This is a genomic window from Streptomyces sp. NPDC052012 (genome assembly GCF_040689265.1).
Lineage (GTDB): Bacteria > Actinomycetota > Actinomycetes > Streptomycetales > Streptomycetaceae > Streptomyces.
The window spans coordinates 28,428-86,098 of sequence record NZ_JBFAXA010000013.1 but is presented as its reverse complement, the minus strand read 5'-3'; the positions used below and the strand labels follow the sequence as shown (position 1 = coordinate 86,098).

General features: G+C 71.5%; 43 protein-coding genes. 32 read left to right on the top strand and 11 right to left on the bottom strand.

Annotated features, from left to right (window positions below; all coding sequences use genetic code 11):
• The first annotated feature begins 114 nt into the window (after window positions 1-114).
• Window positions 115-636 (top strand): hypothetical protein, encoded by a 522-nt coding sequence (locus tag AB0412_RS21355; protein ID WP_366404170.1) that lies wholly within the window; start codon window positions 115-117, stop codon window positions 634-636.
• On the opposite strand, the gene AB0412_RS21350 is transcribed toward AB0412_RS21355, so the two are convergent.
• Window positions 602-1,324, bottom strand: coding sequence for a glycerophosphodiester phosphodiesterase (locus AB0412_RS21350; RefSeq protein ID WP_366404169.1), 723 nt, complete (start codon window positions 1,322-1,324; stop codon window positions 602-604). The genes AB0412_RS21355 and AB0412_RS21350 overlap by 35 nt on opposite strands.
• Before the next feature lie 52 nt (window positions 1,325-1,376).
• A complete protein-coding gene (locus tag AB0412_RS21345) occupies window positions 1,377-2,498 on the bottom strand; it encodes an adenosine deaminase (protein ID WP_366404251.1) in 1,122 nt (373 codons plus the stop codon).
• Window positions 2,499-2,596: 98 nt separating this feature from the next.
• On the opposite strand from AB0412_RS21345, the gene AB0412_RS21340 reads away from it, so the two are divergent.
• The gene (locus tag AB0412_RS21340) at window positions 2,597-3,385 is read left to right on the top strand and encodes a DUF4190 domain-containing protein (RefSeq protein ID WP_366404168.1); all 789 of its coding nucleotides are present in this window, start codon (window positions 2,597-2,599) and stop codon (window positions 3,383-3,385) included.
• A gap of 51 nt (window positions 3,386-3,436) precedes the next feature.
• On the opposite strand, the gene AB0412_RS21335 is transcribed toward AB0412_RS21340, so the two are convergent.
• Entirely contained in the window at window positions 3,437-4,027 is a 591-nt protein-coding gene (locus AB0412_RS21335) for an NADAR family protein (protein ID WP_366404167.1), read from the bottom strand.
• A 200-nt stretch (window positions 4,028-4,227) separates the two neighbouring features.
• Between AB0412_RS21335 and AB0412_RS21330 the strand changes: the two genes are divergently transcribed.
• The 8 genes from AB0412_RS21330 to AB0412_RS21295 all read left to right on the top strand — a co-directional run bounded on the left by AB0412_RS21330 (window position 4,228) and on the right by AB0412_RS21295 (window position 13,853).
• Window positions 4,228-5,763: a gamma-aminobutyraldehyde dehydrogenase gene (locus AB0412_RS21330; RefSeq protein ID WP_366404166.1), complete on the top strand. Its 1,536-nt coding sequence runs from the start codon at window positions 4,228-4,230 to the stop codon at window positions 5,761-5,763.
• A 50-nt stretch (window positions 5,764-5,813) separates the two neighbouring features.
• A complete protein-coding gene (locus tag AB0412_RS21325; protein ID WP_366404165.1) occupies window positions 5,814-7,061 on the top strand; it encodes a spermidine/putrescine ABC transporter substrate-binding protein in 1,248 nt (415 codons plus the stop codon).
• Between the two features lie 4 nt (window positions 7,062-7,065).
• Complete coding sequence (locus AB0412_RS21320) at window positions 7,066-8,232, top strand: ABC transporter ATP-binding protein (protein ID WP_366404164.1); 1,167 nt, start codon at window positions 7,066-7,068, stop codon at window positions 8,230-8,232.
• A complete protein-coding gene (locus AB0412_RS21315) occupies window positions 8,232-9,161 on the top strand; it encodes an ABC transporter permease (protein WP_366404163.1) in 930 nt (309 codons plus the stop codon). Before AB0412_RS21320 ends, AB0412_RS21315 begins: the two co-directional genes overlap by 1 nt.
• Window positions 9,162-9,962, top strand: coding sequence for an ABC transporter permease (locus AB0412_RS21310; protein ID WP_366404162.1), 801 nt, complete (start codon window positions 9,162-9,164; stop codon window positions 9,960-9,962).
• Between the two features lie 53 nt (window positions 9,963-10,015).
• The gene (locus tag AB0412_RS21305) at window positions 10,016-11,434 is read left to right on the top strand and encodes an FAD-dependent oxidoreductase (RefSeq protein ID WP_366404161.1); all 1,419 of its coding nucleotides are present in this window, start codon (window positions 10,016-10,018) and stop codon (window positions 11,432-11,434) included.
• A gap of 98 nt (window positions 11,435-11,532) precedes the next feature.
• Window positions 11,533-11,979 (top strand): hypothetical protein, encoded by a 447-nt coding sequence (locus AB0412_RS21300; RefSeq protein WP_366404160.1) that lies wholly within the window; start codon window positions 11,533-11,535, stop codon window positions 11,977-11,979.
• A 68-nt stretch (window positions 11,980-12,047) separates the two neighbouring features.
• The gene (locus AB0412_RS21295) at window positions 12,048-13,853 is read left to right on the top strand and encodes a glycoside hydrolase family 18 protein (protein WP_366404159.1); all 1,806 of its coding nucleotides are present in this window, start codon (window positions 12,048-12,050) and stop codon (window positions 13,851-13,853) included.
• Here the strand turns inward: AB0412_RS21295 and AB0412_RS21290 are convergent.
• On the bottom strand, window positions 13,792-14,430 hold the full coding sequence (locus tag AB0412_RS21290) for a phosphatase PAP2 family protein (RefSeq protein ID WP_366404158.1): 639 nt from the start codon (window positions 14,428-14,430) through the stop codon (window positions 13,792-13,794). The two genes, AB0412_RS21295 and AB0412_RS21290, sit on opposite strands and share 62 nt — an antisense overlap.
• Window positions 14,431-14,810: 380 nt before the next feature.
• Entirely contained in the window at window positions 14,811-16,145 is a 1,335-nt protein-coding gene (gene gabT, locus AB0412_RS21285; protein WP_366404157.1) for a 4-aminobutyrate--2-oxoglutarate transaminase, read from the bottom strand.
• Window positions 16,146-16,409: 264 nt separating this feature from the next.
• Between gabT and AB0412_RS21280 the strand changes: the two genes are divergently transcribed.
• The 3 genes from AB0412_RS21280 (at window position 16,410) to AB0412_RS21270 (ending at window position 21,871) form a co-directional block, all read left to right on the top strand.
• A complete protein-coding gene (locus AB0412_RS21280; RefSeq protein ID WP_366404156.1) occupies window positions 16,410-18,560 on the top strand; it encodes an ATP-binding protein in 2,151 nt (716 codons plus the stop codon).
• 125 nt (window positions 18,561-18,685) lie between these two features.
• On the top strand, window positions 18,686-20,302 hold the full coding sequence (locus tag AB0412_RS21275; RefSeq protein ID WP_366404155.1) for a PucR family transcriptional regulator: 1,617 nt from the start codon (window positions 18,686-18,688) through the stop codon (window positions 20,300-20,302).
• Between the two features lie 123 nt (window positions 20,303-20,425).
• The gene (locus tag AB0412_RS21270) at window positions 20,426-21,871 is read left to right on the top strand and encodes an aldehyde dehydrogenase family protein (RefSeq protein WP_366404154.1); all 1,446 of its coding nucleotides are present in this window, start codon (window positions 20,426-20,428) and stop codon (window positions 21,869-21,871) included.
• An 85-nt stretch (window positions 21,872-21,956) separates the two neighbouring features.
• Here the strand turns inward: AB0412_RS21270 and AB0412_RS21265 are convergent, their stop codons facing one another.
• Window positions 21,957-24,797 carry a glycoside hydrolase family 3 C-terminal domain-containing protein gene (locus AB0412_RS21265; RefSeq protein ID WP_366404153.1) on the bottom strand — a complete coding sequence of 947 codons (2,841 nt, stop codon included), beginning with the start codon at window positions 24,795-24,797 and terminating at the stop codon, window positions 21,957-21,959.
• 298 nt (window positions 24,798-25,095) lie between these two features.
• Between AB0412_RS21265 and AB0412_RS21260 the strand changes: the two genes are divergently transcribed.
• From AB0412_RS21260 to AB0412_RS21225, 8 genes are all read left to right on the top strand, one after another.
• Window positions 25,096-26,784 (top strand): extracellular solute-binding protein, encoded by a 1,689-nt coding sequence (locus AB0412_RS21260; RefSeq protein ID WP_366404152.1) that lies wholly within the window; start codon window positions 25,096-25,098, stop codon window positions 26,782-26,784.
• A gap of 26 nt (window positions 26,785-26,810) precedes the next feature.
• The gene (locus AB0412_RS21255) at window positions 26,811-27,854 is read left to right on the top strand and encodes an ABC transporter permease subunit (protein ID WP_366404151.1); all 1,044 of its coding nucleotides are present in this window, start codon (window positions 26,811-26,813) and stop codon (window positions 27,852-27,854) included.
• Window positions 27,851-28,771 carry a carbohydrate ABC transporter permease gene (locus AB0412_RS21250; RefSeq protein WP_366404150.1) on the top strand — a complete coding sequence of 307 codons (921 nt, stop codon included), beginning with the start codon at window positions 27,851-27,853 and terminating at the stop codon, window positions 28,769-28,771. Before AB0412_RS21255 ends, AB0412_RS21250 begins: the two co-directional genes overlap by 4 nt.
• 69 nt (window positions 28,772-28,840) lie before the next feature.
• Window positions 28,841-31,018, top strand: coding sequence for a 1,4-beta-glucanase (locus AB0412_RS21245; RefSeq protein ID WP_366404149.1), 2,178 nt, complete (start codon window positions 28,841-28,843; stop codon window positions 31,016-31,018).
• Complete coding sequence (locus AB0412_RS21240) at window positions 31,018-32,985, top strand: beta-galactosidase (RefSeq protein ID WP_366404148.1); 1,968 nt, start codon at window positions 31,018-31,020, stop codon at window positions 32,983-32,985. Before AB0412_RS21245 ends, AB0412_RS21240 begins: the two co-directional genes overlap by 1 nt.
• Complete coding sequence (locus AB0412_RS21235) at window positions 32,982-35,186, top strand: glycoside hydrolase N-terminal domain-containing protein (RefSeq protein WP_366404147.1); 2,205 nt, start codon at window positions 32,982-32,984, stop codon at window positions 35,184-35,186. The genes AB0412_RS21240 and AB0412_RS21235 overlap by 4 nt, the downstream gene beginning before the upstream one ends.
• 36 nt (window positions 35,187-35,222) lie before the next feature.
• Complete coding sequence (locus tag AB0412_RS21230; protein WP_366404146.1) at window positions 35,223-35,936, top strand: hypothetical protein; 714 nt, start codon at window positions 35,223-35,225, stop codon at window positions 35,934-35,936.
• Between the two features lie 202 nt (window positions 35,937-36,138).
• Window positions 36,139-36,972: a carbohydrate-binding protein gene (locus tag AB0412_RS21225; protein ID WP_366404145.1), complete on the top strand. Its 834-nt coding sequence runs from the start codon at window positions 36,139-36,141 to the stop codon at window positions 36,970-36,972.
• A gap of 26 nt (window positions 36,973-36,998) precedes the next feature.
• Here the strand turns inward: AB0412_RS21225 and AB0412_RS21220 are convergent, their stop codons facing one another.
• Entirely contained in the window at window positions 36,999-39,062 is a 2,064-nt protein-coding gene (locus tag AB0412_RS21220) for a glycoside hydrolase family 31 protein (protein ID WP_366404144.1), read from the bottom strand.
• Between the two features lie 112 nt (window positions 39,063-39,174).
• On the bottom strand, window positions 39,175-40,188 hold the full coding sequence (locus AB0412_RS21215; protein WP_366404143.1) for a LacI family DNA-binding transcriptional regulator: 1,014 nt from the start codon (window positions 40,186-40,188) through the stop codon (window positions 39,175-39,177).
• Window positions 40,189-40,479: 291 nt separating this feature from the next.
• Between AB0412_RS21215 and AB0412_RS21210 the strand changes: the two genes are divergently transcribed.
• The 7 genes from AB0412_RS21210 to AB0412_RS21180 all read left to right on the top strand — a co-directional run bounded on the left by AB0412_RS21210 (window position 40,480) and on the right by AB0412_RS21180 (window position 49,840).
• A complete protein-coding gene (locus AB0412_RS21210) occupies window positions 40,480-42,429 on the top strand; it encodes an acyl-CoA dehydrogenase family protein (protein WP_366404142.1) in 1,950 nt (649 codons plus the stop codon).
• A 94-nt stretch (window positions 42,430-42,523) separates the two neighbouring features.
• Window positions 42,524-43,786, top strand: a complete 1,263-nt coding sequence (gene dxr, locus AB0412_RS21205; RefSeq protein ID WP_366404141.1) for a 1-deoxy-D-xylulose-5-phosphate reductoisomerase — start codon at window positions 42,524-42,526, stop codon at window positions 43,784-43,786.
• 8 nt (window positions 43,787-43,794) lie between these two features.
• The gene (locus tag AB0412_RS21200) at window positions 43,795-45,087 is read left to right on the top strand and encodes a site-2 protease family protein (RefSeq protein WP_366404250.1); all 1,293 of its coding nucleotides are present in this window, start codon (window positions 43,795-43,797) and stop codon (window positions 45,085-45,087) included.
• Window positions 45,088-45,303: 216 nt separating this feature from the next.
• Window positions 45,304-46,461 carry a flavodoxin-dependent (E)-4-hydroxy-3-methylbut-2-enyl-diphosphate synthase gene (gene ispG, locus AB0412_RS21195; RefSeq protein WP_366404140.1) on the top strand — a complete coding sequence of 386 codons (1,158 nt, stop codon included), beginning with the start codon at window positions 45,304-45,306 and terminating at the stop codon, window positions 46,459-46,461.
• 197 nt (window positions 46,462-46,658) lie between these two features.
• A complete protein-coding gene (locus tag AB0412_RS21190; protein ID WP_366404139.1) occupies window positions 46,659-47,507 on the top strand; it encodes a GNAT family N-acetyltransferase in 849 nt (282 codons plus the stop codon).
• A 29-nt stretch (window positions 47,508-47,536) separates the two neighbouring features.
• Entirely contained in the window at window positions 47,537-48,067 is a 531-nt protein-coding gene (locus AB0412_RS21185; RefSeq protein WP_366404138.1) for a GNAT family N-acetyltransferase, read from the top strand.
• A 72-nt stretch (window positions 48,068-48,139) separates the two neighbouring features.
• On the top strand, window positions 48,140-49,840 hold the full coding sequence (locus AB0412_RS21180; protein WP_366404137.1) for a proline--tRNA ligase: 1,701 nt from the start codon (window positions 48,140-48,142) through the stop codon (window positions 49,838-49,840).
• A gap of 367 nt (window positions 49,841-50,207) precedes the next feature.
• Here AB0412_RS21180 and AB0412_RS21175 read toward each other — a convergent pair whose 3' ends face one another.
• The 3 genes from AB0412_RS21175 to AB0412_RS21165 are packed head-to-tail and all read right to left on the bottom strand — an operon-like array spanning window position 50,208 to window position 52,268.
• Entirely contained in the window at window positions 50,208-51,131 is a 924-nt protein-coding gene (locus AB0412_RS21175; RefSeq protein WP_366404136.1) for an aminoglycoside phosphotransferase family protein, read from the bottom strand.
• A gap of 47 nt (window positions 51,132-51,178) precedes the next feature.
• The gene (locus AB0412_RS21170; RefSeq protein WP_366404135.1) at window positions 51,179-51,655 is read right to left on the bottom strand and encodes a ferritin-like domain-containing protein; all 477 of its coding nucleotides are present in this window, start codon (window positions 51,653-51,655) and stop codon (window positions 51,179-51,181) included.
• A 4-nt stretch (window positions 51,656-51,659) separates the two neighbouring features.
• Window positions 51,660-52,268 carry a hypothetical protein gene (locus AB0412_RS21165; RefSeq protein ID WP_366404134.1) on the bottom strand — a complete coding sequence of 203 codons (609 nt, stop codon included), beginning with the start codon at window positions 52,266-52,268 and terminating at the stop codon, window positions 51,660-51,662.
• A gap of 221 nt (window positions 52,269-52,489) precedes the next feature.
• Between AB0412_RS21165 and rimP the strand changes: the two genes are divergently transcribed.
• The 4 genes from rimP (at window position 52,490) to infB (ending at window position 57,569) form a co-directional block, all read left to right on the top strand.
• Entirely contained in the window at window positions 52,490-52,987 is a 498-nt protein-coding gene (rimP, locus tag AB0412_RS21160) for a ribosome maturation factor RimP (protein WP_366404133.1), read from the top strand.
• Between the two features lie 2 nt (window positions 52,988-52,989).
• Window positions 52,990-53,976: a transcription termination factor NusA gene (nusA, locus tag AB0412_RS21155; RefSeq protein WP_366404132.1), complete on the top strand. Its 987-nt coding sequence runs from the start codon at window positions 52,990-52,992 to the stop codon at window positions 53,974-53,976.
• 125 nt (window positions 53,977-54,101) lie between these two features.
• The gene (locus tag AB0412_RS21150; RefSeq protein WP_366404131.1) at window positions 54,102-54,383 is read left to right on the top strand and encodes a YlxR family protein; all 282 of its coding nucleotides are present in this window, start codon (window positions 54,102-54,104) and stop codon (window positions 54,381-54,383) included.
• 165 nt (window positions 54,384-54,548) lie between these two features.
• Complete coding sequence (gene infB / locus AB0412_RS21145) at window positions 54,549-57,569, top strand: translation initiation factor IF-2 (protein ID WP_366404130.1); 3,021 nt, start codon at window positions 54,549-54,551, stop codon at window positions 57,567-57,569.
• The last annotated feature ends 102 nt before the right edge of the window (window positions 57,570-57,671 follow it).

The following is a 57,671-nucleotide window of genomic DNA, read 5'->3' as shown; positions in this document are numbered from 1 at the left end:
TTGTGCGAGGCCGCGGGTTCGTCGTGGCTCGTCGCGCAGTTCCCCGCGCCCCTTTGGTGTGTTGCCCTCCAGGGCGCTTTTTGAACGTGTTCAAGAAGGGCGTACGCTGTCGCCATGAGCGACAGATCCGCCCTGCTCAAGGGCATTCGTGTGTGGCTGGTCTTCTTCGTCGTGTGCCTGGTCCTCAGTGGGGTGACCGCGTTTCCGCTCGTGACTGAGCTGCGGTGGACCGAGGAGGTGCTGCGGTCGCTGTCGGTGGGGGAGTACCTGCCGGGCCTCATGGAGTGGATCGAGCGGGTGCGGGACGGGCTGGACGCCGCCGATGCCGAGTATCCGTTCCTGCTGTACGGCACCGACTGGCTCGCGTTCGCCCATCTCGTGATCGCCGTCGCCTTCTACGGGCCCTACCGCGATCCCGTCCGCAACGTCTGGGTCGTCGAGTTCGGGATGATCGCCTGCGCCGGGATCGTCCCGCTCGCGCTGATCTGCGGCCCGATCCGCGGCATCCCCCTGTGGTGGAGTGTCATCGACATGGCGTTCGGGGTGTTCGGGGTGATCCCGCTGTACGTCGTCCGGCAGAAGATCAAGCGGCTGGAGGCGCTCAGCCCGTACGCCGCGCCTGCTCTCGCCGGCTGATGCCGCCGCCGTCCCGCAGGGCGCACAGGACGTCGATGCGGTTGGTGGTGATGGAGTCGACGCCCATCGCCAGCAGACGGCGCATGGAGCGGCGGGTGTCCGGGGTCCAGACCGAGAGGAGATAGCCCTCGTGGTGGACCCGGTCGGCGAGGGCCTGGTCGACCAGGGTGAAGCGGTAGTTCAGCCAGCGGGGGCGGATCGCTGCCAGGAGTGCGGCTCGTGGCGGGGCCGAGGTCGAGCGGGTGAGGGCGATCTCCGCGGACGGGTCCGCCGCACGGACGGCGAGCATGGCGGGGGCGCCCGCGCAGTAGTAGACGCGGTCGTGGGCCTCGCAGGCGCGGACGACGTCGACCACCCGGCGCGCGTCGCGGGTGTCCGGCGTGCCGGGCAGGTCCAGCATCACGCGGCTGCCGTCGGTCGCCGCCAGGGCGTCGGAGAGGGTCGGCACGCCGTCGTCGGTCACGGCGCGGACCTCCTCCCACGACAGGGACAGCACGGGGCGGTCGTGTTCCCACAGGCGCTTGAGCGTCCGGTCGTGCAGCAGGACCGGTACGCCGTCGCGGGTGAGGCGTACGTCGACCTCCACCGCGTCCGCGCCTCTCCGCAGTGCGGAACGCAGCGAGGCGAGGGTGTTCTCGCGGACGCGGTAGGGGTCGCCGCGGTGGGCGACGGCGGTCACCTTCTGCATGACGTCGGTTTCTCCATGGCGTCGGCTTGTCTTCCGCGGCCCGTCGCGGGGGTCAGGAGGCGAGCCAGGAGGTCGTGTAGGTGTCGATCTCGCCGGCCAGCCTCGCCTTGTCCGCCGGGTCCATGAAGGACGCCTCGACCGCGTTCTTCGCCAGTTCCGCCAGGCCCCGCTCGTCGAGGCCCAGCAGCCGGGCGGCGACCGCGTACTCGGTGTTGAGGTCGGTGCCGAACATCGGCGGGTCGTCGGAGTTGATCGTCACCAGGACGCCGGCCCGGGTGAACTCCTTGATCGGGTGCTGGTCGAGATCGGTCACCGCGCGGGTGGCGATGTTGGAGGTGGGGCACACCTCCAGCGCGATGCGCCGCTCGGCGAGGTGTGCGAGCAGCTCGGGGTCCTGGGCGGAGCTGGTTCCGTGCCCGATGCGCTCGGCCCGCAGCTCGTTGAGGGCGTCCCACACGGTCTGCGGGCCGGTGGTCTCCCCGGCGTGCGGCACGGAGTGCAGCCCGGCCGCGATGGCCCGGTCGAAGAACGGCTTGAACTGAGGGCGGGGCACGCCGATCTCGGGGCCGCCCAGCCCGAAGGAGACCAGGCCCTCGGGGCGCAGCCGGTCGTCGGTCGCCATCCGCGCGGTCTCCTCGGCGGACTCCAGCCCGGCCTCGCCGGGGATGTCGAAGCACCAGCGCAGTACGGTGCCGAACTCCTTCTCGGCCGCCTTGCGGGCGTCCTCGATCGCGTCCATGAAGGCGCGCTCGTCGATGCCTCGGCGGGTGGAGGAGAACGGGGTGATGGTCAGCTCGGCGTAGCGCACCTGCTGCCGGGCCAGTTCGCGGGCCACCTCGTAGGTCAGCAGGCGCACGTCCTCGGGGGTGCGGATCAGGTCGACCACCGACAGGTAGACCTCGATGAAGTGGGCGAAGTCCGTGAAGGTGAAGTAGTCGGCGAGGGCCTCGACGTCCGTGGGGACCTTGGAGTCGGGGTGGCGGGCGGCCAGTTCCGAGACGATGCGGGGGGAGGCGGAGCCGACGTGGTGGACGTGCAGTTCGGCCTTCGGCAGTCCGGCGATGAAGGCGTGCAGGTCGCGGTTCAGTCCGGCGGTGGCGGCGGCGAGCTGGTCGGTCAATGTTCCTCCCCGGGAACGGCGTGCGCGGCCGGTGGGCGGCGCGACGCGGGTGATCGGCTGATCGGTGGATCCGGGATCATCGTAGGCCGGGGGCGCGCGGCGGGGGGACGGGCCGTAGCATGACGGGACATTCGACTGAGGGGGCCCCGCGCATGTCCGACGACGCGCAGACGCCGGAGACACCACAGACACCGGTGGACTTCGGCAAGCCGACTGCGCCGGGCACGCCGGGTACCTCGCCGGGAGCGTCCGGTGCGGGGGGTGCCTCGGCCGCCGGGGCCACGCCCGATCCCTGGGCGCCGCCGACGAATCCGGCCCCTGGCCCGCGAGCCGACCACGGAGGCGGCGCCGGCGGTGCCTACGCGGGGCCGGACCAGACCGTGGCGGACAACAGCCCGCAGCCCTGGTCCTCCCCGACCGCTCCCGCCGCGTCGTCCGTCCACGACCAGCAGACGCTCACCTCGTTCCCGGCGATGGGTGGCTCCGCGCCGCCACCGCAGCCGTCCCAGCCCTGGGCCGGACCCTCCGCGCAGGGCCCCGCGCCCAACCCCTTCGCGCCCCCGGCCTCCAGTGGGCCCGTCCCGCCGCCACCCATGGCTCCCGACGGCCCCGGGCAGGTCCCGTACGGCTATCCGGGCGGGTACGGCGGTGCCCCCGGCCAGGCGTACTACGGCTGGACCGGCATGGCACCACTGCCGAGCAACGGGATGGGTGTGACCGGGCTGGTGCTGGGCATCATCTCGGCCGCCTTGTTCTGCCTGTGGCCGGTGGCCATCGTCCTCGGTGTCCTGGGCGTGATCTTCGGCTCCGTGGGCCGCGCCAAGGTGACCCGCGGCGAGGCCACCAACCCGGGCCAGGCCCTGGCCGGCATCATCTGCGGAGCCATCGGCCTGACCTTGGGCATCGGCTTCGGCGTACTGGTCCTGGCCACGCCCGTCTAGCCGGCACCAGTACCGGCACCGGCACGGCCGGCAAGCCCCCCGGCGGGCGCGTCAGAGGCTGCCGGAGGGTTCCCCGCGCTCCCGCAGCCGTCTGCGTGCCTCCATCAGGGCGAAGCCCAGGAGGTTCGGGCCGCGCCAGCGGGCCGGGTCCGTCGCGGCGTCGTCGGTCGCCGCCAGGCCGATGCCCCACACCCGGTCCACCGGACTGGTCTCCACCAGCACCCGCTCGCCCGTGCCCAGCAGAAACCCCCGCAGATCGGCGTGCGCCGCGAACTTGTGGACGCTGCCCTCGACGACGATCCCGAACCGCTCCCGGCGCCATAGCGCCTCGTCGAAGCCGCGCACCAGGCGCCCGGCCTTCTTCGCCTCAGACGGGTGGCCGGCCTCCAGGACGCGCCGTTCCCCCTCCGCGTCCCCGAACAGCCGCGCCTTCGCCGCCATCATCCAGTGCTCCGCCGTCGCGTACTCCACCCCGTCCACCGTGAACGGCGCCGGCCACCACTGGCTCAGACAGCTCGCCCCGATGCGGCCGTCCGCCGGCGGACGGTGGCCCCAGAAGTGCAGATACCTGACCTTCTCCCCGGCCCGCAGCGCCTCGATCAGCGCCTCCCGGGAAGAGATCGCCCCCGTGATCCTCTCCATGCACGCGAGTCTGGCACGCACCACTGACAGTCCGTCCTGCCTTTTCCGCGGCTACTCGACACCTGGTCGACAGATTCCGTCGCGTAACCAAAAGGCAACAACGGAATCACTTGTTGGAGTCCCATGGCTCTGTCAGGATCGGCACTCAAATCGAGCTGGAGCCACGCCGCCCCCTCACTGGGGACACGGAGGAGAGCGACATGCACAACCCGGGCAACGCCACCCCGGAGCGATTCCCGGCCCAGGACCGTTTCGCCGACGGCGCGCAGTTCATCGCGGGCCGGCTGACCAAGGGCACCTCGGGCCGTACCCACACGGTCGTCGACCCCGCCACCGGTGAGGGCGTCTACACCTACGACCTCGCCTCCACCGACGACGTGGACGCGGCCGTGGCCGCCGCCCGGGAGGCGTTCCCGGCGTGGGCCGGCACGACTCCCGGCGAGCGGTCCGACGCGCTGCACCGGTTCGCCGCCGTCGTCGCCGAGCGCGCGGAGGAGTTCGCCCGGGCCGAGTCGCTGCAGTGCGGCAAGCCGTTGAAGCTGAGCCGCGAGTTCGACGTGCCGGGCACCATCGACAACATCGCCTTCTTCGCCGGTGCCGCCCGTCATCTGCAGGGCCAGTCGGCCGGCGAGTACTCCGGCGACCACACCTCGTACATCCGCCGCGAACCCATCGGCGTCGTCGGCTCCATCGCCCCCTGGAACTACCCCCTCCAGATGGCCGCCTGGAAGATCCTCCCGGCGATCGCGGCGGGCAACACCATCGTGCTCAAGCCCGCCGAACTCACGCCGCTGACCTCCCTCCTGTTCGCGCAGGCCGCCACGGACGCCGGCATCCCGGACGGTGTGATCAACATCGTCACCGGCACCGGCAAGGAGGCCGGCGAGCACCTGGTCGGCCACCCCGACGTGGCCATGACCTCCTTCACCGGCTCCACCGGCGTCGGCAAGCGCGTCGCCGAGATCGCCACCGCCACCGTCAAGCGCCTCCACCTGGAGCTCGGCGGCAAGGCTCCCTTCGTCGTCTTCGACGACGCCGACCTGGACGCCGCCGTCAACGGCGCTGTCGCGGGCGCGCTGATCAACACCGGGCAGGACTGCACGGCCGCCACGCGCGCCTACGTACAGCGCCCCCTCTACGACGCGTTCGTCGAGCGGACCGCCGCCCTGATGGAGACCGTGCGGCTCGGGGACCCCTTCGCCCCCGGCACCGACCTCGGCCCGCTGATCTCACACGCCCAGCGCGACCGGGTGGCCGCCTTCGTCGACCGGGCGCGTGCCTACGCGCGGGTGGTGACCGGCGGCGAGGCACCCGACGGCGACCTCCAGGACGGCGCCTACTACCGCCCGACGCTCATCGCGGACGCGGCGCAGGACAGCGAGGTCGTGCAGTCCGAGATCTTCGGGCCGGTCCTGGTCGTCCTGCCGTTCGACACCGACGACGAGGGCCTCGCGCTGGCCAACGACACGCCGTACGGGCTCGCCGCCTCCGCGTGGAGCCGCGACCTGTACCGCGCGCACCGCGCCACCCGCGAGATCAAGGCGGGCTGTGTGTGGATCAACGACCACATCCCGATCATCAGCGAGATGCCGCACGGCGGCTACAAGGCGTCCGGCTTCGGCAAGGACATGTCCGTGTACTCCTTCGAGGAGTACACGCAGATCAAGCACGTCATGTTCGACAACACGGCGGTGGTCCGCAAGGACTGGCACCGCACCATCTTCGGGGACCGTTAGCAGCCAGGCCGCCCGACCCGCGGCCACCCTCCCGAAAGGGCACCACGCGCATGGAGCAGTACGAGCCCGACCGCCTCTCCCCGGCCCAGGTGGCCGCCATGCGGCGCAGTTTCCGCAACGGCCGGGCGGCCCTCACCCGCCGCAGCCTGCTGCGCGCCTCCGCGGGCGGCGCGCTCGCGGCCGGCGGTCTCGGGACGCTGAGCGCCTGCGGCATCCCCGCGGCCGGCAACACGCAGGGCGGGGTCTCCGCAGAGGACCACTCCAAGGAGGAGAAGACCGTCAACTTCTCCAACTGGACCGAATACATGGACGTCGACGACAGCGGGAGCAAGCACCCCACGCTGGAGGCGTTCACCGAACGGACCGGTATCAAGGTCAAGTACACCGAGGACATCAACGACAACACCGAGTTCTTCGGCAAGATCAAGCCGCAGCTCGCCGCGGGCCAGGACACCGGCCGCGACATCATCGTCCTCACCGACTGGCTGGCCGCCCGGCTGATCCGCCTGGGCTGGGTGCAGAAGCTGGACCCGGCCAACCTGCCGAACGCCTTCACCAACCTGTCCGCCCAGTTCCGCAACCCCGACTGGGACCCGGGCCGCGCCTACTCCTACCCGTGGCAGGGCATCTCCACGGTCATCGCCTACAACAAGAAGGCGCTCGACGGCGTCGAGGTGAAGACCCTCTCCGACCTGCTGGACAACCCGAAGCTCAAGGGACGCGTCGGTCTGCTCACCGAGATGCGCGACACCGTCGGCATGACGCTGCTCGACATGGGCAAGGACCCGGCGAAGTTCAGCGCCGACGACTACGACGCGGCGATCGCCCGGCTGCAGAAGGCCGTCGACAAGAGCCAGGTCCGCCGCTTCACCGGCAACGACTACACCTCCGACCTCACCAAGGGCGACTTCGCCGCCTGTCTGGCGTGGGCCGGGGACGTCGTCCAGCTCAAGGCGGACAACCCGGACATCGACTTCCTGATCCCGGACAGCGGCTACATGACGTCCAGCGACAACATGCTGATCCCCAACAAGGCCCGGCACAAGACCAACGCCGAGCGGCTGATCGACTACTACTTCGAGCCGCAGCCGGCCGCCGAGCTCGCCGCCTACATCAACTTCGTCTGCCCGGTCGACGGAGTGAAGGACGAGCTGGCGAAGATCGACGAGGACGCGGCGAACAACCCGCTGATCCTCCCCGACAAGGCCATGCAGGCCAAGTCCCGTGCCTTCCGCTCCCTGAGCTCCAAGGAAGAGACGGCATTCGAAGAGAAGTTCGCGAAGCTCACTGGGGCGTGACGAGATGAAGACCACCAACGACACGGCGACTCACGGCGAGGACGTCCGCCTCACCGGCATCAGCAAGACCTACGGCTCCTTCACCGCAGTACACCCGCTCGACCTGACCATCCCGCAGGGCTCCTTCTTCGCCCTGCTCGGCGCGTCCGGCTGCGGCAAGACCACCACCCTGCGCATGATCGCCGGTCTGGAGGAGCCCACCGCGGGCACCGTCCACCTCGGCGACCAGGACGTCACCGCGCTCCCGCCGTACAAGCGGCCGGTGAACACCGTCTTCCAGTCCTACGCGCTCTTCCCGCACCTCGACATCTTCGAGAACGTCGCCTTCGGACTGCGCCGGCGCGGCATCAAGAGCGTGAAGAAGCAGGTCGAGGAGATGCTGGAGCTGGTCCAGCTCGGCGAGCAGGCCCGCAAGAAGCCGCACCAGCTCTCCGGCGGCCAGCAGCAGCGCGTCGCCGTGGCCCGCGCGCTGATCAACCACCCCAAGGTGCTCCTGCTCGACGAGCCGCTCGGCGCCCTCGACCTGAAGCTGCGCCGCCAGATGCAGCTGGAGCTGAAGCGCATCCAGACCGAGGTCGGCATCACCTTCGTGCACGTCACGCACGACCAGGAGGAGGCCATGACCATGGCCGACACGGTCGCCGTGATGAACGCCGGCCGGGTCGAGCAACTCGGCTCGCCCGCCGACCTGTACGAGAACCCGCGCACCACCTTCGTCGCCAACTTCCTCGGCACCTCCAACTTCATCGAGGCCGAGGTCGACACCACCTCCGGCGCCGAGATCGTGCTGAAGGCGGGCGGCGGCAAGCTGATCCTTCCCGAGGCCCGCAACAGCGCGCCCGCGACGGCCGGCGGCAAGGTGCTGGTCGGGGTGCGCCCGGAGAAGATCTCCCTCACCCACGCCGACGACGCGGGCGAGATACCCGAGGGCCGCAACCGGATCACCGGCCGCATAGCCGAGTCCAGCTTCATCGGCGTCTCCACGCAGTACGTGATCGACAGCCCCGTCTGCTCCGACTTCGAGGTCTACGTCCAGAACATCGACCGCGACGCCCGCCTGGTGCCCGGCGCCGAGGTCGTCCTGCACTGGAACCCGGAGCACACCTTCGGCCTCGACGCCGCGCAGGACATCGACGCCGGTGTGGAGACCGTCGAGGAAGAGGTCGCCTGATGGCCGCGGTCACCGAGGCGCCACCCCTGGCGCCCACGCCCACCCCGGAGAAGAAACCGCCGCGCAAGCGGGGCCGCTGGACGCCGTACCTGCTCCTGCTGCCCGGCCTGCTCTGGCTGGTGGTGTTCTTCGCGCTGCCGGTGATCTACCAGGCCTCCACGTCCGTGCAGACGGGCTCCCTGGAGGAGGGCTACAAGGTCACCTGGCACTTCGCCACCTACTGGGACGCGCTGTCCGAGTACTGGCCGCAGTTCGTCCGCTCGGTGCTCTACGCCGGCTCCGCGACCGTGCTGTGTCTGCTGCTCGGCTACCCGCTGGCGTATCTGATCGCCTTCCGCGCGGGACGCTGGCGGAACCTGATCATGATTCTGGTGATCGCGCCGTTCTTCACCAGCTTCCTGATCCGCACCCTCGCCTGGAAGACCATCCTCGCCGACAGCGGACCCGTCGTCGGCGCCCTCGACGCGCTGCACGTCCTCGACGTCACCAGCTGGCTCGGCTGGACCGCCGGCGACCGGGTGCTCGCCACCCCGCTCGCGGTGGTCTGCGGTCTGACGTACAACTTCCTGCCGTTCATGATCCTGCCGCTGTACACCTCGCTGGAGCGCATCGACCCCCGGCTGCACGAGGCGGCGAACGACCTGTACGCCAAGCCGTCGACGACCTTCCGCAAGGTCACCTTCCCGCTGTCCATGCCCGGCGTCGTCTCCGGCACGCTGCTGACCTTCATTCCGGCGACCGGCGACTACGTCAACGCGGATCTGCTCGGCTCCACCGACACCCGCATGGTCGGCAATGTGATCCAGTCGCAGTTCCTGCGGATCCTCGACTATCCGACGGCAGCGGCACTCTCGTTCATCCTGATGGCGGCGATCCTCATCATGGTCACGCTCTACATCCGCAAGTCCGGCACGGAGGATCTGGTTTAAATGACCTTCGTCAACTGGCTCAAGCGCCATTTCGTCGTCATCGCGGGACTGCTGACCCTCGCCTACCTCCTGCTGCCGAACGTCGTCGTCACGGTGTTCTCCTTCAACAATCCGAAGGGGCGCTTCAACTACGAATGGCAGGAGTTCTCCACGGACGCCTGGCGGGATCCCTGCGGGGTCTCCGGGCTGTGCGGCTCGCTCTCCCTCAGCCTCCAGATCGCCCTGTGGGCGATGCTCGGCGCCACCGTGCTCGGCACGATGATCGCCTTCGCGCTGGTCCGCTACCGCTTCCGCGCCCGCGGCGCGGTGAACTCGCTGATCTTCCTGCCGATGGCGATGCCCGAGGTGGTCATGGCCGCCTCGCTGCTGACCCTGTTCCTCAACATGGGCGCCCAGCTGGGCTTCTGGACCATCCTGATCGCCCACATCATGTTCTGCCTCAGCTTCGTCGTGGTGGCCGTCAAGGCCCGCGTGATGTCCATGGACCCCCGTCTCGAACAGGCCGCGCAGGATCTGTACGCCGGCCCGGTCCAGACGTTCGTCCGGGTCACCCTGCCCATCGCGGCCCCCGGTATCGCGGCGGGCGCGCTGCTCGCCTTCGCGCTCTCCTTCGACGATTTCATCATCACCAATTTCAACGCCGGCTCGACCGTCACCTTCCCGATGTTCGTCTGGGGCTCCGCCCAGCGTGGAACGCCCGTCCAGATCAATGTCATCGGCACGGCCATGTTCATCGTCGCCGTCCTGCTGGTGCTGGTGTCCATGGCCGTCGGAAACCGCCGCAAGCGGCAGAAGGCGTGAGCCGGCCGCAGGCACGGAAAAGCAATCGCAATCCCCTGTAGGGAGTTGAAATCATGGCCCCTGGTGCCATGAGCCGTTGGACGAGATCCCTCTCCGAAGCGCGCCCGGTGGCGTACTGGCTGGACGACCCCGGCCGCCCCGCCCCCGAGCCCGCGCTCACCGGCGCCGAGACCTGCGACCTGCTCGTCGTCGGCGGCGGCTACAGCGGACTGTGGACCGCGCTGATCGCCAAGGAGCGCGACCCCGCACGGGACGTGATCCTGGTGGAGGGCCGCGAGGCGGGCTGGGCCGCCTCCGGCCGCAACGGCGGATTCTGCGCCGCCTCCCTCACCCACGGCCTGCCCAACGGCCTGACCCGATGGCCGGACGAGATCCACAAGCTGGAGGAACTGGGCGCCCGCAACCTCGACGAGATCGAGGCGGCGGTCGCCCGACACTCCATCGACTGCGACTTCGAGCGCTCCGGCGAGATCGACGTCGCCACCGAGGACTACCAGGCGCGCGAACTGCGCGACTGGTACGAGGAGATCGACCGCGAGGGCCTCGCCGACGGCATCGAGTTCCTGGACGCCGAGGCGGTCCGGGAGCAGGTGAACTCCCCGACCTTCAAGGCGGGCCTGTGGGACCGGCGGGGCGTGGCCATGCTCAACCCCGCCAAGCTGGCCTGGGGACTGAAGCGCGCCTGCCGCGACCTCGGGGTGCGGATCTACGAGCACACCCCCGCCCTCACGCTGAAGCCGTACGGCGCCGGCATGGCCGTCCGCACCCCGTACGGCTCGATCCGGGCCCGCCGGGTGGCCCTCGGCACCAACGTCTTCCCCAGCCTGATCCGGCGCGTCCGCTCCTACACCGTCCCCGTCTACGACTACGCCCTGATGACCGAGCCGCTCACCCCCGAGCAGCTGGAGTCGATCGGCTGGAAGAACCGGCAGGGACTCGGGGACAGCGCCAACCAGTTCCACTACTTCCGGCTGTCCGCCGACAACCGGATCCTGTGGGGCGGCTACGACGCGATCTACCCCTATGGCGGCCGGGTGCGTGCCGAGTACGACGACCGGCCCGAGACGTACGCCAAGCTCGCCGGGCACTTCTTCACCTGCTTCCCGCAGCTGGAGGGCGTGCGCTTCACCCACGCCTGGGGCGGGGCGATCGACACCTGCTCCCGCTTCTCCGCGTTCTTCGGCACCGCCCACGCGGGCAAGGTGGCGTACGCGGCGGGCTACACGGGACTCGGCGTGGGCGCCACCCGGTTCGGCGCCGAGGTGATGCTGGACCTGCTGGCGGGGGAGCGGACCGAGCGCACGGAACTGGAGATGGTGCGCAGGAAGCCGCTGCCGTTCCCGCCGGAACCGTTCGCCTGGACGGGCATCACGCTCACCAAGTGGTCGCTGGCCCGTGCCGACGCGCACGGCGGGCGCCGGAACCTGTGGCTGCGGACGATGGACCGGCTGGGGCTGGGCTTCGACAGCTGAGAACCAGAAAGTCGGCACAACCCGCGTAATGCTCGCCCTCGACCGCCCTCTCCCTCGTGACGCGACCGCGTCCACGACTGAGAGGGAGGTCGTACCACATGACAGGGGCGAATTCGGCGGTCGAGTGGCTCTCGTCCGTCGCACCCGATCCGGAAGGCTGCCGCGCGGAGTGGGAACGCAACCCCCACGGGGTGGCCCTGCTGCCCGCCGGCAAGGCCTGGGACGTACTGATCCTGCCGGGCGAGCTCGGCTATCCCACCCTCGACGTGCTCACCCGGGTCCTGGACCAACCGGGCCCGGTCCTGGCCGACTTCGGGGACGCGCGGATGGGCTTCCTCGTGCCGCCGGGCACCGCGGCCCGCTGGCTCGGCACCGGGGTCCGCACGGCGGGGGAGGGCACCTGGATCGTGGTGCCGCATCCACTGCGCTCCTCCACCGGGGGTGTGCGGTGGCTGGTCCCGCCGGACGGCTCGGGCACGCTCACCGACCCTGCGCTGCTCGAACTGGCCATGCACGAGGCGGCGGCCGGGCGACGAAGGTATTGACAACCTGATTGGTCTGGACCAACTTTGAGGCGCTCCACCCTCCATCTCCCCCATCACCGGAGGCACTTGTGGACCGCCCCGACCGCCCCAGACCGTTCAGACTGCTCGCCGTGCTCACCACCGCGGCCGCCCTGGCCGCCTCCGGTATCTCGTCGGCCGCCCGTGCGGCCGACGCGGACCTCACCAGGAACGGCGGCTTCGAGTCCGGCCTCGACGGCTGGACCTGCACCGCCGGTACGACCGTGAACTCACCGGTGCGCAGCGGAAGTTCGGCGCTCAAGGCGACCCCGGCCGGCAGCGACAACGCCCGCTGCACCCAGACCGTCACCGTGAAACCCGACTCCCAGTACACGCTCTCCGGTTACGTCCGCGGCTCCTACGTCTATCTCGGCGCGAGCGGCACCGGCACCACCGACGTCTCCACCTGGACCCAGTCCGCCCCCGACTGGCAGCAGCTCACCACCACCTTCCGCACCGGCCCCTCGACGACGAGGGTCACCCTTTTCACCCACGGCTGGTACGGCACCGGCGCCTACCACGCCGACGACATCTCCCTCGTCGGCCCCGGCGGCGAGACCGGACAGCCGCCCGCCCCGCCCACCGGGCTGAGGACCGGCACGGTCACCGCGACCGGCGTCACCCTGTCCTGGTCACCGGTCCCGGGCGCCACGAACTACGCCGTCTACCGCGACGGCAGCAAGGTGCTGACCGCGCAGGGGACGTCGGCCACCGTGTCCGGGCTGACCCCCTCGACGGCCTACGCCTTCCAGGTCGCGGCCGTCAACGACGCCGGTGAGTCGGCCCGTTCGGCCACGGTCACCGCGACGACCGCCGACGCCGGCCCCGGCGGCCCCTCCGACCTCCCGCCGCACGCCCTCGTCGGCTACCTCCACGCCAGCTTCGCCAACGGCTCCGGTTACACGCGCCTGGCCGACGTCCCCGACAGCTGGGACGTCATCGACCTGGCCTTCGGCGAGCCGACCTCCGTCACCTCCGGCGACATCCGCTTCGACCGCTGCCCGGCGAGCGAATGCCCCGGTGTGGAGAGTGACGCCGAGTTCAAGGCCGCGATCAAGGCCAAGCAGGCCGCAGGCAAGAAGGTGCTCATCTCCATCGGCGGCCAGAACGGGCAGGTGCAGCTCACCACCACCGCCGCCCGGGACACCTTCGTCTCCTCCGTCTCGAAGATCATCGACGAGTACGGACTCGACGGCCTGGACATCGACTTCGAGGGCCACTCCCTCTCCCTGAACGCCGACGACACCGACTTCAAGAACCCGAGGACCCCGGTGATCGTCAACCTCATCTCGGCGCTGAAGACCCTCAAGGCCAAGTACGGCGACGACTTCGTGCTGACCATGGCCCCGGAGACGTTCTTCGTGCAGCTCGGCTACCAGTACTACGGCACCGGCAAGTGGGGCGGCCAGGACCCGAGGGCGGGCGCTTACCTCCCGGTGATCCACGCGCTGCGCGACGACCTGACCCTGCTGCACGTCCAGGACTACAACTCCGGCCCGATCATGGGCCTCGACAACCAGTACCACTCGATGGGCGGCGCCGACTTCCACATCGCCATGACCGACATGCTCCTCACCGGCTTCCCGGTCGCGGGCGACGCGAACAACGTCTTCCCGCCGCTGCGCCCGGACCAGGTCGCCATCGGCATGCCGGCCACGCCGAACGCGGGCAACGGACACGTGCCGCCGGGCGAGGTCACCAAGACCCTCGACTGCCTGACCAGGAAGACGAACTGCGGCTCGTACACCACCCACGGCACCTGGCCCGGGCTGCGCGGGCTGATGACCTGGTCGATCAACTGGGACCGGTTCGGGGGCTGGGAGTTCCAGCGGACGTTCGACGGCTACTTCGGCTGACCGCGAGCGACAGCGCGATCAGCAGCATCGCGCCGAGGCACCAACTGGCCGCCACGTCCAGCGGCCAGTGGTAGCCCCGGCGCACCAGCCCGTACGACGCGCCGAGGACCAGCACGGCGCACAGCACGACGAGCCCGCGCCGCAGTGCCGCGGACCGCAGCAGCGGAAGGAGGAGCAGCGTCGCCGCGCCGTACGCCACCACGGCGGTGGCGGTGTGACCGGACGGGTAGTAGCCGACCGCGGGGGGCACGGCCGGGGTGCCGGGGCGGTCGGTCCACTCCTTCAGGGGCGCGATCAGCACGGGCACGAGCACCATCGCCAGGGCCCCGGCGGCCGGTGGCAGCCACCACCGGTCCAGACCTGTCGCGCGCCCGTGCCAGGTGACGTACGCCAGCGCGATCACGAGGACCGGCACGGCCACCTGGACGTTGCCGAGGTCGGCGAGCAGTTCGGAGGCCCGGTCGGGCTCGATCAGGGCCCGGCTCAGCCGCTCGTCCACGCCCACGAGGGGGCCGTCGGCGACGACCTGCCAGGTGATCAGCGCGAAGAGCAGGGCGAGGGGTCCGAGCAGCAGCATGCCGCCCAGCTTGGCAAACACACCGAAGGGCCGGCGCAAGGGGGGGAGTGCGTCGGCCCTTCGGTGAACCGCCGACTCGTGAAGCCGAGGCGACCGTCCGGACCGGAACGTCGCACGCCCCGGGGGGTATGGGGCGGCGACCGTCCGATCGGTGAGGAGACCCGAAGCTCACGGCTCCGGTTGTGTGCGCGAGGGCACGACCAGGTCGAAGCTGGGGAGGCCTCGGCCCGAGCCGCCCACAGTGCCCTGTGAGCGGGGTGTATCTCTCATCTGGGGAAAACTTACGGCAGGGTGTGGTCCCGCGACAGGGTGAACGGCCTCCTGCCATCCACCCCGCACACGTTCTTCACACCCTCTGCCGCTGAACCGTTCCAGAGGGTTCAGATGCGGGTGAACGCCTGCTCGATGATGTCCAGGCCCTCGTTCAGCAGGTCCTCGCCGATGACCAGCGGGGGCAGGAAGCGCAGCACGTTGCCGTAGGTGCCACAGGTCAGGACCAGCAGGCCCTCCTGGTGGCAGGCCTTGGCCAGCGCGGCCGTCGCCTCCGGGTTCGGCTCCTTGGTGGCACGGTCCTTGACCAGCTCGATGGCGATCATCGCGCCGCGGCCCCGGACGTCGCCGATGATGTCGAACTTCTCGGCCATGGCGGTGAGGCGGCCCTTCATGATCGCCTCGATGTTCTTCGCCTTGGCGTTGAGGTCCAGCTCCTTCATCGTCTCGATGGCGCCGAGCGCACCCGCGCAGGCCACCGGGTTGCCGCCGTAGGTGCCGCCCAGGCCGCCGGCGTGCGCGGCGTCCATGATCTCGGCGCGGCCGGTGACGGCGGCGAGCGGCAGACCGCCCGCGATGCCCTTCGCCGTGGTGATCAGGTCCGGGACGATGCCCTCGTCCTCGCAGGCGAACCACTGGCCGGTGCGGCAGAAGCCGGACTGGATCTCGTCGGCGACGAAGACGATGCCGTTGTCCTGGGCGAACTTGCTGATCGCCGGGAGGAAGCCCTTGGCCGGCTCGATGAAGCCGCCCTCGCCGAGCACCGGCTCGATGATGATCGCGGCCACGTTCTCGGCACCGACCTGCTTGGTGATCTGGTCGATGGCCTGGGCGGCGGCCTCGGGGCCGGCGTTCTCGGCACCGGTCGGCCAGCGGTAGCCGTAGGCGACCGGAACGCGGTAGACCTCGGGCGCGAACGGGCCGAAGCCGTGCTTGTACGGCATGTTCTTCGCGGTCAGCGCCATGGTGAGGTTGGTCCGGCCGTGGTAGCCGTGGTCGAACACCACGACCGCCTGCCGCTTGGTGTACGCACGGGCGATCTTGACGGCGTTCTCGACGGCCTCGGCGCCGGAGTTGAACAGCGCCGACTTCTTGGCGTGGTCACCCGGGGTCAGCTCGGCCAGCGCCTCGGCGACGGCGACGTAGCCCTCGTACGGGGTGACCATGAAACAGGTGTGGGTGAAGTCGGCGAGCTGTGCGGACGCCTTGCGCACGACGGCCTCGGCGGAGGCGCCGACGGAGGTGACGGCGATGCCGGAGCCGAAGTCGATCAGACGGTTGCCGTCGACGTCCTCGATGATGCCGCCGCCCGCACGCGCGGTGAACACGGGCAGCACGGAGCCCACGCCCTGCGCGACCGCGGCGGTACGGCGGGCCTGCAGCTCCTGCGACTTCGGGCCGGGGATGGCGGTGACGACGCGGCGCTCCTGCGGAAGTGCGGTCATGCGGGGCTCCTGGGGGTCTTTTGCGGACGCTTGCCTTCTTTTCTCGCAGGCTAGGGCGGGGAGAGAGGGCTGGGCATGCTCCATGTGGGCGTTGTCCGGGGGTCCGGGTTGTCCGCGGTGGACATAGCGACGGCGGGGGCCGGGCGCGGCGGCCGGAATTCCTCCGTGGCCGGACCCGGCCGCGTAAGCGGTGAACTCGCCCTGTCGGGGCGTTAGATTGACTCGCTGATGGTGGACGGAGCGGCTGGTCAGGGGGCAGGAGCGATGGACAGCGACGGGACGCAGGACGCGCGGGGTACGCATGCGAACCCTGTGCCGCGCCCGGCGGGGCCACCCGACGTGCCGAGCGCGCCCGCGGTGCCCCCGCGGCCCGCGCGGGCGCCGGGCATGCCGCCGCTGCCCGACGGCTCGGCGTTCCTCGCCTGGCTGCGCACCCCGCGCCCGGAGGCGCTGCCCGGGGTGTGGCGCTTCGGGCACCGGCCGCGACCGGAGGAGGAGCCCGAGCAGATCCCGGCCCGGCAGCTGCTCAGCGGCGCGCTGATCGCGTTCCTCGTGGGGTGGCTGATCTGGTCGCTGCTGTGGAACGGCTACCTCGGCGGCTTCTGGATGTGGCCCTACTACGCCGTCACCCCCGAGTCCTGGACCCAGCCGCAGACCGAGGGCGAGGAGGTCGTCGGGGCCGTCACCTCGTACCTCTACTACGGCCTCGTCGCCGTCATGATCATGGTGGGGGTGGGCCGGCTCGGGCGCTGGTCGGAGATCTGGCGCCGCTACGCCGTCCCGTCGCTGCGCCGGCTGACCGGGCCGCGCACCGAGGAGGCCCCGCCCGCCCCCGGCGAGGACCCCGCCACCTGGCCCGCGCTGCGCGCCGCCGGTGCCGTGGACGCCGCCGAGCGGCTCGCCGCCGACGCCCGCGCCGGACTGATGCGGGACGTCGACCACGCTCGCATCACCCGCGCCTGGCAGGGCGTGCGCAGCGGCCGGCACAGCCTCGCCACCTTCAGCGGCGCCGTGGTCAAGGACGGCGCCGCCGCCTGCCCGCACCCCTCCGGCGCCCGCGACCTGCCCGCCCGGCAGGCCCGGCACGACCTGGTCACCGGGCAGGTACGCCTGGGCACCACCGCCGACGACCCCCGCAACCCCTATGCCTACCGCGGCACCGGCCTCGCCCTCGGCCCCGACCTGCTCGGCACCTCCCTGCTCGCCGTCGGCCCCGCCGGATCCGGCAAGACCGCCGGGGTGGTCCGGCCGGTCGCCGAGTCGCTGTGCCTGCACGCCCTCGCCGGCCGGGCGGCCGTGGTCGTCGTCGGCGCGGCGGGCGCGGGACTCGGCCCGGCCGACGCCTACGACGTCGTGGTCCGCATCGGCAACCCCGACTCCGTGTACGACCTGGACCTGTACGGCGGCACCACCGACCCCGACGAGGCCGCGGCCGTGCTCGCCGAGGCGCTGTCCGGTGACCTGGCCGACCCGCACCCCGGCAGCGACAGCCGCCGTGCCACCACCGTGCTCGCCCAGCTCCTCGGCCCGTTCCGCGCGGTCCACGGCCGCTTCCCCTCCGTACCCGAACTGCGGCAGCTCCTCGACGGCGCCCCCGGCCCGCTGGCCGCCCTGCGTCAGGGGCTGACGGACGCGGGCCAGGACTCGCTGCTGCGCGAACTCGACGCCCGCGAACGGCAGCTGGCCCAGCCGGGCGACGTGGGCGGGATCCTCGCCGACCGGGTGGCACTGCTGGACCGGCCGGCCTTCGCGGGCTTCTTCGACACCTCCGGGCAGTCCCGGCCGTTCTCCCTCAAGGCCCTGGACCACCCGGTGCGGGTGCGCGTCGACCTGCCCGAGCGGGGGCACGCGGACGCCTCGCGGATGCTGGCGCGGCTGGTGCTCGCGCAGTTCACGGCGAGCGTGGCGGTGCGCGAGGACCGGTCCCTGTTCGCCTGCCTGGTGATGGACGACGCGACCGGCGTGGTCACCCCCGAGGCCGTCCGCGCCGTGCAGCGCCTGCGGTCGGCCAACGCCGGCGTGGTGCTGACCCTGCGCACCCTGGACGACGTACCGAGGCCGCTGCGCGGGCCGCTGCTCGGGGCCACCGGATGCCGGATGGCGCTGGCCGGGCTCACCCCCTGGGACGGGCAGGACTTCGCCGAGGTGTGGGGCAAGGAGTGGACCGAGGCGCGGGACGTCACCGACCGGCAGATCATCGCCGACAGCCCGGCGGGCAAGGCCGCGCACGCGCTGCGGCGGGCCATCACCGGCAAGGCGCCGACCGCGCGGGCCGTGACCGTCCGCCAGGTCGAGCGGGAGCGGTGGTCCGCGTCCGAGCTGGCGCACGGGCTGCCGCCGGGGCACGCGGTGCTGTCGCTGACCGACGTCAAGGGCGAGCACGCGCCGCCGCTGCTGGTGGATCTGCGGGGGTGAGCTGAACGGTCCGGCGTGCGGCGACCGTACAGTGAGGCAGAATCGACACAGGCCGTTCATACGAGGCGGCCAAAAGATCACAGCTCTCACACACCACCTGACGCAGATCGAAGGCCCCCGCCCCCATGCCGCCGACGCTCGCCTCGCTCGTCCACCACTCGGCCCTCAAGCTGACCGTGCGCGCGGGCGAGGACCGGCTCGACGTGCCGGTCCGCTGGGCGCACGTCAGCGAGCTCGCCGACCCCGTGCCGTACATGGAGGGCGGGGAGCTGCTGCTGATCACCGCGCTCAAACTGGACGCGGAGAACCCCGAGGCGATGCGCCGCTATGTGAAGCGGCTGGTCGGTGCGGGGGTCGTGGGGCTCGGCTTCGCCGTCGGCGTCAACTACGAGGACATCCCCGAGGCCCTCGTCCACGCGGCCGAGGAGGAGGGGCTGCCGCTGCTGGAGGTGCCGCGCCGCACCCCGTTCCTCGCGATCAGCAAGGCGGTGTCCGCCGCGATCGCCGCCGACCAGTACCGGGCGGTCACCGCGGGCTTCGCGGCCCAGCGGGAGCTCACCAAACAGGCCCTGACCGACGGACCCGAGGGTCTGCTCTCCGCCCTCGCCTCCCAGGTCGACGGATGGGCGGCGCTGTACGACGCGTCGGGCGCCGTCGTCGCCACCGCGCCGGAGTGGGCCGGCCGGCGGGCCGCGCGGCTCACCGCGGACGTCCAGCGGCTGCGGGAACGGCCCGCGCCCGCCTCCTCCGTCGTGGCCGGACCCGACCACGAGGACCGGGTGGAGCTGCACTCCCTCGGCACCGGCCGCCGCCCCCGCGCCGCCCTCGCCGTCGGCACCGCCGCCACCCTCGGCACCGCCGAGCGCTACGCCCTGCACTCCGCCATCGCCCTGCTCACCCTCACCACCGAACGCTCCCGCTCCCTGCACGCCGCCGAACAGCGCATCGGCGCCGCCGTGCTGCGCATGCTGCTCGCGGGGGAGCCGGACCACGCCCGCGCGGTCGCCGGAGACCTCTACGGCGGCCTGCTCGACGCGCCGTTCCGGATCGTCGTCGCCGAGACCGGGACGGCGGCAGCCGCCCGCGAGCGGGGCGAGACGGGCGGCGGCGACGCCCTCGGTGTCCTCGCCGAGGTGGTGGAGTCGGCCGCCGCCCGCTCGGGCGAGGCGGTGCTGGTCGTGCCCGAGGGGGAGCGGCTGGTGGTGCTGGCCGCGGACGGGGGTGCGGCCGTGACCGCCTGCTGCGACCACGCGGCCGGCCTGGAGGCGGCCCGGCCCGGCGGCACCACCCGCGAAGCCCTGACCGGTGCCGACGAGGACGAACTCGTCGTCGGCCTGTCCGCGCCCGCGGGGCCCATCGCCGCCTCCGCCGCCTACAAGCAGGCCGAACAGGCCCTGTCGGTGGCCCGGCGACGGGGCAGGGTGCTGGTGGAGCACGAGCAGATGGCCGCCGGGTCCGTGCTGCCGCTGCTCGCCGACGACGCGGTCAGGGCGTTCGCGGACGGACTGCTGCGGGCCCTGTACGAACACGACGCGACCGGCCGCGGCGACCTCGTCGCGTCCCTGCGCGCCTGGCTCTCCCGGCACGGGCAGTGGGACGCGGCGGCGGCCGACCTCGGCGTGCACCGCCACACCCTGCGCTACCGCATGCGCCGCGTGGAGGAGATCCTCGGCCGCTCCCTGGACGACCCGGACGTCCGCATGGAGCTCTGGCTGGCGCTGAAGGCGACCTCGACCGACTAGCCATTGCGTAGTGCCGCGCCATCCGACTGCTACGACTCGGACAAACGACCCCGCCCGACCCCGCCCCTACCGTGGATCCGTAACCCCTGTACTCACCCCCAACGCGGAAGGGCCGGGACTCTGATGACTTCCACCCACGCCTTCTGGCTCGCCGGCCGCCAGGCCACCGGCGAGGCCGCCTTCGACGTCACCTCCCCGTGGGACGGCCGGGTCGTCGGCTCGGTGAGCGTGCCCTCCGACGCCCAGGTCGAGGAGGCCGTGGCCGCCGCGTACGCCGTACGGGACGAGTTCGCCGCCACCCCCGCCCACGTCCGCGCCGCCGCCCTCGACCACGTCAGCCGGCGCCTGGTGGAGCGCACCGAGGAGATCGCGCAGCTGATCTCCGCCGAGAACGGCAAGCCCATCAAGTGGGCGCGCGGCGAGGTCGGCCGCGCCGTCTCCGTGTTCCGCTTCGCGGCCGAGGAGGCCCGCCGCTTCAACGGCGGCGAGGCCCAGCGGCTCGACACCGACCTCGGCGGCCAGGGCCGGCTCGCCTTCACCCGCCGCTTCTCCAAGGGCGTCGTGCTGGGCATCGCGCCGTTCAACTTCCCGCTGAACCTGTGCGCCCACAAGATCGCCCCGGCCATCGCCGCCGGCGCCCCGATCATCCTCAAGCCCGCCCCGGCGACCCCGCTGTCCGGGCTGATCCTCGGCGAGCTGCTCGCCGAGACCGAGCTGCCCGCCGGCTCGTGGAGCATTCTGCCGGTCCCCAACGACCGCATGCCCGCCCTCGTCCAGGACGAGCGGCTGCCGGTGATCTCCTTCACCGGCTCCGAGCAGGTCGGCTACGCGATCATGGACTCGGTGCCGCGCAAGCACTGCACCCTGGAGCTCGGCGGCAACGGCGCGGCCGTCGTGCTGGCCGACTGGGCGAGCGACGAGGACCTGGACCGGGCCGCGAACCGCATCGCGACCTTCTCCAACTACCAGGGCGGCCAGTCCTGCATCTCCGTGCAGCGCGTGATCGCCGACGCGTCCGTGTACGACCGGCTGCTGCCGCGCATCGTCGCCGCCGTCGAGGCGCAGGTCACCGGCGACCCGAGCGACGACAAGACCGACGTGGGTCCGCTGGTCAGCGAGGACGCCGCCAAGCGCGTCGAGGCGTGGGTGCAGGAGGCCGTCGAGGCCGGCGCCACGCTCCTCACCGGCGGCAAGCGCGACGGCGCCTCCTACGCGCCGACCGTGCTCACCGACGTGCCGGCCGATGTGACGATCTCCTGCGAGGAGGTCTTCGGGCCCGTGCTGACCGTGCAGAAGGTGGACGGCGAGGCCGCGGCCTTCGACGCCGTCAACGACTCCAAGTACGGCCTCCAGGCGGGTGTGTTCACCCACGACCTGCAGACCGCCTTCCGCGCCCACCGCGCCCTTGAGGTCGGCGGCGTGGTCATCGGCGACGTGCCCTCCTACCGGGCCGACCAGATGCCGTACGGCGGCGCCAAGCAGTCCGGTGTGGGCCGCGAGGGCGTGAGGTTCGCGATGGAGGACTACACCTACGAGCGTGTGATGGTCCTGACCGGCCTCGCCCTCTGACCCGGGTCCCACCCCGTCCGAAGGGGCCCGGCACCGAGCCTTCCGGTGCCGGGCCCCTTCTTTCGTGCCGGCCGCCTCCGGACCCTCAACCGGAGAAGCCGGCCCGCGCGAGCCGCACGGGGCCGCGCAGCCCGAGCCGCACGTCGTGCACGCCGGTGACGGCGGGCAGGGGGGCGCGGAGCGTGACGTAGTCGTAGGGGCCCTGGGTGGGTGCCGCCGGGGACAGCGAGGCGAGCACCGGGCCGCCGTCGAGGGACAGCTCCACCGTGCCGGAGCCGGCCACCTCGACGGACACCTCCTGCGTCCCGTCCCCGAAGTCGCAGTCACGGAACAGCAGTTCGCCCGTCCGGCCGCTCCTGGGGGTCACCGCGTCGCCGGAGACCTTGCCGCGGTCGACGATCTCGGTGCCGCGCTGTTCGTCGAAGTCCTCCGCGTTCAGGCCGCGTTCGAGGACGGGGCGGGGGGCGGTCGGCTCTCCGCCGAGGGTGATCGTCGTCCGCAGCCGGACGTCCTCGCTGGACGCGCCGGCCAGCAGCTCGTACGGGCCCGGTTCCACCCGCCAGCGGCCCACCCGGACGTCCCAGAACGCGAAGGCGGACAGCGGGAGTTCGAAGGCCGGCTCGGCCGATTCCCCGGGCGCGAGCGTCACGCGCCGGTGCGCCACGAGCTCGCGGCGCGGACGCGGGACCGAGGGGTCGACGGCCCGGGTGTACAGCTGGGCCACCTCGTCGGCGGTGACCGCACCGGTGTTGGTCACGGAGAAGGAGACGCGCACCGACTCGCTGGTGGCCCGCGCCGTCAACTCGCCGTAGGCGAAGGCCGCGTACGACAGGCCGTGCCCGAAGGGGAACAGCGGGGTGCCCTCGAAGTAGAGGTAGGTCTGGCGGGAGCCGATGACGTCGTAGTCGAGCAGGGGCGGCAGGTCGGCGTCGTCGGCGTACCACGTCTGCGGGAGGCGGCCGGCGGGGGAGACGTCACCGGCGAGCACCCGGGCCAGGGCGGTTCCCGCGGCCTGGCCGCCGTGGGCGGTCCACAGCATCGCCGAAAGGGGCGCCGGGTCGACGGCGTACGGGTACGCGGAGACCAGGACCAGCACCGTGTTCGGGTTGGCGGCGCGGGCCGCGCGCAGCAGCAGCTCCTGCTGGGCGGGCAGCCGCAGCGTCGTACGGTCCTCGGTCTCGCGCCCGTTGATGTGCGGGTCGTTGCCCGCGACCACCACGACCACGTCCGCGCGGGCGGCCGCCTCGGCCACCGCGTCCTCGCCGCGCGCGGCGACGACCAGCTCGAAGACCTCGGGATCCTCCCCGTCCGCGGCGGCAACCTTCACGCCGTCGGCGGCGACCTGCACATGGCGTCCTGTCCCCATGTGCCGGAGGAGGTGACCGTTCTCGTGCGGTTCGAGGCGAAACGTCTCCTGGACGATCCAGCCGCCCGGCTGGTCGGCGGAGGCGCGGAGGTAGCCGTCCTCGGCGACGGAGAGGTAGCGGCCGTCGGGCGCGCGCAGGGTCAGCACGCCCTCACCCCAGTCGACCAGGGCCAGCTCGGTGCCCTCAGGCGCCGTGGTGAGCGGGGGGAGGTCGGTGCGGCCCGCGAGCAGCGCCGGGTCGAGGGCGCCCTCGGTGCCGCGCGCCGCGTCGGGGACCTCGGGCGCGGGCGGCACGCGCAGGAAGGAACCGCCGGCCGTCCTCAGCAGGACGCGGTCCACGCCCTCCGCGAACTCCACGCGCTCGGCGCCGAACCGCTCGTAGAGGCCCTCCAGCGGGGTGGAGCGGTGGATGAGGGTGCCGCTGTACCAGTCGAGCTTGCACTCGTCGGCGAGCAGTCCGACGACCGCGATACGGGTGCGGGGGGCGAGCGGCAGCACGTCGTCGTTCTTCAGCAGGACGATCGCCTGCTCGGCGGCCTCCTGGGCGAGCGCCCGGTGCTCCGCGGTGTCGTACGCGCCCGTCTCGTCGTACTCCCCGTCGAACTCGCCGAGCCGGAACCGCACCGAGAGCTGGCGCCGGACGGCCGTGTCCAGGTCGGCCTCCGTCACCAGGCCCTGCTCGACAGCCGCCTCGACCCGCGCGACGATCGTCGAGCTGTCCGTGCCGTGATCGGTGAAGCTGTCGACGCCCGCCCGGAGGGCCGCCGCCGTGGCCTCCTCGTGGGTGTCGAAGTAGTGCTCGCAATCGACCAGGTTGGACGGCGCGCCCGCGTCCGAGCAGACCAGCAGCTCCTCCTCGGTCCACGTGCGCAGGTGCTCGCGCAGATACGGCGAGACGTGGTTCGGGCGGCCGTTGACCAGGTTGTACGCCGGCATCACGCCGGCCACCGCGCCCGCCTCCACGGTGTCGCGGAAGGCGCGCAGATCGTATTCGTGCAGCACCCGGGGCCGTACGGAGCTGGAGGAGGTGGCGCGGTCGGTCTCGTTGTTGTGCGCCAGCCAGTGCTTGAGCACCGGGGCCGTGCGCCAGTACGCGGGGTGATCGCCGCGCAGGCCCCGGGTGTAGGCGGTGGCGATCGCCGAGGTGAGCCTCGGATCCTCCGAGTAGCCCTCCTCGTTGCGGCCCCACAGGGGGTGGCGCAGGAGGTTCACGGTCGGGGCCCACACGTTCAGGCCGACCCGCTCGTCCCGGGCGCGCATCGCGCGGATCTCCCGGGACACCGCCTCGCCGACCCGGCGCACCAGCTCCGGGTTCCAGGTGGCTCCCAGGCCCACCGCCTGCGGGAACACCGTCGCCGGGCCCATCCAGGCGACGCCGTGCAGCGCCTCCTGGCCGGTGCGGAAGGCGCCGATGCCCAGGCGCTCGACGGCGGGCGCGAACTGGTGCAGGAACGCCGTCTTCTCGTCGAGTGTGAGCCGCGACAGCAGGTCGTCGATGCGCTTCGCGACCGGCAGTTGCGGATCGCGGAAAGGCAGCGTGGGCGGCGTCTGTGCGGTCACGTGGGGTTCCCCTCGGGATGGCGCGGCGAGGCGCTTTCGAAGCGCTTCGATGCTGATGCGGTGCGGGGTCGGGTGTCAAGGGATCCTGTCGTCGGGAGGCGAGCGCGCTGCGTGGATTCCTTGCGGTGTATGCCTGCGAGGCGACCGCGAGCCTCGTCAGGAATCTTGGGAGCGACCCTTGTGCACCCCTGGGCGTTCACTTAACCTCGCAGCAACATCGAAGCGCTTCGACACATTCACGCAATCGCAGCCGACGGCCACCGCCGGGTGTCCTGGTGCGCCATGAAGGGTTGACGCAATGACGCCGAACGCCGCCCCCGCCCCCTCCCGGCCCAGCCGGAGAAGCTTCCTCGCCTCCACCGCGGTCGCCACCGCAGCGGTGGCCGGAGGGATGCCGCTGCTCGCCGCCTGCGGTGGCGGACAGGAGGGCCGCAAGGAGGGCACGACCTCCGGCAAGGACGCCGAGAGGCTCCTCCCGGCGTTCGTCGCGTCCCACGTCGTCACCCCGGACATCCCCGCGAAGAACGGCTCGGCGGCCGGCTTCACCAAGGCGATCCCGACCGCCGAGCTGAAGACCTCGGTCCCGAAGCCGCTCGGCAGCGGCGGCAAGCTGACGATCATGTCCCCGTTCTGGGGCACCCCGCCCAAGGGCGACAACCCCTACTACACGGCGATGAACAAGGCCGCCGGCGTCGAGGTCACCTGGCAGAACCAGGACGGCGTCACCTACGACCAGAAGCTCGGCGCGATCCTCGCCTCCAGCGACATCCCCGACGTCGTGGTCGTCCCCGGCTGGAACCTGATGGGCCGCATCCCCAGCGCCATCAACGCCAAGTTCGCCGACCTCGGCCCGTACCTGTCCGGCGACAAGGTCAAGGACTACCCGAACCTCGCCGCCGTGCCCACCGAGGCCTGGCAGCGCGGCATCTTCGGCGGGCAGCTCCGCGCGATCCCCATGCCCGCCCCGTACATCACCGACATCGCGCCGCTGTACCGCAAGGACCTCTTCGACAAGGAGGGCTACGACGTCCCGGGGAGCCCCGAGGAATTCCTCGCCTGGGCGAAGGAGGCCACGAGCGCCAGGTCCAAGCGCTGGGCCTGCGACGACATGAAATGGACGGCGTTCAACATCTTCGGCGTCCTGTCCGGCAGCGACAAGGCGCTGTGGTGGAACCTCGAGGGCGACAAGCTGATCAACCGCGTCGAGACCGAGCAGTACCTCGAGGCCCTGGAGTGGACCCGCAAGCTCTACGCCGCCAAGGTGGTCCACCCCGACGCGGTCCAGGGCAAGGCGGGCGGCGACGCGGGCAACCGCTTCACCGCCGGTGAAGTGCTGGTCTACAACCAGAACATCTCCGACTGGTGGGGCAAGACCGCCGAACAGCGCACCCAGAACCCGGACTTCGAGATGGCCGCGTTCGACATCTTCGGCCCGGACGGCGGCGACCCCACGCTGTGGGCGGTGCAGCCGGCGAACATCTTCACCTTCGTGTCGAAGAAGGCGTCGAAGCAGCAGATCAAGGACTTCCTCGCGCTGTGCAACTTCTGCGCCGCGCCCTACGGCACCAAGGAGTTCATGCTCACCGCCTACGGCGTCGAGGGCACGGACTACGAGATCAAGGACGGCCTGCCGGTCAAGACGCAGCAGGGCGTCAACGAGGTCAACGGCGCCTACGACTACACCGGCAACCCGGCTCCCTACATCGCCTATCCCGACTTCCCGGACGTCACCCGCTCCATGGTCGAGTGGCAGCAGCGCATGGGCGCCTTCACCAAGAAGTCCTCCTTCTTCGGCCTGACCGTCACCGAGCCCAACCGCTGGTCCAACCTCGCCGACGACTTCGAGCAGTTGGAGGACGACGTGGTGCGCGGCCGCAAGAAGATCAGCGATGTGCAGCAGGCCGTGTCCGACTGGAGGAGCAAGGGCGGCGACGGACTGCGCGACTGGTACAGGAAGCTGCTCGACGACAACGGCTCGGCGAACTGACCCGGGGCGGACGCAAGGAGTAGGCCGTGTCGCACAGCACGGTGCCTCGGAGGACGACCGAGGCGCAGACAGCCGCGAAGATCCCGGCGCAGTCCGATGCGGGCGCCGGGCCGGAGCCGAGGAGAGAGCGGAAGCGAGCCGGCCGGCTGAGCCGGCGACTCAGATTCCGCCGGGACCGCACGCTGATCCTGATGACGGTGCCGGCCCTGCTGCTGGTCCTGGTCTTCAACTACATACCGATCCTCGGCAATGTGGTCGCCTTCCAGGACTACGACCCGTACCTCAGCGAGAACGGCTTCGTCGCCATCCTGGAGAGCCCCTGGACCGGCTTCCACCAGTTCGAGCGGATCTTCGCCGACTCGGCCTTCCGGCACGCGGTGCAGAACACCTTCGTGCTGTTCTTCCTCCAGCTCGTGCTGTACTTCCCGATCCCGATCCTGCTCGCGCTGCTCATCAACAGCGTGGTCAGGCCCCGGGTGCGGGCCGTCGCCCAGGCGATCATGTACCTCCCGCACTTCTTCTCCTGGGTCCTCGTCGTCACCGTCTTCATGCAGATCTTCGGCGGCGCGGGCATCATCGCGCAGACCCTCCGGCAGCACGGCTACGAGGGCTTCGACCTGATGACCGACCCGGAGGTCTTCAAGTACCTGGTGACGGCCCAGACCGTCTGGAAGGACGCCGGCTGGGGCATCATCGTCTTCCTCGCCGCGCTGTCGTCGGTATCGAACGACCTGTACGAGGCCGCGGCCATGGACGGTGCCGGGCGCTGGCGGCGCATGTGGCACATCACGCTGCCCGCGCTGCGTCCGGTGATCGCGCTGCTGCTGGTGCTGCGGGTCGGTGACGCGCTCACCGTGGGATTCGAGCAACTGCTGCTGCAACGGCAGGCGGTGGGCGTCGAGGCGTCGGAAGTGCTCGACACCTATGTGTGGTGGAACGGCATCCGCAACCAGGACTTCAGCTATGCGGCCGCCGCCGGGCTCATCAAGGGCGTGGTCGGACTGGCGCTGGTGCTGACCGCCAACAAGGTGGCTCATCTCATGGGCGAGCAGGGGGTGTACAAGAAGTGACCCCGGTGAAGAAGCCGAGTCCCTGGGCGGCACCGCCCCGGCCGGTCTGGGAGGAGGAGCCGTCGAAAGCCGGGCAGGCGGGCAAGGGCCTCGCCCTGGGACTGGCCTGTCTGGCGATTCTCTTTCCGCTGTGGATCGTGATCGTCACGAGTCTCCAGACGAAGAAGACGATCGACCAGGCCGGCGGTCTGGTGGTCATTCCCGAGAGCTTCACCCTGGTCGCCTACCAGGAGCTGCTGAGCGGCGGGCAGGTGCAGCGGGCCGCGCTGGTCAGTGTGGGCGTGACCGTGATCGGTACGGCGTTCAGCATGGCCGTGTCCGTGCTGTGCGCGTACGGACTGTCGCGCAGTGGGTCGCTGGGGCACCGGTGGATTCTGATGACCCTGCTCGCGACGATGTTCTTCGGCGCCGGGCTGATTCCCACGTATCTGCTGGTGCAGGCGCTCGGGCTGACGGACACGTATGCGGCGCTGATCCTGCCGAGCGCGGTGAGCGTTTTCAATATTCTGGTGCTGCGGGCGTTCTTCATGAATATTTCGCAGGAGCTCATCGACAGTGCGCGGATTGACGGGGCGGGGGACTGGCGGATTCTGTTCCGGATCGTGATGCCGCTCTCGCGGGCCGTGCTGGCGGTGATCGCGTTGTTCTATGCGGTGGGGTATTGGAGTGCCTGGTTCAATGCGTCTATCTACCTGACCGATCAGGACATGATGCCGCTGCAGAACGTGATGATCCAGCTGGTGCAGAAGCAGGAACGGCCGGTGGGGTTGTCCGCGCAGATCAATACCGGGCAGTTGTCGCCGTTGGCCATTCAGATGGCCGTGATGGTGCTGGCTTTGTTGCCGGTGGCTGTGTTGTCGCCGTTTGTGCAGAAGCATTTCAAGAAGGGGATGCTTACGGGGGCGGTCAAGGGGTGATGCGCTGAATTTCCGGCCGCGGGTTTCGTTGCCTGACTACTCCACTCGCCTAGTTGACGAGGTCCTGCCATGTTGGAATTCCCTTTGAGCCGGCGTTCCGTTCTTGCCGGAGCCGCTGTCGCTGCCGTCGGTGCTTCGCTTCCCGCAGTTCAAGCCCGCGCTGCCGAAAACTCTCGCTACCGCTGGCGGAACGTCGTCATCGGCGGTACCGGATTCATCACCGGAGTCCTCTTCCACCCCTCCGTGCGCGGACTCGCCTACGCCCGTACCGATATCGGCGGTGCCTATCGGTGGGACGACCGGAAGGAGCGGTGGACACCGCTGCTCGACCACATCGGCTGGGACGACTGGAATCTGCTCGGTGTCGAAGCCATGGCCGTCGATCCCGCTCACCCCGACCGGCTCTACCTCGCCGTCGGCACGTACAGCCAGCCGTGGGCCGGGAACGGGGCCGTGCTGCGGTCCGAGGACCGGGGGGCGAGCTGGGAGCGTACGGATCTCGCCGTCAAGCTCGGGGCCAACGAGGACGGGCGCGGGACCGGGGAGCGGCTGCTCGTCGATCCACGGGACAGTGACACCCTGTGGCTCGGCACCCGGCACGACGGGTTGCTCAAGTCGACGGACCGAGGAGCCACTTGGGCTCCCGTGACCGGATTCCCCGCTGCTCCCTCCGCCACCGGCCAGGGCGTCACCCTCCTCGTCGCGGCTGGGCGGGCCGTCTACGCCGGCTGGGGCGACGGCGGCTCCGCCCACCTGTTCCGAAGCCTCGACGGCGGCACCTGGGAGGCCGTCCCCGCGCAGCCCTCCGGCGCCGCCGCCCGCGTGCCCATCCGTGCCGCCTACGACCGGCACACCCGCGAGCTGTACGTGACCTATGCCGACGCGCCCGGGCCCAACGGGCAGTCCGACGGCAGCGTGCACAAGCTGCACACGCGCAGCGGCAGATGGACCGAGGTCACCCCCGCCGTGCCGGACGGCTCCGCCGACACCTTCGGCTACGGCGGTGTCGCCGTGGACGCGCGCCGCCCCGGCACCGTCGTCGTCTCCACGAACAACCGCTGGGCGGCCGTCGACACCCTGTACCGCTCCACCGACGGCGGACGCAGCTGGCGCTCGCTGAAGGACTCCGCGGTGCTCGACGTCTCCGAGACGCCCTACCTCAAGTGGGGTGAGGACCAGCCCAAGTTCGGCTGGTGGATCCAGGCGCTCGCCGTCGATCCGTACGACTCGGAGCACATCGTGTACGGCACCGGCGCCACCCTCTACGGCACCCGGGACCTCACCCACTGGGCCCCGCAGATCCGCGGGCTGGAGGAGACGGCCGTCCGTCAGCTGATCTCGCCGCCCGTCGGCGCCGCGCACCTGATCAGCGGCTGCGGCGACATCGGTGTGCTGTACCACGACCGGCTCACCGCCTCCCCCTCCCGCGGCATGGCCACCGATCCCGTCTTCGGCTCCGCCACCGGGCTCGCCCAGGCAGCCCGCAGACCCGCCTACGTCGTCCGGGCCGGCTTCGGCGACCACGGCAACGGGGCGTACTCCGCGGACGGCGGACGCACCTGGGCGCCCTTCGCCGCGCAGCCCGCCCTCGCCAAGGACGCGCCGGGGCCGATCGCCACCAACGCCGACGGCACCGCACTGCTGTGGTCCTTCGTGCACTGGGACGGCACCAAGCACCCCGCCCACCGCTCCACCGACAACGGCACCACCTGGTCCGAGGTCCCCTCCTTCCCCAAGGGCGCCACCCCGGTCGCCGACCCGGCCGACCCCGCCGTCTTCTACGCGTACGACACCGACACGGGAACGCTCCTCGCCAGCACGGACAGCGGCCGTACCTTCACCGCGCGGGCCACCGGACTGCCCTCCGGGGACAGCCAGTTCAAGCTGGTCGCCGCGCCCGGGAGGTCCGGCGACCTGTGGCTCAGCACCAAGTGGAACGGGCTGTACCGGTCCACCGACGGCGGTGCCGGCTTCACGAAGGTCGCCAGCTGCTGGGCCTCCTACACCCTCGGCTTCGGCAAGGCCGCCGACGGCGCCGCGTACCCGGCGATCTACCAGGTGGGCTCCACCGAGGCGATCACGGCCGTCTACCGCTCCGACGACGAGGCCAGGAGCTGGGTGCGGATCAACGACGACGCCCATCAGTGGGGCTGGATCGGCGAGACCGTCACCGGGGATCCGCGCGTGTACGGGCGGGTCTACCTCGCCACCAACGGGCGCGGCATCCAGTACGGGGAGCCCGTCTGATGCCACGGCTCGGCGATGTCACGCGCGAACGCATCCTCTACGGCGGTGACTACAACCCCGAGCAGTGGCCCGAGGAGACCTGGCAGGAGGACGTCCGGCTGATGCGGGAGGCCCGGGTCAACTCCGTGACCCTCGGGGTCTTCTCCTGGGCCAGACTCGAACCGCGCCCGGGGGAGCGGGACTTCGGCTGGCTGGACCGGCTGATGGACCTGATGCACGAGGCCGGCATCGGCGTCGTCCTCGCCACCCCGACCGCCTCGCCGCCGCCCTGGATGGGCCACCTGCACCCCGACACCCTGCCCCGCGACGAGCAGGGCCGTACCGAGTGGTGGGGCGGCCGGCAGCACTTCTCCCACTCCAGCGCCACCTACCGCCGCTACGCCGCAGCCATCACCGAGGACCTGGCCGCCCGCTACGGCACCCATCCCGCCCTGACGATGTGGCACATCAACAACGAGTACTGCACCTACGACTGGGGCGACGAAGCCGCCGCCCGCTTCCGTGACTGGCTGCGCGACCTGTACGGCACCCTCGACGCCCTCAACACCGCCTGGGGCACCGCCTTCTGGAGCCAGGGCTACGGCGACTGGGCCGAGGTCCACACGCCCCGGCACGCCCACTACATGAAGAACCCCACCCAGGTGCTGGACTTCAGACGCTTCACCTCCGACATGCTCCTGGAGTGTTACACCGCCGAACGCGACATCGTCCGCCGCCACACCCCGCACGTGCCGGTCACCACCAACTTCATGCCGCTGTGGGCGGGGCAGGACGCCTGGCGGTGGGCCGAGGAGGAGGACGTCGTCTCCGTCGACCTCTACCCCGACCCGCGCGACCCGCTCGGCGCCCAGAGCGGGGCGCTGGTGCAGGACATGACGCGCTCGCAGGCGCGCGGCCCCTGGGTGCTGATGGAGCAGGCGGCCGGCCCGGTCAACTGGCGGGGCGTGAACCATCCCAAGCCGCGCGGCCTCAATCGCCTGTGGTCGCTGCAGGCCGTCGCGCGGGGAGCGGACGCCGTCTGCTACTTCCAGTGGCGCCAGTCCCGGCAGGGCGCGGAGAAGTTCCACTCCGGGATGGTCAGCCACGCGGGCCCGCAGGGGCGGACGTACCAGGAGGTCAAGCAGCTCGGCGCGGACCTCGCCCGGATCGCGCCCCACGTCTGCGGCGGGCAGGTCACGGCCGATGTCGCCGTCCTGCACGACTGGCACTCCTGGTGGGCCGGCGACCAGGAGGGGAGGCTCTCCCGCGAGGCCGGCCATCCGGACCTCCTGCGCTCCTGGCACCGCGCGCTGTGGCAGGCCCACCTCACCACCGACTTCGCCCACCCCGAGCACGACCTGTCCGCGTACCGCCTGGTCGTCGTCCCCCAGCTCTACCTCCTCACGGACGCGGCCCTCGCCAACCTCACCGGCTACGTGCGCGGCGGGGGCACCCTCGTCTGCGGCTTCCTCACCGGAGTCGCCGACCAGGACGACCGCGTACGCCCTGGCGGCATGGACGTCCGCCTGCGCGAGCTCTTCGGCATTCGCACGCTGCACGAATGGTGGCCGCTGGAGGCGGGGGAGACCGCCGAGTGCGAGGGCTTCTCCGGCACCGTGTGGTCGGAGGAACTCGAGCCCGACGGCACCGCCGACGAGACGATCCCCTACAAGGGCGGCGAGCTCGACGGACTGCCCGCCGTGCTGCGCAAGGGCCGCGCCTGGTACCTCTCGACGCTCCCCGAACCGGAGGCGCTGCGGGAGCTGCTGGCCCGGATCGCCGCCGGCGCGGGGGCCCGGCCGGTGCTCGACGGGCTCCCGGAGGGGGTGGAGGCGGTGCGCCGCGGCGAGCTGCTCTTCCTGCTCAACCACGGCCGCCGGCCGGTGACCGTCGAGATCCCGGGCCCGCACCGCGACCTGCTCACGGGGACGACCGTCACCGGCCGGATCACCCTCGGCCGCCACGGCGTGGCGGTGCTGCGGTCATGAACGCCACGCCCGTCCACGGCACCTGGGAGCCCCGCCCGGCCGGCCGCTGGGAGGACGCCTTCCTCAGCGGCAACGGCCACCACGGCACCCTCGTGTTCGGCGATCCGAACGACGAACGGGTCATCGTCACCCATCACACCCTGGTCCGCCCCGTCGAGGGCGACGACGAGCACCGCACGCCTCCCCGGCTCGCGGACCTGCTCCCCGCCCTCCAGGACCGTCTCCTCTCCGGCGACCCGACCGCCGGCGAGGACTTCACCGACGGCCGCACGACGAGGTGGGTCCGGCCCTTCCACCCGGCCTTCCAGGTGCGGGTGCGCCGCCCGGACGGGGACCTGCGCCGCTACCGCCGCACGGTCGACTTCGCCACCGGCGTGACGGAGGCGGCCTGCGACGGCTGGACCAGCCGCGCCTTCGTCTCCCGCGCCGACGACGTGATCGTCCAGCACGTCACCACCCCCGGCACCCTCGACATCTCCCTGGACCACCGCCTGCCCGGCGCCCCCGCCGCGCTGGCCGTCGGCCACAGCGCCGTCCGCACCCCCGAGGGCGCCCTGCTGAGCCTGCGCGCCCGCTACCCCGGCAGCGCCCTCGGCTACACCGGCGTCACCCTGATCGCCCCCACCGGCGGCACGACCACGCTCGCCCCTCCCGGCGCCCGCATCGAGGGCGCGCGGTCCGTGCTGCTGCTCACCCGCGTGCGGCGGCACACCGGCGAGGCGGACGTCGTGGCCGAGGGCCGCGCCCTGCGCGACCTGCTCGCGGACACGGCCGGAGCGTCGTACGACGCCCTCCTCGGCCGGCACCTGCCCCACCACCGCACCGCCTACGCCCGCGTCACCCTCGACCTCGCCGCCGACCCGGCCGAACGCGCCCTGCCGGGCTCCGAGTTGCTCACCCGACCGCACAGCCCCGCCCTCGCCGAACGGCTCTTCGCGGCCGGCCGCTACCACCTGCTGTCCGCCAGCGGGCTCCTCCCGCCCCGCCTCACGGGCCTGTGGACCGGCGACTGGAACACCGCCTGGTCCGGCGCCTTCACCCTCGACGCCAACCTCAGCCTCCAGACCGCCTCCGCCGCCGCTGCCGCCCTCCCCGAGGTCACCGAGGCACTCGCCGCCTTCGTCCAGCGCCAGCTGCCCGACTGGCGCGACAACGCCCGCGCGGTCTTCGGCGCCCGGGGCGCGGTCGCGCCCGCCCACAGCGACGGGGAGTCCGGGCACAGCTACCACTTCAGCCGCGAGTACCCCCTGCACCTGTGGACGGCGGGCGCCGACTGGCTGCTCAAGCCCCTTCTCGACCACGACGAGACCCGTGGCGCCCGCGACCCGCGCACCGTCGCCGCCCTCGCCGAGGTCGCCGCGTTCTACGAGGACTTCCTCACCCGCACCGGATCCGACGGCCGTGTCGCCGTCGTCCCCTCCTACTCACCCGAGAACCGCCCCGCCAACGCGAGCTGGGTCACGGTCAACGCGGCCATGGACCTCTCCGCGGCCCGCCACGCCCTGCTGACCGCCGCCGACCACCACCCGGAACACGTCGGCCGCCGGCGCGCGCTCGCCGACCGCCTCCCGCCCCACCGGATCAACCAGGACGGCGCCCTGGCCGAATGGGCCTGGCCCGGCCTGGAGGACTCCTACGACCACCGCCACCTCAGCCACCTCTACGGCGTCTGGCCCCTGGACGAGATCAACCCCTACGACACCCCCGGCCTGGCCGCCGCCGCCCACCGGGCCCTCGAACTGCGCGGCGCCGAGAACGACTCCGCGCACGGCCATCTGCACCATGCCCTGATCGCCGCCCGGCTCCGCGACGCCGAGCGCGTCGCCCACGCGCTCGCCCAGGTGCTGGAGGGCGACTTCTTCCACGCCTCCCTGATGAGCGCGCACTACCCACGCCGCGACGTCTACAACGCGGACGCGGCGCACACCCTGCCTGCCGTCCTCATCGAGTCGCTCGTCCAGTCCACCCCCGACCGGCTGGTCCTCCTGCCCGCGCCCCTCCCGGCGTACCCGAGCGGCAGCCTGCGCGGCGTGCGCACGCGCTGCGGCGCGACCGTCGACCTCACCTGGACCCCGGACGGCGCCACGGCCGTCCTGCGCCCGACCCGCGATCACCGCATCGAGCTGTGGACTTCCACCGGCGCCGAGTCCCTCGACCTGGTCGCCGGAGAAGACCGCGTCCTCACCCTGAAGACGTGGTGAAGGACCGCACATCCCCCCACCCATGGAAGGAAAGCCATGGCAACAAGAACACCGAGCGGGCTCACCAAGGCCCTGCTGGCCCCCGCCCTCGCGCTCGGCGCCACCGTCGCCCTCGCCTCCGCGCCCGCCCACGCCGCCGTGTGGAACTCCTGCGACCAGTGGGGCAACACCGGCCTCGACGGCTACACCCTCTACAACAACATCTTGGGCTCCGGCGCCGGCAGTCAGTGCATCTGGGCCAACTCCGGCACCAACTGGGGCGTCTGGGCCGACCACCCCAACACGGGGGGCATCAAGTCCTACCCCAACGCCAAGAGGGTGATCAACAAGCCGATCACCTCCCTCGGCTCCCTCACCAGCAGCTACAACGTCACCGTCCCGTCCTCGGGCGCGTACAACACCTCGTACGACATCTGGGACACGGACTACGACTACGAGATCATGCTGTGGGTCAACCACAACGGCGCCGTGGGCCCGCTCGGCAGCCCCCAGGGCACGGTCACCCTCGGCGGCCACACCTGGAACGTCTACAAGGGCGACAACGGCGCAAACCAGGTCTTCTCCTTCCTGCGCACCTCGGACTCGAACTCCGGCACGGTCGACATCCTCCCCGTCCTGAAGTGGATCAAGGACAGCAAGGGCTGGATGGGCAACGAGACCATCGGTGACGTGCAGTTCGGCTACGAGATCACCTCGTCGGCGGGCGGCCTGGACTTCCGCACCAACCACCTGACGGTCTCGGGCGGCTAGCACGGCGCCGGGCCTTCCATAACGCCGTCCAGGGGCCGGAGCGGGAGCTCCCCGCACGGGGGACGGCGCGACTACGGTGGCCCGCGATCACCACCGGAGCGCGCCCGCGCCACCATCACTGTCCGCCCCGCGGGCGCGGGCGCGCTCCGTGTCAGGCACATCCCGTCCTTCCGCCCCCACCGAGGAGACCGAGGAGACCGCCATGACACGCTCCCGTCCCCAACCGCCCGACGCCGACGGCCCCGACGGCCGGATCAGCCGCAAGAACCTGCTCAGGGCGGCCGTCGCCGCCGGCGCCGCCGTCCCGCTGCTCGCCACCGGCACGGTCGCGCTCGCCCGGGACACCGGTGCCCGGCAGCAGCCCCTCACCCCGACGCCGTACTGCGACGACGGCGACGATCCCACGCCCGACCAGATGGAGGGCCCGTACTTCAAGCCGAACTCCCCGCGGCGCACCAACCTCGTCGCCCCGGGCAGCCCCGGCACCCGGCTGACCGTCAGCGGATATGTCTTCGGCCGCGACTGCACCCCGCTCCCCGGCGTCCTGCTGGACTTCTGGCAGGCGGACAACGCGGGCGCCTACGACATGACCGGATACGCCTTCCGCGGGCACCAGTTCACCGACGCCGCCGGCGCCTTCGCCCTGCAGACGATCGTGCCCGGCCTCTACCCCGGCCGCACCCGGCACCTCCACGTCAAGGCCCAGGCCCCCGGTGAGCCCGTGCTCACCACCCAGCTGTACTTCCCCGGCGAGCCGCGCAACAGCACCGACGCCCTCTTCGACCCGGCGCTGCTGATGAACGTCCGCGACGGCGGCGGGGGCCGGCAGGGCACCTTCGACTTCGTGCTCGACGTGACGGGCGGGCCCACCGACCCGCCCACCGACCCGCCGGACGGCACCTGGGCGCCCGGCCGGCCGTACGCCGCGGGCGACCGGGTCACCTACGGCGGCGCCGCCTACCGCTGCCTCCAGGCACACACCTCCCTCACCGGCTGGGAGCCGCCCAACGCCCCCGCCCTGTGGGGCCGCGCCTGACCCGCACACCCCTGGAACGGGGCGGGCTACGGCTCCCGGACCGGCAGGCTCGCCCCGTCCCTGAGGAACAGCGGGATGCGGTCCAGCGGCGCCTCCACCGTGACCGCCACGCCACCCTCGTACGTCACGCCGGTCCACGCGTCCGTCCAGCGCGCCCCCGCCGGCAGGTAGGCCGTGCGGGCGGTGGCGCCCGCCGTCAGCACCGGGGCGACCAGCAGATCACGCCCGAAGAGATACGCGTCGTCCACCGACCACGCGGCCTGGTCGCCGGGGAACTCCAGGAACAGCGGCCGCATCACCGGCAGCCCCTCCTCGTGCGCCTCCCGCATGACCTCCAGCACATACGGCTTCAGGCGCTCACGCAGCCGCAGGTACCGTTCGAGGATCGCCCCGGCCTCCTCCCCGTAGGACCACACCTCGTTCGGGCCGCCCGTCATGTCCGGGCCGAGCGGCATGCCCGGATCGCGGAAGCCGTGCAGCCGCATCAGCGGGGACAGCGCGCCGAACTGGAACCAGCGCACCAGCACCTCGCGGTACGCCGGGTCGTCCGGGTCGCCGCCGTGGAAGCCGCCGATGTCGGTGTTCCACCAAGGGATGCCGGACAGCGCGGTGTTGAGCCCCGCCGCGATCTGGCGGCGCAGGGTCGCGAAGTCGGTGCCGATGTCACCGGACCACAGGGCGGCCCCGTAGCGCTGGCTGCCCGCCCACGCCGAGCGGTTCAGCGTGACCACCTCGGACTCCCCGGCCGCGCGCAGGCCCTCGTAGAAGGTGCGGGAGTTCTCCGCCGGGTACAGGTTGCCGACCTCCAGGCCGGGCCCCGCCCAGTAGCGCAGGTTCTCGGAGAAGCCCGGCTTCAGCTCCGGCTCGCAGGCGTCCAGCCAGAACGCGGTGATGCCGTACGGGTCGAGGTAGTTCTCCTTGATCCTCGACCACAGGAACTCCCGTGCCTCCGGGTTGGTGGCGTCGTAGAAGGCGACCTGGACCGGGGTGGCGACCTCCTTGTCCGGCCAGTCGGCGTGCGCCGTCGGCCCGTACTGGGTGCCGATGAAGTAGCCGCGCTGCTCCATCACCGTGTGGTTCTCGCTCAGCGGCGACACCGACGGCCAGACGCTCACCACCAGCTTCACGCCCAGCTCGTCCAGTTCGCGCACCATCGCCGCCGGGTCGGGCCACTCGGCCGGGTCGAACCTCCAGTCGCCGAGGTGGGTCCAGTGGAAGAAGTCGCACACGATCACGTCCAGCGGCAGGCCCCGGCGCTTGTACGCGCGGGCCACCTCCAGCAGTTCGTCCTGCGTCCGGTAGCGCAGCTTGCACTGCCAGAAACCGGCCGCCCACTCGGGCAGCATCGGCGTCCGGCCGGTCACCGCGCTGTACCGGCGCTGGGCGTCGGCCGGCCGGCCGGCGGTGATCCAGTAGTCGATCTGCCGGGCCGAGTCCGCCACCCACCGGGTGCCGTTGTGCGCCAGCTCGACCCGGCCGATCGCCGGGTTGTTCCACAGCAGGGTGTAGCCGCGGCTGGAGGTCAGCACCGGGACGCTCACCTCGGCGTTGCGCTGCACCAGATCGACGACCAGGCCCTTCTGGTCCAGCCGCCCGTGCTGGTGCTGGCCGAGCCCGTACAGCTTCTCGCCGTCGTAGGCGGCGAACCGCTGCTCCAGCCGGTGGTGACCGTTGCCGACCGCCGTGTACAGCCGCGGGCCCGGCCACCAGAAGTGCGCGCGGTCCTCGGCCAGCAGTTCACCGCCGTCGGCGGTGCGCAGGAAGCGGACCATGCCCTCGGCGTCGACCTCGGCGGTCAGCGCGCCGACGGTCAGCGTGCCCCGCCCGTCCTCGATCTTCACGGTGCTCTCCGTGGGCGGCGCCTCGTCGAGCAGGGCACCGGGCAGACCGGGCAGCACCGGCCCCCCGAGCCGGGCCCGCACCCGGACCGCGTCCGGACCCCACGGCTCGATCCGTACGGTCTCCTGACGGCCGCTCCACTCCAGCGCACCGTCCCGCTCCCGGAAGGTGCCGACGGTGGGCGAGGACTGGGCGAGGCTGACCTTGGGCTGCGTCTCGGCGGGCTGAGCGGACTGCGCGGACTGTGTCACGAGGCGTGCTCCTGAAGGAGTGCAGACATGGGGGTGCCCTGAGAGGGCGCGTGGCCGGTGATGCGGGGAACGGTGATGCGGGGAACGGTGATGCGGGGGAGTGGGTGCGGTGTTACGGCTGTGCGGGCGCCGGTCCCGAACTCGCCCGTACCGTCAGCTCGGGCGGCAGCAGCACGACCTCGTCGCCGCCCCGCCCGTCGAGCTTGGCGACCAGGTGTTCCACGGCGTGCCGGCCCATCTCCTGAGCGGGGATGGCGACGGCCGTCAGCCGCACCGAGGCCTGCACGGCGACCTGTTCCGGACAGATCGCGACCACGGACACGTCCTCGGGCACGGCCCGCCCCTGCTGACGCAGCAGCGCGAGCAGGGGTTCGACCGCCGACTCGTTCTGCACCACGAAGCCGGTGGTGCCCGGCCGTTCGTCGAGGATCCGGGCGAGCGTGACGGCCATCGCGTCGTACCCGCCCTCGCACGGCCGGTGCAGCAGCCGCAGCCCCAGCTCCCGGCCGCGGGTGCGCAGTCCGTCGAGGGTGCGCTCGGCGAACCCGGTGTGCCGCTCGTACACCGCGGGGGCCTCCCCGACGACGGCGACGTCACGATGCCCCAGCATCGCCAGATGCTCCGCGCACAGTGCCCCGGTGGCCTTGAAGTCCAGGTCGACGCAGGTCAGTCCGGTGGTGTCGGCGGGCAGCCCGATGAGCACCGCCGGCTGGTCGGTCTCCCGCAGCAACGGCAGCCGCTCGTCGTCCAGTTCGACGTCCATCAGGATCATCCCGTCGGCGAGCCCGCTGCCGGCCACGCGGCGCACCGCGTCGGGACCCTCCTCACCGGTGAGCAGCAGCACGTCGTACCCGTGCGTACGGGCCGTGGTCGCCACGGCGATGGCGATCTCCATCATCACCGGCACATACATGTCGGTACGGAGCGGGATCATCAGCGCGATGATGTTCGACCTGCTGCTGGCCAGGGCGCGCGCCCCGGCGTTCGGGTGGTACCCGAGTTCGCGGATGCTCCGCTCGACCCGCTGCCGGGTGGTCGCGGAGATGGACCGCTTGCCGCTGAGGACATAGCTCACCGTGCTCGCCGAGACTCCGGCGTGCTGGGCGACCTCGGCGAGGGTGACCATCCAGCTCTCCAAGCTTTGTGAAGCGCTTCGACAGTGCGCAGAACCAACAAGGGCGAGTGAGGGTGGTTCGACAGTAGCTCCAGCGGAGGTGGGTGTCCATAGGATGTCGAAGCGCTTCGACAGCTTTCTTCCGTGCAGTCTCCGTGCGATCGCCGTCACGGACCGCGGGTGCCGTATCGGCCGAACGGCCGCACGAAGGGTGGTGGGGTCGCTACGAATCGGGTACATACGATCGGGTAGCACCAGTCGGTAACGAAACCACACCATCCGATTCGCGGCGAGGTGAGCCTCATGTCCGCAGCACCCGAGACACCCCGAGCTCCGTCTCGACCCACCGTCACCGAGCGTGAGGCCCGCCAGGTCGCGGAGGCCGCGCGGGAACAGCACTGGCGCAAGCCCAGCTTCGCCAAGGAACTGTTCCTCGGCCGCTTCCGGCTCGACCTCATCCACCCCCACCCCCTCCCGGCCGACGAGGACGCCCAGCGCGGCGAGGAGTTCCTCGCCAAACTCCGCGACTTCTGCGAGACCAAGATCGACGGCGCCCTGATCGAACGCGAGGCGCGAATCCCCGACGAGGTCATCACCGGCCTCAAGGAACTCGGCGCCTTCGGCATGAAGATCGACACCAAGTACGGCGGTCTCGGTCTCACCCAGGTCTACTACAACAAGGCCCTGGCCCTGGTCGGTTCCGCCAACCCCTCGATCGGTGCGCTGCTCTCCGCCCACCAGTCGATCGGCGTCCCGCAGCCGCTGAAGCTCTTCGGCACGCAGGAACAGAAGGAGAAGTTCCTGCCGCGCTGCGCCCGCACCGACATCTCCGCCTTCCTCCTCACCGAGCCGGACGTCGGCTCCGACCCGGCCCGCCTCGCCACCACGGCGGTCCCCGACGGCGACGAATACATCCTCGACGGGGTGAAACTCTGGACCACCAACGGCGTGGTCGCCGACCTCCTCGTCGTCATGGCCCGCGTCCCGAAGTCGGAGGGCCACCGCGGCGGCATCACCGCCTTCGTCGTCGAGTCCGCCTCCGAGGGCATCACCGTCGAGAACCGCAACGCCTTCATGGGCCTGCGCGGCCTGGAGAACGGCGTCACCCGCTTCCACCAGGTCCGCGTCCCCGCCTCCCACCGCATCGGCGAGGAGGGCCAGGGCCTCAAGATCGCGCTGACCACGCTCAACACGGGCCGGCTGTCCCTGCCCGCGATGTGCGTCGGCTCCGGCAAGTGGTGCCTGAAGATCGCCCGCGAATGGTCGGCCGCCCGCGAGCAGTGGGGCAAGCCCGTCGCGCTGCACGAGGCCGTCGGCTCGAAGATCGCGTTCATCGCGGCGACCACCTTCGCCCTGGAAGCGGTCCTCGACCTCTCCTCCCAGATGGCCGACGAGGACCGCAACGACATCCGCATCGAGGCCGCCCTCGCCAAGCTGTACGGCTCGGAGATGGCCTGGCTGATGGCCGACGAACTGGTCCAGATCCGCGGCGGACGCGGCTTCGAGACGGCCGACTCCCTCAAGGCACGCGGCGAGCGGGCGGTGCCGGCCGAGCAGATCCTGCGCGACCTGCGCATCAACCGCATCTTCGAGGGCTCCACCGAGATCATGCACCTGCTGATCGCCCGCGAGGCCGTCGACGCCCATCTGTCGGTCGCCGGAGACCTCATCGACCCCGAGAAGTCCCTGGGCGACAAGGCGAGGGCGGGCGCGAACGCGGGCGTCTTCTACGCCAAGTGGCTGCCGAAGCTGGTCGCCGGACCCGGGCAGCTTCCGGGTGCGTACGGCGAGTTCAGGCACGGCATCGACCTCTCCTCGCACCTGCGTTACGTCGAGCGCACGGCACGCAAGCTGGCCCGCTCCACGTTCTACGCCATGTCGCGCTGGCAGGGCCGGATGGAGACCAAGCAGGGCTTCCTGGGCCGGATCGTCGACATCGGCGCGGAGCTGTTCGCGATGAGCGCGGCATGCGTGCGCGCCGAGCTGCTGCGCAGCCGGGGCGAGAACGGCCGCGAGGCGTACCAGCTCGCGGACGCGTTCTGCCGCCAGGCGCGGATCCGGGTCGAGGAACTCTTCAACCGGCTGTGGACGAACACGGACGACCTGGACCGCAAGGTGGTCAAGGGGGTCCTGTCCGGAACGTACGAGTGGCTGGAACAGGGCATCATCGACCCGTCGGACGACGGCCCCTGGATCGCGGACGCGACCCCGGGCCCCAGCACGAGGGAGAACGTCCACCGCCCGATCCGCTGACGCACGCGCTCACCCGCGCGGGCCGGCGCAACCCACCCCCGGGCACCCCGGGGGTGGGCACCCGCACGCACCCCGACCCGACACAATGGAGCCCATGACCGACGCTCCAGCTCCCCTCGCCGATCCGCATCTGGTGTACGACCCCGTCGCCGGAGACGGCCCGAAGGACGTGGTGATCCTCGGCTCCACGGGCTCGATCGGCACCCAGGCCATCGACCTCGTGCTGCGCCACCCCACCCGCTTCAAGGTCACCGGCCTCTCCGCGAACGGCGCCCGCGTCGCCCTCCTCGCCGAGCAGGCCCACCGCCTGGGCGTCCGCACCGTCGCCGTCGCCCGCGAGGACGTCGTACCGGCCCTGCGCGAGGCGCTCGCCGCGCGGTACGGCACGGGGGAGCCGCTGCCCGAGATCCTCGCCGGGCCGGACGCGGCCACCCAGCTCGCCGCCTCCGACTGCCACACCGTCCTGAACGGCATCACCGGCTCCATCGGCCTCGCCCCGACCCTCGCCGCCCTGGAGGGGGGCCGCACCCTCGCGCTCGCCAACAAGGAGTCGCTGATCGTCGGCGGCCCGCTGGTCAAGGCGCTGGCCAAGCCCGGTCAGATCATCCCGGTCGACTCCGAGCACGCCGCCCTGTTCCAGGCCCTGGCCGCCGGCACCCGCGCCGACGTGCGCAAGCTGGTCGTCACCGCCTCCGGCGGCCCCTTCCGCGGCCGTACGAAGCAAGAGCTGGCGCACGTCACCGTCGAGGACGCCCTCGCCCACCCCACGTGGGCGATGGGCCCGGTGATCACCATCAACTCCGCGACCCTGGTCAACAAGGGCCTGGAGGTCATCGAGGCGCACCTCCTCTACGACATTCCCTTCGACCGCATTGAGGTGGTCGTGCACCCGCAGTCGTATGTCCACTCGATGGTTGAGTTCACGGACGGATCGACACTGGCGCAGGCGACGCCCCCCGACATGCGCGGGCCCATCGCCATCGGCCTCGGCTGGCCCGAACGGGTCCCCGACGCCGCGCCCGCCTTCGACTGGAGCAAGGCGTCCACCTGGGAGTTCTTCCCCCTCGACAACGAGGCCTTCCCCTCGGTGAACCTCGCCCGGCACGTCGGCGAACTCGCGGGGACCGCCCCGGCCGTGTTCAATGCGGCGAACGAGGAGTGCGTGGAGGCCTTCCGCGCCGGCCGGCTGCCGTTCAACGGCATCATGGAGACCGTCACACGGGTGGTCGAGGAACACGGCACCCCGCCGACGGGAACCTCCCTGACCGTGCCGGACGTCCTCGAAGCGGAGACCTGGGCACGGACGAGGGCCCGGGAACTGACCGACCGGACGGCGAGCGCGGAGGCGCGTGCATGACGACCCTGATGTTCATCCTCGGCATAGTCGTCTTCGCGGTCGGCCTGCTGTTCTCCATCGCCTGGCACGAGCTCGGACACCTCTCCACCGCCAAGATGTTCGGCATCCGTGTGCCGCAGTACATGGTCGGCTTCGGGCCGACCCTCTGGTCGCGGCACAAGGGCGAGACCGAGTACGGCATCAAGGCGATCCCGTTCGGCGGCTACATCCGGATGATCGGCATGTTCCCGCCCGGCCCCGACGGCCGCCTCGAGGCCCGCTCCACCTCGCCGTGGCGCGGCATGATCGAGGACGCCCGCTCGGCCGCCTTCGAGGAGCTCAGGCCCGGCGACGAGAACCGCCTCTTCTACACGCGCAAGCCGTGGAAGCGGGTCATCGTGATGTTCGCGGGCCCCTTCATGAACCTGATCCTCGCGGTGGTGCTGTTCCTCACCGTGCTGATGGGCTTCGGCATCCAGCAGCAGACCACCAACGTCGCCTCGGTCTCCCCCTGCGTCATCTCGCAGAGCGAGAACCGCGACGAGTGCAAGAAGTCCGACCCGCAGTCCCCGGCCGCCGCGGCCGGCATGAAGGCGGGCGACAGGATCGTCGCCTTCGACGGCAAGCGCACCGACGACTGGGGCACCCTGTCCGACCTGATCCGCGACAGCGCCGGAAAGCAGGTGCCGATCGTCGTCGACCGCAAGGGCGAGGAGGTCACCCTCCAGGCGAAGATCGCCACCAACCTGGTCGCCAAGAAGGACGGCAACGGCGCCTACGTCGAGGGCGAGTACGTCAAGGCCGGCTTCCTCGGCTTCAGCGCCGCCACCGGCGTCGTCAAACAGGACTTCGGCGACTCCGTGACCTGGATGACCGACCGGGTCGGCGACGCCGTGGACTCCCTCGCCGCCCTCCCCTCCAAGGTCCCGGCCCTGTGGGACGCGGCCTTCGGCGACGGCCCGCGCGAACCCGACTCCCCGATGGGCGTCGTCGGCGCGGCCCGGGTCGGCGGCGAGATCGCCACCCTCGACATCCCCGCCTCGCAGCAGCTCGCCATGTTCGTGATGCTGCTGGCCGGCTTCAACCTCTCCCTGTTCCTGTTCAACATGCTCCCGCTGCTGCCCCTCGACGGCGGCCACATCGCGGGCGCCCTGTGGGAGTCGCTGCGCCGCAACACCGCGAAGCTGCTGCGCCGCCCGGACCCCGGCCCCTTCGACGTGGCGAAGCTGATGCCGGTGGCCTACGTCGTCGCGGGCATCTTCGTCTGCTTCACGATCCTGGTCCTGATCGCCGACGTGGTGAACCCGGTCCGCATCTCGTAGCCGCAACGGACGTACACCCGCCGTTCACGATGGCCTGGAACCCTTTCGTTCCGGGCCATCGTCCTTTGGGTGGGTTTACGAGCGTGGGGGTCCCCCCGCCGAGCGCATTCGAGGTGGGGGAGTGCTCCGGCCGAGGCCCGTGCCGTAATCTCGAAGCTCGGAGCCCGCTGCTCACGGGGGCCGGACCTTGATCCACGACTTGGGGTTGCACAGCAGATGACTGCGATTTCTCTCGGCATGCCGTCCGTTCCGACCAAGCTCGCCGAGCGCCGGCGGAGCCGGCAGATCCAGGTCGGATCCGTGGCGGTCGGCGGAGACGCCCCCGTCTCGGTCCAGTCGATGACCACGACCCGCACGTCCGACATCGGCGCCACCCTCCAGCAGATCGCGGAGCTGACCGCGTCCGGCTGCCAGATCGTCCGGGTGGCGTGCCCCACCCAGGACGACGCGGACGCGCTGGCGACGATCGCCCGCAAGTCGCAGATCCCGGTGATCGCGGACATCCATTTCCAGCCGAAGTACGTGTTCGCCGCGATCGAGGCGGGCTGCGCGGCGGTGCGCGTGAACCCGGGCAACATCAAGAAGTTCGACGACCAGGTCAAGGAGATCGCCAAGGTGGCGAAGGACCACGGCACCCCGATCCGCATCGGTGTGAACGCCGGCTCGCTGGACAAGCGCCTGCTGCAGAAGTACGGCAAGGCCACCCCCGAGGCCCTGGTCGAGTCCGCTCTCTGGGAGGCGTCCCTCTTCGAGGAGCACGACTTCCGGGACATCAAGATCTCGGTGAAGCACAACGACCCGGTGGTCATGATCGAGGCGTACCGGCAGCTCGCCGCCCAGTGCGACTACCCCCTGCACCTCGGCGTGACGGAGGCCGGCCCGGCCTTCCAGGGCACGATCAAGTCGGCGGTCGCCTTCGGCGCCCTGCTCTCCCAGGGCATCGGCGACACCATCCGCGTCTCCCTGTCCGCGCCGCCCGCCGAGGAGGTCAAGGTCGGCATCCAGATCCTGGAGTCCCTGAACCTGCGCCAGCGCGGCCTGGAGATCGTCTCCTGCCCGTCCTGCGGACGTGCCCAGGTCGACGTCTACAAGCTCGCCGAAGAAGTCACCGCGGGCCTCACGGGCATGGACGTCCCGCTGCGCGTCGCCGTCATGGGCTGCGTCGTCAATGGCCCCGGCGAGGCCCGCGAGGCCGACCTGGGCGTCGCCTCCGGCAACGGCAAGGGCCAGATCTTCGTCAAGGGCGAGGTCATCAAGACCGTCCCCGAGTCCAAGATCGTCGAGACGCTGATCGAGGAGGCCATGAAGCTGGCCGAGCAGATGGAGAAGGACGGCGTGACGTCGGGCGAGCCGGAGGTCTCGGTCGCGGGCTGACATAGGCAGCCCGTCCGGCGCTTGAGGACGAGGCCGTCCAGGCCGAAGCGGGGGCCTGGGGGCGGCAGCCCCCCCAGCAAGACAAGCCGACCGACCGCACCTCGGCAGCAGCGGCCACCGCAGCGGGGCGGCACCGCAAAGGCTCCGCAGGTACAGTGCGGAAATCAGCAGACCCGAGTGTGTGTGAGGCCCCGCACGTGTTGACGCAGACCACCTCCCGGGTCCTCGAACCGAGTGACCTGGACGCCGCCCTCGCCGTGCTCGACCGCGAGCCCGTGGCGAACGCCTTCGTGACCTCCCGGGTGCAGGTCGCCGGCCTGGACCCGTGGCGGCTCGGCGGCGAGATGTGGGGCTGGTACGAGGGCGGCATGCTGACCTCCCTGTGCTACGCCGGTGCCAACCTGGTCCCCATCTGCGCCACCCCCAGGGCGATCCGCGCCTTCGCCGACCGCGCCCGCCGCGCCGGCCGCCGCTGCTCCTCGATCGTCGGCCCGGCGGACACCACCGCCGAACTCTGGCGACTCCTCGAACCCCAGTGGGGCCCGGCCCGCGAGGTCCGCCGCCACCAGCCCCTGATGGTCACCGACCGGCTGCCCGGCCACATCGCCCCGGACCCGTACGTCCGCCGCGTCCGCAAGGACGAGATGGAGACGATCATGCCCGCGTGCGTGGCGATGTTCACGGAGGAGGTGGGCGTCTCCCCGCTGGCCGGCGACGGCGGCCTGCTCTACCAGGCGAGGGTCGCCGAACTCGTCGGCGCCGGCCGCTCCTTCGCCCGCTTCGACGCCGACGGCAAGGTCGTCTTCAAGGCGGAGATCGGCGCCGCGACGGACAGGGCCTGCCAGATCCAGGGAGTCTGGGTGGCCCCGGAACACCGCGGCAAGGGCATAGCGGCCCCCGGAATGGCCGCCGTCCTCCGCTACGCCCTGGCGGACGTCGCCCCGGTGGTGAGCCTCTACGTCAACGACTTCAACACCCCGGCGAGAAGGACGTACGAGAGGGTCGGCTTCCAAGAGGTGGGCGCCTTCATGAGCGTGCTCTTCTGAGACGTGGGAGGGACTGTAGGCTCCCGGCCATGGACCCCGTCATCGGCCCCTTGGATCTCACCGCCCACGTCGACGAGGCCCTAGCCGTCCAAGCCGCAGCCTTCGGCCTGGGCCCCGATGAGGTGGCCGTCCGCCGCCAGATCGTCCTCCGCCACATGACCCACCCCGGCGCACGAGCCCTCGGCGCCACCGCCGGAGGCAGACTCCTCGGCTTCGTCTACGGCATGCCCAACGACCGCACCCACTGGTGGTCCACCGTCGTGGAGCCGTACCTCCGCGCCCAGGGCAACGACCACTGGCTCGACGACTCGTTCGTCATCACCGAGCTGCACGTCCATCCGCGCCACCAGAAACAGGGCATCGGCCGCGCCCTGATCACCACGATCACCGACAGCGCCACGGAGCCCCGCTCGATCCTCTCCGCGATCGACGTCGAGAGCCCCGCCCGCAAGCTGTACCGCTCCCTCGGCTACCGCGACCTCGCCCGCCAGGTCCATTTCCCCAGCGCCCCGAAGCCGTACGCCGTCATGGGCGCCCCTCTGCCACTCCTTCGCGCATAACCGATTTCCACCGCCCCGTCCCGCCCGGCTAACCTCCTGTCATCACCCAGACGTAGCAGGAGTACGAGAACCATGGCGAACGCACCGGTCCAGCGCATGTCCCAGTTGATGGCGAAGACGCTGCGCGACGACCCGGCGGACGCCGAGGTCCTCAGCCACAAGCTGCTCGTCCGCGCCGGCTATGTGCGCCGCACCGCCGCCGGAATCTGGAGCTGGCTGCCGCTCGGCAAGAAGGTCCTCTCCAACGTGGAGCGCATCGTCCGCGAGGAGATGGACGCCATCGGCGCCCAGGAGGTCCTGCTCCCCGCCGTCCTGCCCCGCGAGCCCTACGACGCGACCGGCCGCTGGGACGAGTACGGCCCCGAGCTGTTCCGCCTGAAGGACCGCAAGGGAGGCGACTACCTCCTCGGCCCCACCCACGAGGAGATCTTCACCCTGCTGGTGAAGGACCAGTGCACGTCCTACAAGGACCTGCCGGTGATCCTCTACCAGATCCAGAACAAGTACCGCGACGAGGCCCGCCCGCGGGCCGGCATCCTGCGCGGCCGTGAGTTCCTGATGAAGGACTCCTACTCCTTCGACCTGGCCGACGAGGGCCTCGCCGAGTCGTACGCCCTGCACCGCCAGGCCTATCAGCGGATCTTCGCGCGCCTCGGCCTCGACTACCGCATCTGCGCGGCCACCGCCGGCGCGATGGGCGGCTCGAAGTCGGAGGAGTTCCTGGCCCCCGCGGAGGCCGGCGAGGACACCTTCGCGGACTGCCCCAACTGCGACTTCGCGGCGAACACCGAGGCGATCCACTACGACCTGAAGCCGGTGGACGCCACCGACGTCCCCGCGGCCGAGGACATCCCCACCCCCGACACCCCCACCATCGAGACCCTGGCCGCCCAGCTCGGCGTCCCGGCCTCCGCCACCCTGAAGAACCTCCTCGTCAAGGTCGACGGCGAGATCGTCGCCGTGGGTGTCCCCGGTGACCGCGAGGTCGACATGGGCAAGGTCGAGGCACACTTCGCCCCCGCCACCGTCGAGATCGTCACCGAGGCGGACTTCATCGCGCACCCCCACCTGGTGCGCGGCTACGTCGGCCCGCAGGGCCTGGACAAGGTGAAGTACATCGCCGACCCGCGCGTGGCTCCCGGCACGTCCTGGATCACGGGCGCGAACAAGGCCGACACGCACGCGAAGAACGTCGTCGCGGGCCGCGACTTCGAGGTCGACGAGTACGTGGATGTCGTCGTCGTCCAGGACGGCGACCCCTGCCCGAAGTGCGGCACGGGCCTGAAGCTGGACCGCGCCATCGAGATCGGCCACATCTTCCAGCTGGGCCGCAAGTACGCGGACGCCCTCAAGCTGGACGTCCTCGGCCAGAACGGCAAGCCGGTCCGCGTCACCATGGGCTCCTACGGCATCGGTGTCTCCCGCGCGGTCGCGGCGCTCGCCGAGCAGACCGCCGACGACAAGGGCCTGTGCTGGCCGAAGGAGGTGGCCCCGGCCGACGTCCACGTCGTCGCCGCCGGCAAGGCTCTGCAGACCGAGCTGGCCCTCGACGTCTCCGAGAAGCTCGCCGCCGCCGGTGTCCGGGTCCTGGTCGACGACCGGGCGGGCGTCTCCCCGGGCGTGAAGTTCACCGACTCGGAGCTGATCGGCGTCCCCCAGATCCTGGTCGCCGGCCGCCGCGCAGCCGAGGGCATCGTCGAGCTGAAGGACCGCAGGACGGGTCAGCGCGAGGAACTGACGGTCGAAGAGGCCATCGCCCGCCTCACGAACTGACCGACGCCCCAGCGGCACGTCTGCCCGCAGCTACCTGGGCAGACGTCCCCGCAGCTACGCGCGTGCAGCTACGCGCGGGGGAACACGTGCCCGCAGCTGCGTGCCAGCGGACGTGCCCCGGGCGGCGGACAGCAGTGGCCGGTAGCGAGGACGGGCCGCAGTCGCGTACGTCGGGAAGGGGACGTGGCGGGGGGTGTCCGCCAGCAGCGGGCGGCGGGAACGCCGGGGGCGTCGGTGAGGGACGCAGCGGCGTACCGAGGACGGATACCCCCCGCCACGTCCCCGACCCACCCACCGGCACGGGGCGCTCCGCGCACCACCCCCACCGCACCCGCGGCTGCGCCGCAGGCATCAACGCGCACCCCCACTACAGCCAGCCGGCGAACTCCAGCAGCAGCTCCGCATCCTGCTCGCGGCCCACCCTCCGCGCCCGCACGCCCGATTCCACCGCACGGAACAGCGTCCACCCCCGCAACCGCTCCTGGTCGACCTCCAACGACTCCGCCAGCCGCTTCACGCGACGCCGGGTCGTCGCCGCCCCCGACGGCTGGGCGATGAGATCCTCCACCCGATCCCGTACCAGCCGCGCCAGATCGAACGCACACTCGCCCACCACCGGATCCGGCCCCACCGCCAGCCACGGCATCCGCTCCCCGGCGAGCACCTTGCTCTGCCGGAACGTCCCGTGCAGCAGCCGAGCTGCCGACGCCGACGCGCTCGCCACCAGCTCATCCCGCGCGGACAGCGCCGCCTCCACCAACGCGCCGACCTCAGGATCGCCCGCCGCGCTCGCCCGCATCGCGTCCGCCTGACGCCCCGTCCGTTCCTCGACCGTCTCGAAGACATGATCGGCCGGAGGTTCCACCCACAGCCGCCGCAGCGTCCCCGCCGCCTCCAGCAACGCCTTCGCCTCCGGCAACGACCGCACCGAGACATCCGGATGCAGCCGCTCCAGCAGCAGCACACCCTCAGCCCCCGCCGACGGCTCCCGCACCTGCGGCTCCAGAAGCTGCACGGCGCCCCGTCCACTCCAGTGCGCCAGCGCAGCCCGCTCACTCTCCGGCCGGGCCCGACGCGGGGCCAGCTTCAACACCGCCGGCGTACCGTCCGCCGTACGCACCAGCACGACCAGGCTGCTGCGCCCCCCGGGCACCTGCACCCGCTCCACGGTCAACTCACGCTCGGCGACAGCCCGCTCCGCCGTCTCGGGCAGCTTCGCCAGCCAGTCGTCACCGTCCGGCGCCGTCTCCCCGAGCGCCCTCACCAGACGCTGCGGCGGTTCGAAAACCATGCGCGAGTCGTTCCCTTCCTGCTGTTCGCGGCTGCATGCCGCCCCCGTCATCTCGTCGGCGCCGCGGCCCCCGACGTCGTACCGTCCGCCGCCCGCTCGGCGAGCCCAGGGAAGGCTACGCTCTTCCCGCTCCAGCGCACCGACCGCACCGCCGCCTCCCGCAGCGCCTCGGCCGCCGCCCGGCGCCGCTCACCGGCGCTGTCGCGCACCAGGTCGGCGTAGACCCCGGCCACCCGGGCCTCCAGCTCCGCGGCGAGCCGCACGGCAGCGGCGGCGTCCGGCACGGGGAACGGCAGCGCATACCCCGCGGCCGCAGCGACGGGCGTGCCGCCCGCGTCCCGCACCTCGCGCACCAGCACGTCCCGCCGCGCCCGATGGGCGTCGTACGCCGCACGCGCCTCCGCGCGCCGCTGCTTGCCGATCCGCCCGCCGACGACGCCGTAGCCGTACACCGCGGCGTGCTCGGCCGCCAGCGCCGCCTGCAGAGCCCGCAGCTCCCGGCCCTCAGCCTCGCTGTCGCTCACCTCGTCACCCCTTCGTCAGCAGATACGCGCGCCCGGCTCCGGCCGCCGCGACGGAGGCCAGCAGCCGCGCCAGCTCGCCCGGGGCGTCGAGCAGCGCCGCCGCCCGCCGGTCGGCGAGCTCCCGCTCCGCGGCGGCGAGCTGAGCGAGAGCGTCCTTCTCTTTCACAGGCACCCCCACCCCCGAAGCCGAAGCCGAAACCGAAGCGGAAGCGGAAGCCGAGGCCCCCACCCCCGAACCCGGAGCGGAACCGGACGCCGAAGAAGCCGAAGCCGAAGCCGAAGCCGAAGGCGAGGCCACCCCCTCCGCACCACCCCCGAACGCCTCCACCTGCCGCACGACCGCTTCCCGCAAGGGCCCCAACCGCCCCGCCAGCCTCGGATGCGCCGCGATCACCGCGTCGTACCGCTCCACCAGCTCCCTGCTGTCCCGGGCCGCACGCGCGCGTGCCCGCTCCTCGGCCGACGGACGGCGCCCGGCACCCGCCCCGGAGGACTCGGACCCGCCGGTACAGCCCGAGGCGAGCAGGGCAGCCGGCAGAGCCGTGGAGGTGACGGCGAGCAGACTCCTTCTGCGCGGCCCCGCAGGGGTACGCGAAGACGGGGACAACGACACGGCAGACGTCCTCAGGGAACTCGTACGGAACGCGGCGACGGAAGAACGGATGAACGAGAGATGGGCCACAGCCCCGATCACGGTACCCGTGCCGACGCCCCACCGACGTCAGCGGCACCCTCCGTGACCAGGTGGACGGCAACACCCTCCGCGACCGGATACCCTTTGACCAGACACGCGACCCATCCCACAACAGCACACGCGGCCGAGGAGTCACCCGGATGAGCACCACCCAGAGCGAGAGGCTGCGAGAACTTCTGGAACCGCTCGTCAGCTCACAGGGCCTCGATCTCGAGGAGATCGCCGTCGACTCGGTCGGCCGGAAGCGTGTGCTGCGCGTCGTCGTCGACTCCGACACCGGTGCGGACCTGGACCGGATCGCCGATGTGAGCCGCGCGCTCTCGGCGAAGCTGGACGAGACCGACGCGATGGGCAGCGGGGAGTACACCCTCGAGGTCGGGACCCCGGGCGCGGAGCGCCTCCTCACCGAGCACCGGCACTACGTGCGCGCCACGGGCCGCCTGGTGAGGTTCCAGCTGGCCGAGGGCGGCGAGCTGACCGCCAGGATCCTGAAGGCCGACGACGAGGGCCTCGAGCTCGAAGTGCCGGGAGTGAAGGGCCGCAAGGCCACCACCCGCAGACTCGCCTTCTCCGACATCGACAGGGCGCGCGTGCAGGTCGAATTCAACCGCAAGGACAAGAAGGAAGAGGAGGCGTAGCCGTGGACATCGACATGAGCGCCCTGCGGGGCTTGGTCCGGGAGAAGGAGATCTCCTTCGACCTGCTGGTCGAGGCCATCGAATCGGCCCTCCTCATCGCCTACCACCGCACCGAGGGAAGCCGCCGGCACGCGCGCGTGGAGCTCAACCGGGAGACGGGTCATGTGACCGTGTGGGCGAAGGAGGACCCGGAGGACCTCGAGGAGGGCCAGGAGCCCCGCGAGTTCGACGACACCCCGTCAGGATTCGGCCGTATCGCCGCCACCACGGCCAAGCAGGTCATCCTGCAGCGCCTGCGCGACGCCGAGGACGACGCGACGCTGGGCGAGTACGCCGGGCGCGAGGGCGACATCGTCACCGGAGTGGTCCAGCAGGGGCGCGACCCGAAGAACGTGCTCGTGGACATCGGCAAGCTGGAGGCCATCCTGCCGGTGCAGGAGCAGGTGCCCGGCGAGACGTATCCGCACGGCATGCGGCTGCGCAGTTACGTCGTGCGGGTGGCGAAGGGCGTGCGCGGACCGTCGGTCACGCTCTCGCGCACCCACCCCAATCTGGTGAAGAAGCTCTTCTCCCTGGAGGTGCCGGAGATCGCCGACGGCTCCGTGGAGATCGCCGCCATCGCCCGTGAGGCGGGCCACCGCACGAAGATCGCCGTCCGGTCCACCCGGTCCGGTCTGAACGCCAAGGGTGCCTGTATCGGCCCCATGGGCGGCCGCGTGCGCAATGTCATGGCGGAGCTGAACGGCGAGAAGATCGACATCGTGGACTGGTCCGACGACCCGGCCGAGATGGTGGCGAACGCGCTGTCGCCGGCCCGGGTGTCGAAGGTGGAGATCGTCGACATGGCGACGCGCTCCGCCCGGGTGACCGTGCCGGACTACCAGCTGTCCCTGGCGATCGGCAAGGAAGGGCAGAACGCCCGTCTCGCGGCCCGTCTGACCGGCTGGCGCATCGACATCCGCCCGGACACGGAACAGGCCACCGACTGACCGGCTGAGCGGCCGGGGAATAGATCCAGACCGCAGGGCGCTGAGATCACGACAGCTTCGCGCCCGGCAGGTGTTCGATTCTTGCCCCAAAGGGGTGAGGTCGGTCCGGGGAGGTAGACTTAGCTGTGTCTGGCCGGACACGTATCCGCGCATGCCCTGAGCGCACCTGCGTGGGGTGCCGGGAGCGAGCGGTCAAGAACGAGCTGCTGCGGATCGTGGCGATCGAGGGCGCGTGCGTCCCCGATCCTCGCGGTACGCTGCCCGGCCGGGGTGCGTATGTGCACCCCGCCCCGGTCTGTCTCGACCAGGCAGTGCGCCGCAAGGCGTTCCCGAGGGCGCTCCGCGTCACGGGACCGCTCGACGTAATGGCGTTGCGCCGCTACGTCGAGCAGGCACAAGGTTGCTGAGAGCAGCCCGGTAAGGAAAACGTGCCGTACGGAACCCCCCGTACGGTCTGGTACCTCGCGAGTCGAAAGCAGGTCGAGATTGCGATGAGCACTCGATGAGTACGCGATGAGTACGCCCATGAACTAGCGACGGTCCGGACGCAACCCGGACCTCAAAGGAGCGAAGTGGCTAAGGTCCGGGTCTACGAACTCGCCAAGGAGTTCGGTGTGGAGAGCAAGGTCGTCATGGCCAAGCTCCAGGAACTCGGTGAATTCGTCCGTTCGGCGTCTTCGACCATCGAAGCGCCCGTTGTACGCAAGCTGACCGACGCCTTCCAGCAGGGCGGGGGCAACGGCAAGTCCGCCGCGAAGCCCGCCGCGCCCAGGAAGTCGGCACCGTCGGCCCCCAAGCCCGCCGCGCCCTCCCCGGCGCAGGCGGCACGACCGGCTGCTCCGAAGCCGCCGGCCGCACCCAAGCCCGCCGCGGCCGAGCAGCCCGCGGCCCCGTCGGCGTCCTCGCCCGCGACCCCCGGTCCGCGCCCGACGCCGGGCCCGCGCCCCGCGCCGCGTCCGGCTCCGGCTGCGCCGGAGTTCCAGGCTCCGCCGTCGGCTCCGGCCGGCCCGAAGCCCGGTGCGCGCCCCGGTGCGCCCAAGCCCGGCGGTCGTCCCGCCGGTCAGGGTCAGGGCGGCCAGAGCCGTCCGGCCGGTCAGGGTCAGCGTCCCGGTGGCGCGGCTCCGCGTCCGGGCGCCCGTCCGGCCGGTCCGCGTCCGGGCAACAACCCCTTCACCTCCGGTGGCTCCACCGGCATGGCCCGTCCGCAGGCGCCCCGCCCGCAGGGCGCGCGTCCCGGTGGTCCCGGTGCCCCCGGCGCCGGTCCCCGTCCCCAGGCCCCCGGTGGCCAGGGCGGCGGTCCGCGTCCGCAGGCTCCGGGCGGGCAGCGCCCGACCCCGGGCTCGATGCCGCGTCCGCAGGGCGGCCCCCGTCCCGGTGGCGGTCCCGGCGGCCCGCGTCCGAACCCCGGCATGATGCCGCAGCGTCCCGCTGCCGGCCCGCGCCCGGGTCCCGGCGGTGGCGGTCGTGGTCCGGCCGGTGCCGGTCGTCCCGGCGGCGGTCGTCCCGGTGGCGGCGGCTTCGCCGGCCGTCCGGGCGGCGGCGGTGGCGGTCGTCCCGGTGGCGGCGGCGGTTTCGCCGGTCGTCCCGGTGGTGGCGGCGGCTTCGCCGGCGGCGGTGGCCGTCCCGGCTTCGGTGGCCGTCCCGGCGGTCCCGGTGGCCGCGGTGGCACGCAGGGCGCCTTCGGCCGTCCCGGCGGTCCCGCGCGTCGTGGCCGCAAGTCGAAGCGGCAGAGGCGCCAGGAGTACGAGGCCATGCAGGCCCCGTCGGTCGGCGGTGTGATGCTGCCTCGCGGCAACGGCGAGACCATTCGCCTGTCGCGCGGTGCCTCGCTCACCGACTTCGCGGAGAAGATCAACGCCAACCCGGCGTCGCTCGTCGCGGTCATGATGAACCTCGGCGAGATGGTCACCGCGACCCAGTCCGTCTCCGACGAGACGCTCCAGCTCCTCGCCGACGAGATGAACTACACGGTTCAGATCGTCAGCCCGGAGGAGGAGGACCGCGAGCTGCTCGAGTCCTTCGACCTGGAGTTCGGCGAGGACGAGGGCGACGAGGAGGACCTGGTGGTCCGCCCGCCGGTCGTCACCGTCATGGGTCACGTCGACCACGGTAAGACCCGCCTGCTGGACGCCATCCGCAAGACGAACGTCATCGCGGGCGAGGCCGGTGGCATCACCCAGCACATCGGTGCCTACCAGGTCACGACCGAGGTCAACGAAGAGGATCGCAAGATCACCTTCATCGACACCCCGGGTCACGAGGCGTTCACCGCCATGCGTGCCCGCGGTGCGAAGTCGACCGACATCGCGATCCTGGTCGTCGCGGCCAACGACGGCGTCATGCCGCAGACGGTCGAGGCGCTCAACCACGCCAAGGCCGCCGACGTCCCGATCGTCGTCGCCGTCAACAAGATCGACGTCGAGGGCGCGGACCCGACCAAGGTGCGCGGTCAGCTGACCGAGTACGGCCTGGTGGCCGAGGAGTACGGCGGCGACACCATGTTCGTCGACATCTCCGCCAAGCAGGGTCTGCACATCGACAGCCTCCTCGAGGCCGTCATCCTCACCGCCGACGCCTCGCTCGACCTGCGGGCCAACCCGAAGCAGGACGCGCAGGGCATCTCGATCGAGTCCCGGCTCGACCGCGGCCGCGGTGCCGTGGCGACCGTCCTCGTCCAGCGAGGCACGCTGCGGGTCGGCGACACGATGGTGGTGGGCGACGCCTACGGCCGCGTGCGCGCCATGCTCGACGACAACGGCAACAACGTCGCCGAGGCCGGCCCGTCGACCCCGGTGCAGGTCCTGGGCCTCACCAACGTCCCGGGTGCGGGCGACAACTTCATCGTCGTCGACGAGGACCGTACGGCCCGTCAGATCGCCGAGAAGCGTGCCGCCCGTGAGCGCAACGCCGCGTTCGCCAAGCGCACGCGCCGCGTCTCGCTCGAGGACCTGGACAAGGTGCTCAAGGCCGGCGAGGTCCAGCAGCTGAACCTGATCATCAAGGGTGACGCTTCTGGCTCCGTCGAGGCCCTGGAGTCCTCGCTGCTCCAGCTGGACGTCGGCGAAGAGGTCGACATCCGCGTCCTGCACCGCGGCGTCGGTGCGGTCACGGAGTCCGACATCGACCTGGCGATGGGCTCCGACGCCATCGTGATCGGCTTCAACGTGCGCGCCGCCGGGCGTGCGCAGCAGATGGCCGAGCGCGAGGGTGTGGACGTCCGGTACTACTCGGTCATCTACCAGGCGATCGAGGAGATCGAGGCGGCCCTCAAGGGCATGCTCAAGCCGGAGTTCGAGGAGGTCGAGCTCGGTACGGCGGAGATCCGCGAGGTCTTCAAGTCGTCCAAGCTGGGCAACATCGCGGGTGTTCTCATCCGCTCCGGCGAGGTCAAGCGGAACACCAAGGCCCGCCTCATCCGCGACGGCAAGGTGGTCGCGGAGAACCTCACCATCGAGGGTCTGCGTCGCTTCAAGGACGACGTCACCGAGATCCGCGAAGGCTTCGAGGGCGGTATCAACCTCGGAAACTTCAACGACATCAAGGTCGACGACGTCATCGCGACGTACGAGATGCGCGAGAAGCCGCGGGCGTAACGCCAACGGTCGGTGCCGGGGGCGCCGGGGGCGGGAGCCGGGGCGGGGGCCCCCGGGGGGGGGGGGGGTTGGCCCCCCACCCCCACCGCCAAAAAACAGGAA

Coding starts and splice junctions, on each gene's coding strand:
- AB0412_RS21260 (WP_366404152.1), top strand. CDS start 25,096: ATGACGCCGAACGCCGCCCCCGCCCCCTCCCGGCCCAGCCGGAGAAGC.
- AB0412_RS21355 (WP_366404170.1), top strand. CDS start 115: ATGAGCGACAGATCCGCCCTGCTCAAGGGCATTCGTGTGTGGCTGGTC.
- AB0412_RS21300 (WP_366404160.1), top strand. CDS start 11,533: ATGACAGGGGCGAATTCGGCGGTCGAGTGGCTCTCGTCCGTCGCACCC.
- AB0412_RS21350 (WP_366404169.1), bottom strand. CDS start 1,324: ATGCAGAAGGTGACCGCCGTCGCCCACCGCGGCGACCCCTACCGCGTC.
- AB0412_RS21310 (WP_366404162.1), top strand. CDS start 9,162: ATGACCTTCGTCAACTGGCTCAAGCGCCATTTCGTCGTCATCGCGGGA.
- AB0412_RS21215 (WP_366404143.1), bottom strand. CDS start 40,188: ATGGTCACCCTCGCCGAGGTCGCCCAGCACGCCGGAGTCTCGGCGAGC.
- rimP (WP_366404133.1), top strand. CDS start 52,490: ATGAGCACCACCCAGAGCGAGAGGCTGCGAGAACTTCTGGAACCGCTC.
- AB0412_RS21340 (WP_366404168.1), top strand. CDS start 2,597: ATGTCCGACGACGCGCAGACGCCGGAGACACCACAGACACCGGTGGAC.
- AB0412_RS21290 (WP_366404158.1), bottom strand. CDS start 14,430: ATGCTGCTGCTCGGACCCCTCGCCCTGCTCTTCGCGCTGATCACCTGG.
- AB0412_RS21315 (WP_366404163.1), top strand. CDS start 8,232: ATGGCCGCGGTCACCGAGGCGCCACCCCTGGCGCCCACGCCCACCCCG.
- dxr (WP_366404141.1), top strand. CDS start 42,524: ATGACCGACGCTCCAGCTCCCCTCGCCGATCCGCATCTGGTGTACGAC.
- AB0412_RS21280 (WP_366404156.1), top strand. CDS start 16,410: ATGGACAGCGACGGGACGCAGGACGCGCGGGGTACGCATGCGAACCCT.
- AB0412_RS21185 (WP_366404138.1), top strand. CDS start 47,537: ATGGACCCCGTCATCGGCCCCTTGGATCTCACCGCCCACGTCGACGAG.
- AB0412_RS21330 (WP_366404166.1), top strand. CDS start 4,228: ATGCACAACCCGGGCAACGCCACCCCGGAGCGATTCCCGGCCCAGGAC.
- AB0412_RS21240 (WP_366404148.1), top strand. CDS start 31,018: ATGCCACGGCTCGGCGATGTCACGCGCGAACGCATCCTCTACGGCGGT.
- AB0412_RS21180 (WP_366404137.1), top strand. CDS start 48,140: ATGGCGAACGCACCGGTCCAGCGCATGTCCCAGTTGATGGCGAAGACG.
- AB0412_RS21325 (WP_366404165.1), top strand. CDS start 5,814: ATGGAGCAGTACGAGCCCGACCGCCTCTCCCCGGCCCAGGTGGCCGCC.
- gabT (WP_366404157.1), bottom strand. CDS start 16,145: ATGACCGCACTTCCGCAGGAGCGCCGCGTCGTCACCGCCATCCCCGGC.
- ispG (WP_366404140.1), top strand. CDS start 45,304: ATGACTGCGATTTCTCTCGGCATGCCGTCCGTTCCGACCAAGCTCGCC.
- AB0412_RS21175 (WP_366404136.1), bottom strand. CDS start 51,131: ATGGTTTTCGAACCGCCGCAGCGTCTGGTGAGGGCGCTCGGGGAGACG.
- AB0412_RS21230 (WP_366404146.1), top strand. CDS start 35,223: ATGGCAACAAGAACACCGAGCGGGCTCACCAAGGCCCTGCTGGCCCCC.
- AB0412_RS21200 (WP_366404250.1), top strand. CDS start 43,795: ATGTTCATCCTCGGCATAGTCGTCTTCGCGGTCGGCCTGCTGTTCTCC.
- AB0412_RS21235 (WP_366404147.1), top strand. CDS start 32,982: ATGAACGCCACGCCCGTCCACGGCACCTGGGAGCCCCGCCCGGCCGGC.
- AB0412_RS21210 (WP_366404142.1), top strand. CDS start 40,480: ATGTCCGCAGCACCCGAGACACCCCGAGCTCCGTCTCGACCCACCGTC.
- AB0412_RS21275 (WP_366404155.1), top strand. CDS start 18,686: ATGCCGCCGACGCTCGCCTCGCTCGTCCACCACTCGGCCCTCAAGCTG.
- AB0412_RS21335 (WP_366404167.1), bottom strand. CDS start 4,027: ATGGAGAGGATCACGGGGGCGATCTCTTCCCGGGAGGCGCTGATCGAG.
- AB0412_RS21305 (WP_366404161.1), top strand. CDS start 10,016: ATGGCCCCTGGTGCCATGAGCCGTTGGACGAGATCCCTCTCCGAAGCG.
- AB0412_RS21245 (WP_366404149.1), top strand. CDS start 28,841: ATGTTGGAATTCCCTTTGAGCCGGCGTTCCGTTCTTGCCGGAGCCGCT.
- AB0412_RS21270 (WP_366404154.1), top strand. CDS start 20,426: ATGACTTCCACCCACGCCTTCTGGCTCGCCGGCCGCCAGGCCACCGGC.
- AB0412_RS21320 (WP_366404164.1), top strand. CDS start 7,066: ATGAAGACCACCAACGACACGGCGACTCACGGCGAGGACGTCCGCCTC.
- AB0412_RS21225 (WP_366404145.1), top strand. CDS start 36,139: ATGACACGCTCCCGTCCCCAACCGCCCGACGCCGACGGCCCCGACGGC.